Genomic DNA, 57671 nt, shown 5'->3' with positions numbered 1-57671 from the left:
CGCAAAGACATTTCTTCAAGAGCAGTACCAGAAGATGTAAGACGCACACGATCAAAAAATTGAATCGCTTCTTTAGAATTTAATTTCATCATAGCACGACCCATGAGAAGATAAAAATATGGTTCAATGCCTTTTATATGTATATGATCGTTATCCTTGATGGTATTCAATGCTTTAATAGATTCTTCAAACTCACCTGCAAAATATTTTCTTAAAGCATGCACGATAGAAAGATCAAAATAGCCTTTCTTATCATTTGCAATCAAATAATTCAAAATAGAAATATTTTCTGAAATAATCGTGTATATAAAAACTGCATCCACATTACGATGGTCTGCAAAAAAACTCATATTAGTTGTACGCAGTTGTAAACCTACCTCTTCTACTATATCAAGAATTTTTTTCTTAGAATATCCACCCTCTTGAAGAGAACTATCCAATACACGTTGCAAGAAACGAATACGAGCATATGGAGCATTAGAATTTTCCAAATCTTGATTCATCGCAAAACTTGGAAATACTTCCATGACCATAATCATAATCATAATAAGACATTTCTGATTCATAGAATGATTATCCTTCTCCATCTTGCACTAAAATCTCTATACGTCGATTTGCTGCATTCATGGGGTCTGATGAAATTTTAGGATTATGTTGCGCCAAGCCAGAAATTTTTGATATACGCTTTTCAGAGATTCCAGATTTCATTAGAATCTGATAAGTACTATATGCACGATCTAGTGATAACTTCCAATTATCTCCCGTAGAATGCCGAAATGGACTCGCATCAGTATGTCCCTCAATGGAAATATTTTCATTGCTCTGAGAAAGCGCTTCGCCAATTTTTTGAAGGATTAGAATCATTTCTGGCAGTGGTATAGAAGAACTTTTGTCAAACATAGGAGTATTATTATGATCAATAATTGAGATTAACATTCCATTTGGAGTGGTTTTAAACAATATCCCTTTCACAATATGATTGGCCACTAATCCCGATAATGTTGTGCTTATTTTTTGTTCTAAATCTTGCATGCGTTTTTTTCTTTTCATTGCAAGAATAGTTTCTTCATTGAACGATGGAAGTGAATAATTTTCTTTTATCTTTGTGTTTCTTGCTGGATCTATATACTTACAAAACTCATTTTTAATCTTTGAATTTGATATTGAAGGATTTTTATAACTCTCTACTATATTTTTATATTCTTTTTTTTTCTAGCGATAGAATCTTTCAGATTAAAATTATTATTTGTAGTTTTCTTATCTATTGGTTGATTAATTGAGTTTTTAGGAAAATTATTTGGGGAATTGTTTTTCTCAAAAATACCTTTAGAGGCCATCAGCAAATTTGGACCAAAAGGATTAAAGTAATTCTCTATTACTTTCTTTGTGTTATCATCGGTGGCATTGACAATCCACATTACTAAAAAAAAAGACATCAATGCTGTCATAAAATCAGCATAAACAATTTTCCAAGAACCAAGTTTCTTTTTTTCGAGATCTACAACTACTTTCTTCTTTATAAAAATAAATTGGTTTTTCTTTTGATCATTATCTTTTTGATAATTCATTTGAAAACCTTCTTGCCTCTATTTTTTTAACATCAGAAAACCAAGATTCAAGTCGCGTTGTAATAACACCACCACAAATTTTAGATGAAAATTCAACTTTTTCAGAATCTTCATAACAAACCATAGAAGAATATTCGCCTAAACACTCCTCAATAAGTGAATGAAAATTTTTGGGAGCCTGAATTTTAATATGACCACAGTCCCCTTTCTTAAGGAGATCAATAATGATTTCTGAAAATTCAATGGCAGCTTTACGCGAGATTCCTATTTCTAAAACAGATTCTAAAATCCTCATTACTTCATATTCCAAAGAATTTGAGAGGCATTTTACAGAATCCCTAATAGCCTTAGATATGGCTTCACTAGTGCATGATTCAAATAATTCACGCAAATCAGCAATCTCATTGTCATGAGATTGCTGCAGACATTCATTTTTAGATCTCCAATAAAGTTCTCGATCGCAGATAGCCGCTGCATACCCTTCTTGATATGCTTTATCTCGTTCCTTTTGAATGTCTTTAGCATAATTTGTTTCATCATCTAAAGCAGCTACATCAGACAATGAATTAACCCGACCAAAGTCTTCAAGACGAGATAAAATTGCATCCATTATGCTAATCCACCGTACAATAAAACTATAAAAACTACTTTTCTAAAAGAACATTTCGAATAAGAATTATCTATATTTTATATATCAAAATAAAAATATAATCGTGATCACACCATAATCAAAGATACTTGAGGAACCGTCTTTAATAAAAAAAAAACGGCTCCCCAAATAATATTAATTATGAATTAAATTCTAACCACGGAAAAGAGATAGAATTTTTGCTGTAGAATTATTGACAATAGATAAAGCTTGAATCGCCAATTGCTGTTGCGTTTGCAATGCAGAAAGCTTACTTGATTCATCTGCCATATCAGCATCAACCAAACGACCTATGCCTTTTTCAACAGCATCACGCATAAATTTCACAAAATCTTCTTGAAGATGAATACGCGAACTAATTGATCCAATCTTTCCAGCCGCAGAAGTTACTAATTTTAATTTCTGATCAATAAACGAAAGCATTTCTTTCATAGTAGTAGCTTCATTATACATACTATCATTAGAATGTTTGGTAATATCTAATGTCACAATAGAATAATCTAAATCCATTGTTTGCTCAACCTTTCGGTTATCCAGAGTAACTGCCGAAGCATCAATATAATATGATTTGTCATCATATTGGGTAACAGCAACTGCCTTCTTTGGTGATGAACTTTTTGAGTCAGAAGATAATGTAGAGGAATAATCTCCTGAATCAGTACCTTTAACCCATTGATCTTGATTTCCAACACGAATATATATAATTTTATCTTGAGAAGAAGGAGAAGAAGGAGAAGAAGAAGGAAAAGAAGGAGAAGAAGAAGGAGAAACAACAGGATTCTTAGGTAAAATTGCCACGCCCTTTTCTTGGTTAAATGTAGCTCCCGCAGCCTTCAACCAAGCCCCACTTGCAGTCGCAAGATCTTTTTTTATTGTTTGCAATTTAGCATTCGAATCAAGATAAGATATTTCTATCTCTGACATTTTTTGTGGTTGAACACTTATCTGATGCTTTTTATCAAGCAATCCATAACGACCCCCTTGTCCTGAAGTATCAAACAATAGAGTATTGGAATCAAGATTGTAATCTATAGTTGTTACCTGAACTTGACCACTTTCATCCCGAATAAAAGAACTGACAACACTTTTAGAAATAGAGCTAGAAGGAGTAACAAGTGATGCTCTTAACCAATTTTCACCGTTAAATGAAGATCCTTGCGCAATATCGCCTAATTGTTGTTGTAACTGAGATATTTCTGCCTGAACAGAATGTGCGTCTGTACCATGCTCAGTAGCTGCAACTAGTTTTTCTTTTATGCTGGATAGTACTTTAATAGATTCATCCATCCCGGCTTTCGCAATATCTACCTTTGAAGATCCAAGCCCTATCGCATCAGAAACTGCCGAAAGAGCTGCATTATCTGATTTCATCATTTTTGCAATCGACCAATAAGCCGCATTATCAGAAGAATCAGCAACACGCAAACCTGAAGAAACACGATCTTGTACAACTTCAAGATTATAATTGATAGCCCGCAACTTTTGTGAGGCAGACATTGCAGGAAGATTAGTTAGAATACTAGTCATGATTTATTTATCCTTAAAAATCGAAATGACACCAAAAAAATAAAACATACCGGGCTTCCGGCGGTAACGGTCTGGCATCATGCCAACACATATTTTATGTCCCGTTGCGCATATTTCATTTCAAGGTAGTAATGAAAGCTTGTCTCACCCTGAACACAACTGATTTTTATTTACTACTATGATATCAAATGTGAGAAGAACAACTTGCATCACCTAAAATGCAATAAGAATCATTAGTTGAAAAATGTTATGTTTTTTAAGTTGAAAAATGTTATGTTTTTTAAAACGGATCATATCAATTCAGAAATATCCCTGGAGATATATCCATAAAACTATCCGATAAATAGTTTCTTATAATAGACAACCTAGATCATGCACTTATCACTGATCTAAATACAAGGAATCTATAATATGGGTAGAATTAACGCGACTGTGCAATAATCCATATGTTGAATGCCCGTTACCAAAAAATCTACTTTCCAAAAACACATCAGCTATATTATCCGCCCCTTCGCGACAAAGTGCAGCTGCAGAGGCGGCTATTGCCATTCGTTCAATTAAAAGACGTGCCAACCCTCTATCTTCTTTACATAAGGAAACCGAATCTTGAAGAAGATCAATGACTTTTTTACCGGATGATCCAAGATCTTTTTCTAAATTAGAAAATACCTGTTCAAATAAATTAGATCCTTTTTCCAAAAGATTGAGCAAATCTAATACCATCGCATTACCAGAACCCAATAAAATAGAATTAGCAGGAGATTCTCTATAATGACGAGCAATGGAACGCTCTTCTACATAACCCGATCCACCAATACATTCCATCGCCTCAGCAATAACTGCTGGCGCAATTTTACAACACCAATATTTAGTAACAGGTGCCATGACACGCGCATAAGCAGCATCTTCAGAGCGCAATTTAGCTTCATCAAAAGCATTGGCTAACCGAAAAGAAAGAGCTGTAGCGGCAGCAACATCCAAAGCAACATCTGCTATGACACGATTCATTATTGACTGATCTATTAAAATATTTCCAGAAACATACCGTCTACGCGCATAATGAATAGCTTCAGCAAGAGAAGCTCGCATTCCCGATGTCGAAATGATAGCACAATCCAAATACATCAATATTTTCATATCTTCTACAGGACTTGTACCCGCATTAAGATCACCAAGTAAAAATCCAAAAGCATTAGAAAACTCTACTTCAACAGTAGCATTGGATCTATTTCCGATCTTATTCTTTAATCTTTGATAACAAAGACCATTAGAAGAGCCATCTTCTAATAATCTTGGCACTAGAAAACAACCAACGATTCCTTCTACCCGAGCAAGCATAATAAAAGCATCGCTCATTGGAGCAGATAAAAACCATTTGTGGCCTGATAAACAGTAGATACCATCACTAATTTTTTGACCTAAAGAGGTAATTGCACCGATATCAGTTCCCCCTTGTTTTTCGGTCAATCCAAGCCCAATGGTTACGGAAGTTTTCTGCATAGGGGCTTTACTAGTAGGATCGTATTCCTGTGATAATATTTTGTATGCCCAATCTTTATGTACTCTTGGGGTGGTCATTAATGCAACCATTGATGCGCTGGTCATACTAAGAGAAGTGAGGTGCCCAGCTTCTAATTGAGCCATCAAATACAAACGTGCTGCTCTAATTTTATGAATCTGCTTGCGAACTTCTGGCTCATAATTTCTGTTCCAAACAGCACAATGCAAACCATCTTTCATCGAACGACGTAACAAAGCATGCCAAGCCGGATGAAATTCAATTCTATCGCAACGTTCTCCACCAGCTCCATATGCATGAAGTTGAGGAATATTATGGTTAGCCATACGCGCCAATTCTTGTGCGCTATAGGAAAAAACATATTCTCCTAGTAATTCAAGTTCTTTACGAATAGAACGGGGGAAATTTGCAGTAAGATCAACAACAAAGGAATCGCTTTTATACGCATTCATTCCAATAAAAAGAGATGGTTGATTCAATTCTGAAAGGGAATCTAATTGTTGGTGTGTTTGATTCATGACTAATCTTTATAAAAATTCTCTAAATTACATGAGAAGATAATTCTAATGTCACTTCTCGGTTTTTTCCCTTGCCAACGTAAAATTCTTTACAAATATCAACTATTTTCCTAAAGATACTTTAACGGGATTTTTATCGTGATTCCTTCTCTCTGTTATTAACAATTATTCCTCTCTATGTTAAGACAGAATAACGGTTTTTTTGGAGAGCATGTTATGTTTTCTTTTCCTTTTGACAATTTTATTACTGTTAAAAACCTTTCAATACAAGATACAAACTATTTACTAGACCGTGCAAACGAATATTTCCAAAACAATTGTCAGCACAATAAATCAACTGAAAGGTTGTATGGATTGACACAAATCAATCTATTTTTAGAAACATCAACTCGTACACAAGCTTCTTTTGAAATCGCAGGGAAATTACTTGGTATAAATGTAATAAACATTAATATAAATAATTCTTCCATAAAAAAGGGAGAAAATTTAATAGACACCATCACAACATTAAATGCTACACAACCCAATATCATTGTTATTCGTCACCCTTTTTCTGGTGGAATAAATTCATTGATTCATAAAATTAAAGGTACCAGCATTATTAACGCTGGAGATGGTACACATGAACATCCATCACAAGCACTGCTTGATTCTTTTGCCATTCGCCATTTTAAAGGTAAAATTTCTAATTTGTGTATAGCCATTTGTGGCGATATTTTACATTCACGCGTTGCACGTTCTAATATTATTCTTCTCAATACCATGGGAGCGCGTATACGCGTCATCGCACCGACAACATTGCTTCCGACGAACATATCCAACATGGGAGTTGAAGTTTTCCACGATATGGAAAAAGGCTTAAAAGACGTTGATGTAATTATGATATTACGCATGCAATTAGAGAGAATGCCTAAATCTCTCGTCCCCTCAATGAGAGAATATACCCATATGTATTCTCTTGATGAAACAAAAATAAAATATGCTAAGAAAGATGCGATTGTAATGCATCCTGGCCCCATAAATCGTAATTGCGAAATTTCTTCTGAGGTAGCAGACGGACCGCAAAGCATCATTCAACACCAAGTCAAAATGGGCGTAGCTGTTCGTATGGCCATTATTAAAGAGCTTATTGTCCATCAAAATAAAATTGCACAGAAAGAATCATGACATCATTTGTTTTAAATAATATACGCATTATTGATCCTAGTCGAGACATTGATGAAATTGGAGCTATCATTGTCGAAAATGGTATTATTATAGCTTCTGGATCTGATGTTCTTAATCAAGAATTGCCGACATCTGCTCAAGTACGCAACTGCAAAGGACTTGTTGCTGTACCGGGATTGATTGATGCACGCGTCACTCTTGAAGGAAGCCCCGAGAAATATGCCAATAATATTGTAAAAACATCCAAAGAAGCGGCAGCAGGAGGCATTACATCTATCATTCTAACGCCTTTTTCAGTATCTACCGCCATGGATGAATATACTTTCATCAAATATGCTTTTAAAAAAATACAAGAAAACTCTCTGGTGAATGTATATCCAACAGCTTGCTTAACATGTAAAATGGAAGGCAAAAAAATAAACGAAATGCGCCTTCTACAAGAGCAAGGCGCAGTTAGTTTTGTGCATAACTCACGGAGTATATACGATACACAAGTTCTTCTTGATTCTATGAAATATGCTCATATGCTTAACGCCATAGTTTCTCTTGACACCCACGATTATTTTCTTGGATCAAAAGGAACAATGAATGAAAGTATGCTAGCCGATTGTTTAGGATTAGAAGGTATCCCTGCAATATCCGAAACCATTCCTCTAGCACGGGATTTGCTTGTGGCACAACACACTGGAGGACACTATCACGCTTCCGCTATTTCTACTCCTCAGTCAATTTCGATATTAAATTATGCCAAAGAAAACAAGATAAAAGCAACATGTGGCATTTCAATCAACAATCTTGCATTAAATGAAAACGATGTCGGAATGTATAATAGCTTCCGCAAAGTTTTACCTCCATTACGATCTGAGGAAGAACGTGTAGGTATGGTTGAATCTCTAGCAAGTGGTAATATAGATATTATTGTCTCAGACCATACCCCTCACCATATAGATACAAAACTTCTACCTTTTGCCGAAGCAACTTTCGGATCAATAGGATTAGAAACAATGTTGTCAGCAGCGTTGCGTCTGTTTCATGGACAACAAATATCACTTAAAAAACTCATCCAATCCATGTCAACACGCCCTGCTCAAATATTTAATATCCCAGGCGGAACATTGCGAGCTGGAGTAGCAGCCGATATTGCTTTAATAGATTTAAATCATCAATGGATTGTAAAGTCAGATGATATGTTGTCATCTTATAGAAATACTGTTTTTGATAAAGAATATTTTACAGGACGAGTTGTAGAGACTTATGTATCAGGAGAGTGCATCTATAAGCTAGAAAGTTGATTAATTTATGGATAATTTACCATTTTTCTCTTATGAATTTTTTGCAAAAATAACCGCAATTATTTTAGGGTATATGATTGGATCTATCCCTTTTGGATTATTGTTGACACGCGTATGCGGTTTTAATGATATACGATCCATAGGATCTGGTAATATTGGCGCTACCAACGTACTCAGAACCGGAAATAAAAAACTTGCTTTCATAACTCTCTTATTTGATTCAATTAAAGCAACTGCTACTATTATAGTAGTCTCGATGTTATTTAACGATAACGTTGGGGCATTGGCAGGGCTTGCGGCATTTTTAGGACATATATTCCCTGTTTATCTTAAATTCAAAGGTGGTAAAGGAGTGTCGACATACATTGGTGTCTTAATCGCGTTAAAGCCAGAGATGGTCATATTTTTTGCGATTATTTGGATACTTTTTGCTTTAATAACCCGTTATTCTTCTATTGCATCACTCTTTGCAACATTGATCATTACCCTCGTGCTCTGGATCATACATCCAGGAATCAATGTACCTATAATATTTACATTCATGACAACAATAGTTGTTTGGAAACATATAGAAAATATCAAACGTTTGATTTCTGGATCAGAAACAGAAATTATTTTTAAAAAATATTCAAAGAAAGTATTAAAAAAATAATAATGACAAAAATCAATCCTCAAAAAAGAGGAGTATACTTAACAGATGATCAAAAAATTTCTTGGTTACGTCTTATTCGAAGCGATAATATTGGCCCCGCAACTTTTCGTGATATGATTAATTATTTTGGTTCAGCAGAACAAGCCCTTGAGATGATTCCTGAGCTTTCTCAAAGAGGTGATATCAACAAGAAAATCCGTATTTATTCAAAAGAATCTGCAGAAAAAGAATTAGAAATAGCTGATGCCTTTGGAGCACAATTCGTTGCCCTTAGCGAACCAAATTATCCACCAGCACTTCGTTATATAGATTGTCCTCCCCCTCTATTGGCCATTAAAGGAAATATAAAAGCAGTAAGTGGCAAACCTTCTGTAGGCATTGTTGGAACTCGCCATCCTTCTATAAGTGGAATAAAATTCACAGAAAAAATTGCCCGAGAAATAGGAAGTGCAGGATATACAATTGTATCAGGATTAGCACTGGGTATAGATTCTGCCGCCCATCGCGCTACACTTAAAACAGGAACGATCACTGTAATGGCAGGAGGATTGGATTGTCTCTATCCACCAGAAAATCGTAGTCTATTAGAGGAAATTTGGCACGAAGGAATAGCAATTAGCGAAATGCCTTTTGGATGGGAACCCCGAGCTTATGATTTTCCACGTCGCAATCGCCTCATTGTAGGAATAGGATTAGGATTAATAGTGGTTGAAGCTGCTAAAAGATCTGGCTCTCTGATCACATCTAGAATCGCAGGAGAATGCGGGAGATTGGTTTTTTCTGTTCCTGGTTCACCCTTAGACCCTCGTTGCGAAGGAACAAACCAGCGGGAGATTGGTTTTTTCTGTTCCTGGTTCACCCTTAGACCCTCGTTGCGAAGGAACAAACCAGCTGATTAAAGAAGGAGCGACTCTGGTTACTTCCTCTCAAGACGTTCTCCAAATGTTGCATTCACAGATAGAAAAAAACTTTTTTTTCATCACCACCTGACACCAATCATATAAGAGATCTCAATGTCACCTGTTATCCTGAATATAATCAAAACGAAAGAATTAAAATAGCACAATCTTTAAATAATGTACCAACCCATATAGACGATATCATCCAGCATACAGGAATAGAAGCACCCGTGGTTTACCTTGTACTCTTGGAATTAGATTTAGCTGGACGACTCTGCCACCATCCTGGAGGAATGGTATCATTAACAATGAAAATTCCTTCTCCATAATAACCCTCTAAAAAAGAGTATAATAAAATCCTCAAGCGCAATTATATAAAGGTTTAAAGCTTGATTTGCGAAAATAAATGGGTATCCATTCTTTAGAAATTAAAGTTTGCAGTGTTATTTTATACTACTTACTATAAAAAAGAATGGCTATTTAAAGTATAGAAAAAATCTTACTGCAATACATATCTGTATAGAGATTAAAAAAAATGAATGTCATAATTGTCGAATCACCTGCTAAAGCAAAAACGATTAGCAAATATTTAGGCCCAGATTACAAAGTATTATCATCTTTTGGACATGTACGTGATTTGCCTGCTAAAAAAGGATCGGTCCTCCCCGAAAAAAATTTTGAGATGCTTTGGGAAACAGATAAATCATCTCAAAAACACCTAGAAAATATTATTAGTGCTGTTAAATCTTCTACACTCTTAATTCTCGCCACCGATCCCGACAGAGAGGGAGAAGCTATATCTTGGCATGTCTTAGACATTCTTCGGCAAAGGAATCTCATAGGGGAGAGAAAGATTAAGCGTGTCTCTTTCAATGCGATAACAAAGAAAGTTGTTCTCAATGCAATGGAAAATACACGTGATCTCAATTTAGATCTTGTCAATGCCTACTTAGCTCGACGCGCACTAGATTACCTCGTAGGTTTCAACCTTTCACCAATTTTATGGCGTAAACTTCCAGGAGCACGCTCGGCTGGAAGAGTTCAATCTGTAGCGTTGCGCCTCATCTGTCATCGCGAAAATCAAATAGAATGTTTCGTTTCAGAAGAATATTGGTTGTTATCAGTTCTATTAGAAACGCCTCGTGGAGATAAATTTATCGCACGTCTCGTAGATTTTAATGGTCAACGCATCGAAAAAACATCTATTGGCAATAAAAAAGAAGCCGACAAGCTCATATCTTTTTTAGAAAAAGCTACTTACATTGTTAAAAACACAGAAACCAAACCCATTAAACGCAATCCTTGGCCAGCTTTTACTACTTCCACCCTTCAACAAGCCGCTTCATCTAGGCTAGGCTTTTCTCCCTCATACACTATGCGAATAGCACAAAAATTATACGAAGGAATCGATGTTAACGGTGAAGTTGTCGGTTTAATCACTTATATGAGAACTGATAGTGTCCATCTATCTCTTGATGCCCTTGAAGAAGTGCGTCGTTCTATATCTTCAAATTTCGGAAACAGTTATCTTCCTGATAAACCAAGGATATATTCTGTAAAAGCAAAAAATGCCCAAGAAGCACATGAAGCTATACGTCCCAATGACTTTAATTTTTTGCCCTCGGAAATGAAAAAATTTTTGGATTCCGATCAATTCCAGTTGTATAATCTTATATGGAAACGCAGTGTCGCAAGTCAAATGGCTTCTGCTGAATTTGAGAGAACAACTATTAGCATTGATGCCACTTATGAAGATCAGATAGCACATCTACGAACCGTTGGATCTTGTTTGCGTTTTGATGGATTTCTCAAAGTATGGGAAAATCAAAATGATCAAGAAAATAATTCCGACGAAGATAAACTCCTTCCTTGTATCAATAAGAACGAAAAACTTCTTGCTAAAGAGACCAATGCATCACAGCATTTTACTGAAGCTCCCCTACGATACTCAGAATCTTCTTTGATCAAAAAAATGGAAGAACTGGGGATTGGACGACCTTCTACTTATGCAGCAATCTTAGAAACACTGAGCAAAAGAAGATACATTGTCATCGAAAAACGTAAACTTTTCCCTCAAAATACAGGCCGAATAGTTACAGCGTTTTTAGAAAATTTCTTTAGCAGATATGTAGAATATGATTTTACAGCAGATCTTGAAGAAAAACTTGATAAAATATCCAGCGGTAAATTGGATTGGAAAGAAGTTTTACACGAATTTTGGAAAGAATTTATTGAAAAAATTGATAGCACTAAAGAACTGCGCACATCAAATGTACTTGACATTTTGAACGACACATTATCATCTGTCATATTTCCAGCCAAGGATAACAATGAAGATAGCCGTACATGTCCTAGTTGTCAAAAAAATCCCCTCTCCATAAAACTAAGTAGCAAATATGGAGCTTTTGTTGGATGCACTAATTATCCTGAATGTAAGTATACACGTCAATTGACGACATCAAACCAACAATATATAGAGGAAAACTTGGAGCCTTTATTACTTGGAGATGATCCAGAAACCAAAGAACCTATTACTCTTCGCTCTGGACGTTTCGGTTTCTATGTACAACGGGGAGATGGCAAAGATGCCAAACGTTGTGGTCTACCTAAAAACTGGGACAGGGAAAGTATAGATTATGACAAAGCACTGTCTTTAATTTCTTTGCCTAGAGAAATAGGAATCCATCCAGAAACCCAAAAAAGTATAATCGCTAGCATGGGGAAATATGGATGTTATCTCAAGCATGATGGACATCACACTAAATTAGAATCAATAGAACAAGTCTTAACTATAAATCTTGATCAAGCAATTTCTTGTATGATTCAAAAAAATAAGAAAGAAAAATCCTCTCGCACCAGCACTAAAAATCAAGGTCATGTAATAGGCATACATCCTGAAGGCGGTTCCATCACTATTCATCGTGGACGTTATGGTCCCTACCTTAATTGGGGAAAAATTAATGCAAGTATCCCTAACAATGAAAATCCCGATACAATTGACCTTGAAAATGCTCTGAAAATTTTCGAAACGAAAATTAAAGGTAAAAAGAAATCTTAACGCCGTATAATTATTACTATCCATATGATTGTTATGGGATATTAATGGGAATAAAAATAATTTTTTAAAAAAACATTATCCGCATAAAAGCTCTTCTTGACTATTGTTTGAAAAATATTATTTTAAAATTTATATATAATTGTTTTGTCCTAACTATAATAAGGTATCTGAACAATGATTTAGTCATATCGAATATTGGTTTTTAGCAAGAAGATAGCATGATGACCTTCAAAATAGCAGTTGTTGGGGCAACAGGGAATGTTGGAAGAGAAATGCTCAATATTATATATGAGCGTGGATTTCCCATCAGTAAAATTGTGGCCTTAGCTTCTAAACGTTCCGTTGGAATAAAGCTCCCGTTCGGGAATAAAACCATTGAAGTGGAAGATGTGAATTCTTATGATTTTTCTAAAACTGATATTTGTCTCATGTCAGCTGGTCATGCGTTCTCTACAAAAATGTCACCTAAAATAGCTGAAAAAGGTTGTGTCGTTATAGATAATTCTTCAGCATGGCGATATGATTCAGACGTTCCACTCATTGTTCCAGAGGTAAATCCTGAAACTATCTCTCTAGCTTCTCGCAAGAATATTATAGCAAATCCTAATTGTTCAACAATTCAGCTTGTTGTAGTACTCAAGCCTTTACATGATATCGCAATGATAAAGCGTGTTGTAGTATCAACATATCAATCTGTCTCTGGAGCGGGGAAAAAGGGGATAGATGAGCTTCTTATTCAGACAAAATCTTTTTCAGAAAATAAAAAAATAGAAAATCATGTTTTTACCAAAGATATCGCATTTAATATTATTCCCCATATAGATATTTTTATGGATGATGGCTCCACAAAAGAGGAATGGAAAGTTGTGGCAGAAACACAGAAAATTCTAGATCCAAATATAAAGATTAGTTGTACAGCTGCGCGTGTCCCTGTTTTCATAGGTCATTCGGAATCTGTAAATATAGAGTTCGAAAATAATATTACGGTAGAGAAAGCACGTACCGTCTTAAGCAAATCTTCAGGTTGCGTGGTAATCGACAAACCAGAAAAAAATGAATATGCAACTCCTATTGAATGCGTAAATCAAAACCCTGTATTTGTTTCACGCATTAGAAAAGATATGACTGTAAAAAGTGGACTTAATTTATGGATTGTGGCTAATAATTTGCGAAAAGGAGCGGCATTAAATGCTGTGCAAATTGCTGAGCTCATGATCAAAAATACTAATAAAAACACAACCCTCCCCTAAATCCACCTTCCATGCAACAGAAAGGTTTCTTGATGTCTTTTAACAAAACAAGATCTTTATTTATATTACTGTTGATACTAATTCACCCTACACTTTCTTTAGCCATTTGTTCAGAAACCCCCGATAAATTTAATGAGTGGATGTCAGATGCACGCGAACAAGCTCTTAAAAAGGGCATCAATGCAGATGTTGTGAACAAAGTATTTTCTAATATTAAATATAGAGATGCCACCGTCTCATTAGACCGGAAAATGTTCACTGCTCCCCCACTATCTTTTCAAGAATATATCTCTGGAATAGCTACTTCTAATATTATTGAACGAGGGGAAAAAATAAAAAAGAATATCAGGCATTGTTTCAGAAAATACAAAAAGATTATGGTGTTCCTGCAGGTATCTTGATAACTCTATGGGGATTAGAAAGTCGCTTTGGTGATCGAATGGGAGAAGTTCCTACATTTTCAACCCTTGCGACCCTTGCCTATGATTGTCGTCGTTCTGCGTTGTTTACCGAACAGTTTTTTGTGGCTCTTGAACTTGTCAATCAAGGCATCATATCCGCTGAATCCCGCGGCGCTCTTCATGGTGAAATCGGACCATTTCAATTTCTCCCAAGCAACGTCAAGAAATTTTCTGTAGATGGAGATGGAGATGGTAAAGCTAGTATAATAACATCCAATATAGATGCCATCGAATCCGCAGCGAACTTTTTGAAAAAAAATGGATGGACAAAAAACAAGGGCTATCAGCCTAAAGAGAAAAATTTTTTAATTCTGAAACGTTGGAATGCTTCTACAAATTATATCAAAGCAGTTGCATATATAGCTGCTCATATTGATGGAATAAGATTAAAAGATGGATATCAATAGTTATAATATCTATAAATAATTTTTCATATCTCTGGGGATCAATTCTTCAGGGATCTTGAAAAAGTCAAAATACTTATACTTTTAGCCCCAGCTTTTTTGAGAGCAATAGCAGCGTATTGTGCAGTTGCACCTGTCGTATAGACGTCATCTATCAGAAGAATTTTAAATCCAGCAATATATTTCTGGGCATATTGAGGGACATGAAAAGCATTATGCAAATTCCTTTTTCTAGCAGATAAAGATAACTCTACTTGTTGTCGAGTAAAACGGGAACGAACCAAAATGCCAGGAACAAATGGCTTCTTTCCATATTGAGAAATAAGCCGTGCGAGTTCAGATGATTGATTATATCGACGGTAAATAAGACGAAAACGATGTAGTGGAATAGCAACAATCAAGTCAGAATCCATAACCAATTCTTTTCCAACACGAAACATCCATTGAGCCATCATAATAGCTAAATCAGTTCTATCATGATATTTCAAAAGTCGTACTAAAACACACGATATATCACAATATACAACTACAGAACGTATCGGGATTAAGCGCAAATCCTGCCTTAATAATTCCAAAGGCTTTTCATTAATAATATTATCGATATTTTCTAAATTCTGTGTAGCAGAAGATATAAAATTAATTTTTGACCAACAAAATGCACATAAACAAAAACGACGATCTATCATTCTACTACAAATTGGACAAATACTTGGATATACATAGTAAAATAATTTACTAATAATAGATTTTATTATTAGTAATCCCGAAGATATACTTATCTTTGTCCTGAATATCATTGTTAGAGAATGTTCCTATATCATTCTATAGGTCAAACGAAATTATTTTATATTTCTTTTATACATTATAAAAATTATTCAGGTTTATAACCCAAATTCTATCGAAATTAATTGGCAGCATATAGAAAAAGCAAGATGCTTACTATTATGATAGTTTGTATACTAACTAAAAAATTATGTATGCTAAAACTTATTTCTTTCCAAAAATTAGCAAAATAAAAAAAGACATTTAGGCAATGGTAATCAATGGTAATGAATCTAATAATATTTAAAATACTAAAAAACACTCTCTTCATTATGTGCATTGTTACTTTTTTTATTAAACTAAGAATTTTTTAGAATATTATATCAAAAATAATTGACAATAGAGAAATAAAATTCAAAATACAAAAAAGCCCAGGTGGCGGAATTGGTATACGCGCAGGTTTCAGGTATCTGTGCCGCAAGGCTTGGAGGTTCAAGTCCTCTTCTGGGCACCATGAAAATATCAAATATCGTTTGCTATTTTGACATCCATACTTATTTTTTAAAATACGATATTTTCATTTTATATCTTACTGTATGCGAGAATATTTTATGATATACTGTCTTAGATATAGACGATGTTATTTCTATCTATTGCTCTCATTTCCTTTAGAACAATAAATAAAAATTTAAAATTTATTCTCATTAATTTTGATACACACATAGTGAAAGATGTTGCTAAGCTAAAGATACTATCGCATCATCATCGTCTACTTACCAAACCGATAGTACTCCAGATTATCCGATCATTTTATGAAAAATCAATAACTACTTACTTGCTCGAATAAATTTCAGAACATTTTCTGGAGAAGAAATTTCATAAGGATCTGTAGGGCAATTATCAGAGAATCCTTTTTCTATAAACCAATGTTGAATGATCATGTCATCAATCAAAGCGCCATAACGCCAAGAACGTACACCAAACCCCAAGTTATCTTTATAGACAAGCATTCCCATTTTACGCGTAAACTCACCTGAACCATCAGGTAATAATTTAACATTCTTAATGCCTAAACTTTTTCCCCAAGCATTCATGACAAAAGAATCATTGACCGAAAGACAATAGACATCTTCGATTCCTTCGGAAATCAAATCGTCATAGATTTTTTCAAAACCAGGAAGCTGACTATTTGAACAAGTGGGGGTAAAAGCACCTGGAAGAGCACAAAGAAATACCTTTTTCTTAGAAAACAACTCTTCCGTACTCACATCTTTCCATTCAAAAGAGCTAGAACCATCCAACGCTGTTTTTTTGACACGTGTACGAAAAATTACATGAGGTATCTTAAAATCGATCATTTCTTATCAAAATCCATAAACTAATAGATTAATAAAGCACTATATGATAGTAAATCAAAAAGATAAAGTATGCAATAGGAAGAATAATTTAACCACATATTTTCATAAATTATTAATGATAATCTCCTCGAGGAGGAGAAATTTTTTCTATTACATCATCCTTTTTATTAAGGAAAATTTATAGATTATTGAATCCAAAAAAACTATAATAGAAAACCAAATGATAGTACTTGCAGAATGAATAGACTACTCATCTCATGTATAGAATTATACAATTGGCACTATGGACATCAACAATTTATATATAAGAATATAAATTATATAATTTTGATAATCATAATTCTTGTACACATCATACAAGCATGAGTGATTTGATTGACAAAAGGATCTATAAAGATCATTACTAAATAGAGTTGATAAAAGATAAGAAATAAAAAATAAGAATTATATAGATGCATATTTTCTTTTTCCACTATAGGAAAATACATTATTAAGGAGATATATCTGTTGAAGAAAAACAATCTATTTCTCAATTATTTTCCCCTAAACATATAGCAAAATCACCCCTTTACCATAAAAAAGTAAAACTGTTAAAGGTACGAAGTGAATTATGCGTAACATCTAGTAATAAAATATCCATGTATATATTACCTATCGTATGCAAAGAGGATAATATCAAAATTGATATTTTTTCCGTATACATTGATATTCTCATCTAGGAAAATTATAATGTCCATAATAACTACTAAGCTCAAACTAGTGTCTAAAAATAGTGGCTCCACGCAATGAATCAAAAAATTTTGCTTGCCGAAGATGATAATGATATGCGTCGTTTTTTAATAAAAGCTTTAGGAAATGCTGGATACGAAGTCATATCCTGCAATAATGGAGCTAGTGCATACGATAAAATTCGTGAAGAACCTTTTTCGCTACTCCTAACAGATATCGTTATGCCAGAAATGGATGGCATTGAACTAGCACGCAAAGCAACAGAATTAGATCCAGATTTAAAAGTAATGTTTATTACGGGTTTTGCTGCTGTTTCCTTAAATCCTGATTCGAATGCCCCTAAAAATGCAAAAGTTCTTTCCAAACCCTTTCATCTACGAGATCTTGTGAATGAAGTAAATAGATTGCTTGCCGTATAAAATTAAATATAAAAATCATAAATAAGTTGACGAAATTAAATCATATGCTTTACAAATAAGTGTTACGTTGTAATAAATGGGCATGTAGTTCATTGGTAGAACACTACGTTGACATCGTAGGGGTAGCAAGTTCGATTCTTGCCATGCCCACCATTAAAATGACTATATTTACATAGAAAATCATACTATCTTGTGTAAATATTTTATTTTTTCTTTTTGAGTATGATTTTTAGAAAAATTAGAGGGCATTATTCTTAAAAATATTCTCACCCCTCTTTGCTTACATAAAAAATAAGATTCAACGCCTAAGATAGCTTTATCTAAGAACACAAAATATTTCTCCAAATATCAAATGATCTTAGAAACTAATCAGCGCTTTCCCAATTATAATGCTTATACACCGCTACATTTCCACTCGTAAGACTAGACCGCACCATATTCATGGTCTGTATAGTAAACATAAAACGATAAATAAAAATCTTACATATTTAATGGCGTTCTTACTTTTTAAATCCCTTAGCAAGCAAAAACATTTCCACTGATTCTGCTCTTGATGCCATTGGTTTAATATGAATTACTTTTTGGAAATTCTTTTTGAGAAGACAAAGTATATCTTGCGTTGTTCCCCCCTGAAATGTTTTAACAAGGAAGTCACCACCTTCATTTAACATCTCCAAAGCAAAAAATGTAGCAGCTTCACACAAACTCATAGTACGCAAATGATCAGTTTTACGATGACCAATAGTCGGATACGCCATATCTGAAAGAACAAGATCAGGATTTCCACCTATTGCCTGATGTATAAATTCCCAAGATTCTAAATCTAAAAAATCAAATTTGAAGAATTTAACCCCTAGAATCGGTTCCATATCTAATATATCTATAGCGACAATACGAATATCATTAGACTTCGCGGCAGTCATACGTGCAGCCACTTGTGACCAACTTCCTGGAGCAGATCCAAGGTCAACAATACGCCTGCTAGGATGAAGTATCCGGTGTTTTTCATTGATCTGAATCAACTTATATGCAGAACGTGCACGCCAACCTTCTAATTGAGCCTGTTGTACATAAGGATCATTAATATGCCGACTTAACCAACGATGGGAAGATTCCTGACAAGAATTATTTTTTACTTTCTGAATTAGACCACGTCGGGAAGAGCCACCTAATAATTTCACCATAGTTTTCTTTCTTTTCCCTATCTCAATACTCCACTCATACAACAATGACTTTACTCTTTATGAAAGAATTTTATAACAATAAGAGTATTACAAACCTTTATTTTTACAATTCAAATATGGATAAAATGAAAAGTCATTCGATGAAAGAAAGCATTAAATCTAATGTATATTGACAAAAACAACAGATAAGACTTATCTGTTGTGGAATTTACTTCACCATACAAATTATATATTCCTAAAGGATCTTACTCCTTTACAGGTTAAGTTGCATCAAGTAAACAGTACGACATTGGGGAATAGTTCAATGGCAGAACGACGGACTCTGACTCCGTTAATCTTGGTTCGAATCCGAGTTCCCCAACCAAATATAAAATTAAGATAATCCTATACTGAGCACGAATCTCCTGATCACCCTAAAGAAAGTGAGGAGAAGAGCGTAAAACATCAGCAATATCATATGCTTATAAGGTTATATAAAATATTCTTCAATTATCGCATACTAGAGATTCTAATACAAAACAAAGACATTACTGTTTACTTGCAACAATATATAAATACTACTACGAATCAAATCACTTTTCATTCTCCCTATTTGAAAAATAATCAAATATATTGAGTACAATCAATAGAACATATGACATATGAAAATAGCGACCACATAGTAGCCGCTATAAACATAAAATTAAATTATGAAGATAATTTAGAAACCGTGTTTCCATGCTAAAGCTACATTTACACCTTTATTCGGACGGGAATCATATAGAGTAGAAAGTTTTACTGTTGTGTCTTTAGAAAATTCATACGCCACTCCAACACCGGCTGTCCAGCTATTTTGTTTTGTATTTGTCGTAAATTTATCTTTATTCCAAAAATACTGCGCTCCTGGGGAAATGCTGATATTATCTCTAACATTCACTTTATATCCAGCAAAAATAGAGGATTGAGACTGATCATAGTAAGAATTCTTACCATTAGCCCATAGAGCACCAAAATCAAAGGAACTGCAATTACTTAAACGAGCACTAACATTCGCTCGTACAGCTAGGTGCTTATTATAAGTATCATAACCACCTGTAACTGTAGATTTTAACTTTCCAAAAACATAAGAAACCATATAGCCAATGCCTAATCCCCTCTTTTTAGCTGCCTGCTGTAAAAGATCTGCGGAAAGACCTGCTTTTACAAGACCAAAAGAACGTTGATAAGAAAGAGATGTTATATTTGCTTCATCATTATTCAGAGCAGCCATATCGTAAACAGAACTAACCTCATTACTCCAAGGTTTATAATAACCTGCTTGAACCCCTCTTAGATTAAGATACAACTCATCTAAGGTAATATTAACATTCTCAAAAGTTCCAGAAGGAGTGAACATATTACTGTCATTTTTTACACGCCGTAACGTCGAAAGATCAGGAGTGTATACTTTTAATTTTAGCGAACCTTGAAGTTTTCCTAATCTAGTCTGAGTTTTATAATCTACAGCAACGCCAGTCTTCAAAGGATAACTATATTGAGGAGAGGCACCCTTTACATATAAACTCGATACACTCGGCTCATAATATTTAGAAATTTTCAGGCAATGATCCGAAAGATATTTTTGATAGCCTTTCTCGCAATAATGTGCATTCTTGTGATTTTTTACTGTACTTTTATGAACTACCGCAAAAGATTCGGTATAGGAAAGAACCGCTATGATCGCAGCGGATCCCAAATAAATATTCTTAAACTTCATGACTTATCCTTCTTTTACTTACAAAAAGACCACACAGAACAGTTTTCCTGACAAAACGAATCAAAAATAAATTCGACTGCTTAGTGCATTAAAAAGATCCTTAACTGAAAGTAAATAGATATACAATATCTTATCTAATTAATTCATATTTTTATTCTCTATGCGACATTAAATGTTTTTAAAAAACAATATAACAAAACAAATATTTCCATTTTATTACATGTTTATATCGTATATTGCAGTAAATATACGCAAAAATAATACAATATATTATCTCATCAAAATCAATTTTATTACATGTTTATATCGTATATTGTAGTAAATATACGCAAAAATAATACAATATATTATCTCATCAAAATCAATGAACCAGTCTCTACTTAGCAAGTCAAACAATCCTTCAATCAAAATTGTTTTCTTACTCAGCAAATAATATTAATCTAAAATAGAAAATATCAAAATATTTTGATTATATTTTTGATCTATAAAAAATTATGCTCGCTATCCACAACTAAATCCATAGATATAAATTCATGAAGAACGCAAAACTGCATTTGATTTCTTAGTAACATTTTCTATAATACGTTCTGTCAGCGCCCGAACATCCTCATCACAAAAAGCCTCTTTTAAGGGCTGAATTAAAACTTCCAGAGCAATAGACTTTTTATCTTCTCCTAGTGATTTTCCTTCAAAAACATCAAAAACCCTCACATCTACTATTAATTGACGATCAATCCTTCTGACTATATTAATGAGAGTAGCCGTAGGAACAGTTTTATCTATAATGAAAGCAAAATCACGTCTAATCGGATGAAAGGAAGGAAGATTAATGATTTTTTTGGATGCGATAGGTTTGTTTTTAGGGATAGGAATATAATCTAGGTAAACTTCAAAACAACAAATAGGATTAGATAATCCAAAAAAATCTAAAATTTCAGGATGAAATTCTCCAAAATATCCCAAAACTACATTGTTATTCACCTTAATGGTTCCAGAACGCTTTGGATGATACCAAGAAGGCGCACCAGATTCAATTTGAAGAGAATCAATAGATACAAAAGCCTCAATGACGGCTAATGCATCTGCTTTAGCATCAAACACATCTACAAACCTACACTTTTTCACAGATTGTTCTGACCAAAATCTTCCAGATCCTTCCATACAGGAAGATCCTTTTCTAATCCCCGACGCCATACATTTTTGCCCCTCAGGTCTATCATTTTCATAAACATGAGATACTTCAAATATTGCGAGGTCCATGATTGCACGATCAATACTACGACTAACGGCTTTTAATAATCCAGGCAAAAGAGAAGTCCGCATATTAGACATTTCTACAGAAATAGGATTGAGGAGTTCCAATTCCGGCTGCCCTCCCCCAAAAAGAACTGATTGTTTTTTAGGAATAAAAGACCAAGTTATTAATTCCATCATAGAGCGAGAAGCAAGCACTCGTTTGGAATAACGTATCCTACTCTGTTGCAATGATAAATTTCTTTTTTTCCCGAGATGAGTCAAAGAAAGTGGCTCACCTTTAATCTTATCGACCCCATAAATTCGTAAAATTTCCTCTACTAAATCAGCTTTCTCCTCAACATCTTGACGCCAAGAAGGGACAGAAACCGTCCATACCCCTTTTTTCTCAATAACATCGAATCCCAGATTTCTTAAAATACACAAACTCTCTTTAAGAGGGACCTCAATACCCGCTAGTCGTTTAACTTCCGAATTTATAAATTCAATGGTACGCGGTTTATATATCTCATGCTTTCCAACAAAAATATCCGAAGCCATACCCCCGCATAGAGATAAAATCAATGATACTTCGTATTTAAGGATAGGAAGCATCCCTTGCAAATCAACTCCACGTTCAAAACGATAACGAGAATCAGTACTAATACCCAAAACATGACCAGAATGGGCTATATTAAGAGAATCCCATAAAGCAACTTCAACCAAGACATCTGTTGTATCATCATCACAACAAGCATTCTTCCCGCCAATAATACCTGCAATAGACTCAATACAATTATCCGATGCAACCACTACATTATCTGGAGATAACTCATATTCTTTATCATTTAGAGCTATAAATTTTTCACCGCTACGTGCACGACGAATCGTAATATCGCCTGATATTTTAGAAGAATCAAATACATGTGATGGATATCCTCGATCTATAGCAATGTAGTTCGTAATATCCACAAGAGCGCTAATAGGACGTAATCCAACAGCCTCTAACCGTTGACGCATCCACTTAGGAGAAGAAGTATTGCGTACACCCCTTACACAACACATAGCAAATCCCTTGCATAAGCGCGCGTCATCTAAATCAAATTGAATCTCTACTGGAATTGATCCAGATGAAGAAAAAACAGGAGCATCAATTTCTTTTAACTTTCCTAAACCAGCCGCAACTAAATCCAAGGCAATGCCACGCACACCTGAACAGTCTGATCGATTAGGAGTCAGAGCAATATCAATAATTGGATCAGATAATCCAAAATAATCGCTAAATCTCCCTCCTACAGGAGCGTCAATAGGCAATTCTATTATACCTACACAACTATCCGAGAGCATTAATTCTTTTTCAGAGCACATCATGCCCATACTTTCAATGCCGCGAATCTTTCTCACATTTATTGTCATATGATTCTCTGGAATACAACTTCCAGGAGGAGCCCAAATACCCAATAAGCCAACACGAACATTAGGAGCACCACAAACGACTTGAACAGTCTTTTGCTCTCCAACATCAATCTGAAGAACTGAAAGATTTTGTGAATTAGAATGTCGTTGTACAGACAATATTTCTACTATTCTGAAAGGAGCTAAAGAATCACGGGTATCCACCCCTTCAACTTCAAGCCCAATAGAAGTTAAATTATCGCATATTTCTCCAAGACTAGCATCTGTATCAAGATGGTCTTTTAGCCAAGATAATGTAAATTTCAAAGAAATTCATCCTTATTTTAAGTAAGAAAACAAAGGGGGAATTTCGAGTGGAGAAAAACCATAGTGTTCAATCCACCGCACATCAGATCCAAAAAAATCACGCACATCAGGCATTCCGTACTTTAACATCGCTATACGATCAAGCCCTATCCCCCAAGCAAAACCTTGATATATATCCGGATCAATACCAACGCCACGCAATACTCTAGGATCGACCATGCCACATCCTAAAATCTCCATCCATTCCGCCCCTTCATCAAACTTTATTATACCCTCAGAGCGACTGCACCGAATATCAACTTCAAAGGAAGGTTCTGTAAAAGGGAAAAAAGATGGACGAAAGCGCATTTCAAGGGATTCTACTTCAAAAAATGATTTACAAAAAGACTCCAAAACCCAACGAAGATTTGCAATCGTTGCAGATTGACTAACGACTAATCCTTCTATCTGATGAAACATTGGCGAATGCGTAGAATCGGAATCCCGACGATAGGTTTTGCCAGGAACAATTACTTTGATCGGAAGATCTTGATATTCCATTATTTTGATTTGAACTGGAGAAGTATGTGTCCGCAATAGTTTATGCTTTCCTCCAACAATTCCAGGCATGAAAAAAGTGTCATGCATTTGGCGAGCAGGATGTTCATCTGGAAAATTTAATGCGGTGAAATTATAATAATCCGTTTCAATATCAGGACCTTCTTCCAATACAAACCCCATATCCATAAAAATACATGTCACCTCATCAACAACCTGTGTAATTGGATGAATCCTTCCCCTATGACATGGAGAAGAACGAACTGGCAAACTAACATCAATAGATGGAGAAGATATCTGGGCAACAATAGATTGATTACGAATAAAATATTTGCGAGAAGAGATCTTCTCAGACAACTCATCTCTCAATTTATTAAGAACAAGCCCCCTAGAACGAACCTGATCAGGATTTAAATTCTTTAAATCTTTTAAAAGAGAAGATACAGACCCTTTTTTGCCAAGAGCAGAAGCACGAATAGCATTAAGACAATCTATACTAGAAGCAGAATCAATAGAATCCAAAATAGAGGACCTCAATTGTTCTACATCATCATCAAAACAATCAAATTTAACCATCCTATAAAAATCCAAACCAACACTAATTCAATACTTTAAAGTAAAAAATATCAAAAACCAATAAAAAGTAACAATGATACTTATGAAAAATCAGCAGATTTGTATGGAATACCCTAAAAATCAATAGTAAAAGGAAATATCATTTTTTAATGAATACGGCATCCTTTACTTATATCAAGTTGGCCTTCGAAACATCGACAATTTTTTCAAAAGAACCTGGCTTTTCAATAGCAAGCTCGGAAAGAGTCCTACGATCAAGAGTAATGCCTGCCTTTTGCAAACCATTAATAAACTGAGAATAATTTAAATCATATAAGCGAACAGCAGCATTAATACGCTGAATCCACAAAGATCTAAAATCACGCTTTTTAACCCTACGATCACGATACGCATACTGCCGAGATCGATCGACAGCAGCCTTAGCAGTTCTTATAGTATTCTTACGACGACCATAAAACCCTTTGGCTAACTTTAAAACTTTTTTATGCTTAGCGTTAGAAACGACGCCTCTCTTAACACGAGTCACTATCGCACTCCTTCAAACAAAAGACAGAAAAATATTTTGCCTATTAAATATCAATATCTAAAGACCATTAGGAAGGTAGTTCCTTATAATCTTCTTTGCATCAGCAGCACCCAAAACCATGGCACCCCGCGCATTACGAATAAACTTATTCGATCTTTTTATCATTCCATGACGCTTACCCGCAGCCTGCGCTTTAACTTTCCCGCTAGCAGTAATACTGAAACGCTTCTTAGAAGAAGAATTCGTTTTCATCTTAGGCATTTCATCACCTCAACTCCAAAACATACAAAAAAAATTCCAAACCAACAGAAAACATCAACTAAAAGAGTTAATAAAAAACATCCACTACAATAGATAAAAAGCTTCGCATTCACTGCTTTTCAAGCCTATGCAGATTCAAAAAAATAGTCAAGTAACTAGATACAGAAATTCAAATCACTTTGGAGATAAAATCATAATCATCTGCCGACCTTCAAATTTAGGCTCGTAATCAACTCTAGAAATCTCACTAACGTGATTCTTGATCTTTGTTAACAGATTATATCCTTGATCCGGATACATCATTTCACGCCCTCGAAATCTGACATATACTTTTACCTTACAACCACCCCTTAGGAAGCCATCTATAGATCTTAATTTTACCTCATAATCATTTGACTTAATACCAGGGCTGAGTTTTACCTCTTTTGTATCAACGCTTTTCTGCTTCTTACGAGCTTCTGCCGCATTTTTTTGCATAGTATACTTTAACTTACGCAAATCAAGCATCTTGCAAATAGGAGGATTGGCTGAGGAATCAATTTCCACAAGGTCTAAGTTCGCTTCTTGTGCCTTTTTCAAGGCTTCTGAAGTGCTGATCTCATTTACGCCCTGACCATCAGCCATTATCAACTTAACAACTACGGGGTTATGTAGTAACACCTCATCATTAACCCTATAATTATCTTTTGAACTTACATCTAATTTAGATGATCTATATACCTTGCGAATCTCTATATTCCCCCTATACTAATAAAAACAACGCTCTCAAGATGCAGTAACTATATCCTTTAGTCAAGTATATTTTAAGATAGAAAAACTACTCTAAAAAGCCATATATAATTAAAGATTAAAAGATGCTTTTTAATTTTAAAAATAACAATGATCTTTTGATTACTATTATAGCCCCCCCTTTCCCCACATTATGAAATTATCAAAAGCCGCAAAAAAACAGAAAAATTACAAAAAATCATTCCAAAATTTAATTCGGATGTAATAAATGAAAAAAATAAGCTTTTTCTTTTGCGACAATTCTGATCTCTTGCTATAATTCCGAAATGCAAAACAAACCCACCCCCCTATCAAGAATACGCAATTTTTCCATCGTAGCTCATATCGACCATGGAAAATCAACCCTTGCAGATCGATTTATTCAATATTGCAGAGGTCTCACCGAACGTGAAATGTCTTCGCAAGTCCTGGATAACATGGATATAGAACGTGAACGAGGAATCACAATCAAAGCACAGACAGTCCGCCTCAATTATACAAGTGAAAATGGTCAAGATTATCTGTTAAATCTCATTGATACCCCTGGACACGTAGATTTTACATATGAGGTTTCCCGCTCTCTTTCAGCCTGTGAAGGATCTCTTCTTGTAGTAGACGCAAGCCAAGGCGTGGAAGCGCAAACCATTGCAAATGTTTACCAAGCAATTGATAACAATCATGAACTTATTACTGTCCTCAATAAAGCAGATCTGCCTTCTGCAGACCCAGAGCGTGTAAAAAAACAAATTGAAGAGACCATTGGCATCAACACAGATGATTCTTTGCTTATCTCAGCAAAAACAGGGGAAGGAATACAACAGCTTCTGGAAAAAATTATACAACAATTACCACATCCTACAAGCCCAGAGGGAGAGAACGCTCCACTCAAAGCCCTACTCATCGATAGCTGGTACAATAGCTACCTTGGCGTCATGGTGTTAGTTCGAATTATAAATGGAAAACTAACAAAGGGACAGACCATAAGATTAATGGGAACCAACGCAAAATACAAAGTAGAACGCATTGGAGTTTTAACACCTAAAATGGTAGATATAGAAACATTATATCCTGGAGAGATCGGCGTCATGATGGCCTCTATTAAAGAGGTCTCCCATACTCGCGTTGGCGATACCATAACCGACGATGATTTTCCAACCACCTCAGCCTTACCCGGATTCAAAGAAATACAGCCTGTTGTTTTTTGTGGCTTATTCCCCGTAGATGCTTCCCAATTTGAAAACCTACGAACAGCGATAAAAAAATTACGGCTTAATGATGCGTCTTTTTCTTTTGAGTTAGAGAATTCCACTGCCCTTGGATTCGGTTTTAGATGTGGTTTTCTTGGACTCCTTCATCTGGAAATCATTCAAGAACGCCTTGAACGAGAATTTGATTTAGACCTTATAGGAACCTCTCCATCTGTCATATACAACCTATCCATGCGTGATGGCAGTATAATAGAGCTCAGCAATCCATCAGATATGCCAGATATCACAAAAATTTCTGAATTGAAAGAACCTTGGATTAGCGTAACTATTATAACACCAACCGAATATCTAGGATCTATTCTTAAATTATGCCAAGAAAGACGCGGCATACAAATTGACATGAACCACATTGAAAATCGGACAATACTAGCTTATGAACTTCCCCTTAATGAAGTCATTTTTGATTTTTACGATCGTCTCAAATCAGTTTCCAGAGGATATGCATCTTTCGATTATACTGTCATCGATTATAGAAACGGCGATCTGGTAAAACTTACTATCTTGGTCAACGATGAAACAGTAGATGCTCTTTCCATATTGGTTCATCGTTCTGTTGCGGAAAAACGCGGTCGAGGAATATGTGAAAAATTAAAAAATCTCATTCCACAACAAATGTTTCAAATAGCAATCCAAGCAGCAATTGGAGGCCGTATTATTGCCCGAGAAACAGTAAAAGCACGTCGCAAAGATGTAACAGCAAAGTGCTATGGCGGAGATATAACACGTAAACGCAAACTATTAGAAAAACAAAAAGATGGAAAGAAACGTATGCGTCGTTTTGGAAAAGTAGATATACCTCAAAACGCCTTCATTTCTATTTTAAAAAGCAATAACGAATAAATCTTGTCATTTTGAATTATAATAAGATTATATTCCATCGAACTATTTTCGCATGGTATTGGTCATTGTAGTATAAATTATGATCAAAAATGTATTTGTTTTTATAGAAAAAATCGCAAAATATTAGAAATTCTATTCTTTCAAGGATATATACAATTCTCGCATCATCTTCCCTATTAATAAGCGTAGATGATTTCACCTTAAACCTACATGTGATAATTGAATAACAAGTAAAAGCAATACCATGAAAGATCTACAATGAATCTTCTTTTTGATATGCAATTAATTAATAAAAATCGCCTCCGATCTCTTCGACAAAAAGATTTTTCGTCTCATTTCCTCTTAGATATAGTCGCTAAGGAAATATCTTTTCGACTGAATATGATCAATAAAACCTTTGACAATGCTATGGAACTACATGGAGCAACTGGAATAGTTGGACGCACCTGTATGAAAACCCAAAAAATTAGTCGCATGATTCGCACTGAAATTTCTACAGAATTTTCTACTTCAGACAATACAGTTCTCGCCTGCCCTCTTGAAGATATTCCTTCTATTCCTCAACCTATTGACTTAATTTTATCCCCTCTAACCCTCCATATAATCAATGATACTCTGGGTATGTTTCTAAAAATAAAAAATACATTAAAGCGAGGAGGAGTGTTTTTAGCAGCAATTCCTGGGGTAGGAACCCTCCGTGAACTTCGCAAATCGCTATTACAAGCTGAGACAGAAATAACTGGCGGCGCCAGCCCTCGTATCATTCCATTTATGGATATTAAGAGCGCAGGAGCTCTAATGCAAAAAGCGGGCTTTATCTCTCCTATTATAGATCAAGATAATTATACCGTATATTATAAATCAATGTTTCATCTTATGCATGATTTACGTAAAATGGGAATGTCCAACCCCCTTATTCACCGCAGCACAACCCCCCCTAAAAAATCACTTTTCACACGCGCTGCCGAAATATACGCAGAAGAAAATTCTGAATCGACAGGAAATGTAACCGCTAATTTCTCTATTATTTATGTGATCGGATGGAAATCTTCTGCTTCTAAAGAAGAAAAAATAGTAAAATAAAGCCATTATCTTAAGTAGAATAATTAAAAATACGAAAAACTATTATTAAATACGAATTCCAATGCAAATATCTAAATGCAGATAGCATCTATAATGAGATTAAAATACCCTATTCCAAAGATAAACCTTTATAGAAATACGATTAACTGCTTTTAAAAAACACTATAATACTAGTATTATAGTGATCTATCATTCATTAAATTAATCTATGACTAAATACTAACCTAATAATTTATTTATCAATAACTAAATGGGAAAACCCCTACTCTTAATTGATAAGAGTAGAGGTTCGTTACGAAATCTATTCTTTATCAAGTAACTGAGTATATTCTTTGTTCAATTGAGTTACTACATACATCCAAATGAACATCAAAAATAGAAAAATACCAGTTAAAAAAGGAATAATAGTTGAAAACGTTGCCATAGGAACAAACATAAATATAAAAGACTGAATTACAGCTCCACCAGACTTAGCAAGTCTTCCCCCTATAACATCTACGACCGCCTTACCCTTTATTTTAAATTCATCATCTAAAGGAATAAAAGCCATCTCTTTGGTTGAATCAAACATTGTATACTTGGTTGCCTTGCTCAAAATATTTTGCAAAGCACCTAAAAAAACCGCCAATACCAAAGGAGTAAGTTTCATTATATCCTCTGTCAAAGGTAAAAGCGCATTTTCAAAGATAACAAATACGAAGAAACCTCCTCCTGTAATTAATATCATCAGAGGAGTAATAATAGCAGAAGTAAACCAGCTAACACTTTTGAGAATATTACTACCAAGTATCATAAATACGATAGTCACGATACCAGTCCATTGTATAAACTGACCCATAAACTGCGCATAATCATTCTGAGATGGATATAGTTCCCGAACCTTTGCTTTCCAAGGGCCTTCAACTAAATTAATAGCAGTTCCATAACAAATCACCAGCAAAACGATATAGCCTAAATACTTAGAATTAAGCGCCATTTTAAGACTATCAGAAACCGATAATTTTAACTTCTTTTTCAAGGCACCTTTCCGAGGCGAATACTGTTTTGGATCAGTTAAAACATAAACATTCATCCATCTGTATATTGCCATCAGCAAAAAACTAGAAAGGATTAAAGTAAGCATTGAATAATATATCATAAGCGCATCTGTAAGCTTGGAAAGCTTTATGATAATACCACCAGCAAATATCAAACCCACATTTCCTACTAACCCAAAAGTCGCATAAAAGCGTGTTGCTTCTTCTGTTTTGGTAATCCTATTTGCAAATTGCCAAAACATCAGGTTGATCATGACGGCTCCCCAAAGCTCTGCGAAAACGTAGAACAATGCAAAAGACCATTTGCCTGCTAAAAAAAGAAACCATTTAAAGAAAGGAAAGGAAGATACCCAAATTTTAATTGTTTGCGGAGATGGATGGATAAAATCACGATAAGGATAAAGAACAAACGCAAAAATCACAAAGAACGAAACAAAAAAACTAACTACTATATAAAAAAGTTTTTCACTATCTAAAATATTAGATAATTTCATATATATAATTGTAAAGAGAATCGCAGAAGGGAAAACACACCATAATTTTACGAAACTAATAACCTCTGCCCCCATATTTGGAACAACCAAACTATCCTTTAAAGGCCTCAAAGTACTAAAATTAAACAACACAAGAAACATCATAAGTGTCATAGGGATAAATTTCTTTGCTTCCGACATTTTGACAGCACAAAACACCTGCCACATCTTTAGCAAAAAATTGAGTATTTTCTGATTACACACCACAATAAAACCTTATTTAAAGAAGTTAAAACCTATTTATTACTATTGTTTTCTGATTAAAAAACAATTTGTCATATAAATAACTTCAGGACAAGTATTACTTGCTACTTTTTAACGTTATTTTCATATGTTTTGTATAAATAATGCTTAAATTCCCATTTAAAGACAATTTTTATTCACAAACATTGTGAAAAATCCAAAAAATTGTGAAAAATCCAAAAAATATTGATTTTATTATACAATAAACTATCTCTGTCATATGCACTTTAACGCACCCTATACTTTAAAAACAGAAGCTCGTTAAAGGATGGATGAAACACACCTGTGCGGGAATATTCGGGAATATTGGAGAGTGGTCAAATGACACAATAACCCTCGTAAATGCTTTTCATCCTTAGATATTTTTATGAGCATTATAAGAACTATATTGGGCCGCAAGAAACTTAATCTAATTTATCCGGTTATACCTTTTATAGTCATAATAGAAATGATTTTCATCCACGTAATCAACAACACGGCTTGAAAAAGAAATTGAGAAATAAACTACAACTATTCCAAATAAAAGCCAGATATTACCATCTCTCCATTTCACACCGTCTGAAGAAGATTTTTCCTTAAAATCTATGGAATTAACACTATCTCCGATCACTATCTTTCCTCCTATTTTGGATTTTAGATTATTAGCTTGGAAACAATTTGTACTTTATTAAGGTTAAATACTCCCTAACAAAAGGCATAAAATTCTTCATCGATCTGAATTTTTCCTATATATGGTGAGAATAGCGTTGCAAAAAAGAAATGAGAGGCTGATCTGCTGGTAATATAGAATGATTTTTCACATCATCAAGTGACACCCACTTTATTTCCTGCCCCTCACAAGATCGTGGACTACCCTCAAAATGATGACAGGAAAAAAAGGGCATCAAAAGATGGAACTTATCGTAAGAATGACTCACAAAAGTGAGAGGAATCAAATCAACTGGCTTAACAATAATAGATAACTCTTCAGATAATTCGCGTACCAAAGCTTCCTCTGGAGTTTCCCCATCTTCAATTTTCCCCCCTGGAAATTCCCAAAATCCCGCATATGATTTGTTTTTAGGGCGACAAGAAAGCAAAACCTTTTCATAAGACCCAAAAACTGCACACGCAACCACTAATAGGATTTTTTTCGGCATTATATTCATAAAAATTTCCATTTTTCTAATAATGATACAATAAATCTTTAGTCAAAAAATCACTATTTACTCTTGTGAAAAACAATACTGGATATGTTCTTCACAATAAAAACCAAACAAATGGCTTTTAAATATAAACATCAACATTTCAATAAAAGTTAGGAATAGAATAAAATTAACTTTGGCAGTTACTATTAAACTGAACATATTCTCCACTAAAATCACAGGTCCAAACCGTGTGAACGCCATCCCCAATGCCAAGATCAACCACTATAGGTATACATTCTTCTTTCATTATAGAATGCACGTCTTCTTGAGAAAAATTAATTTCTGGCTCACCATTGGTAGCAATTCTGATATTTCTAAACCAAACGGATATGCTATCACGATCTACAAACGCCCCAGACTTTCCAATAGCCATTACTATGCGTCCCCACCATCCGATGCTTCCACTAGCAAATGCAGTTTTAACCAAAGGAGAATTGGCGATAGAAAAAGCTACTTGTTTCGCAGATGTAGCATTTTCGGCTCCTTTAACAGTAACTTCAAGAATCTTTGAAGCTCCTTCTCCATCACACACCACTTGAAGAGCTAAATCCTTTAAAATATCAAAAAGAACTGGACGAAAAGTAGATAAACGCTGATCATCTATACTGGTAATGGGAGGAACATTTTCGGAAACAGTACCTGTCGAAAATAACATAAGGGTATCAGAGGTTGAAGTATCGCTATCCACTGTAATAGAATTAAAACTATGCTCAACTCCTTCAGATAAAAGAATCTGCAACACAGGAGAAGAAATATCAATATCTGTCACAACAAATGCAAGGGTAGTCGCCATATCAGGGGCAATCATCCCTGCCCCTTTAGCCATACCATTGATTGTTACTTTAACCCCATCGATATTGACCGTGCGCACTGCAGTCTTAGCATAACTATCTGTAGTCATCATCGCTTTAGCAGAATCAAGCCAAGCATCATCAGTGGCATTATGAAGAAGTTTATCAAAAACACCATCAAACTTGCCAATATCCAAAAATTCACCAATGATACCTGTAGAAGCAACATAAACCTCATCTTCTTGACAAGATATCAGATCAGATAGAGATTGAGCAATAAAATGCACAGCATCCCGCCCTCTTTTCCCTGTGAATGCATTAGCATTACCAGAATTAACTACCAATGCCCTTGCAATACCATGCGGCAAATTTGTCCGACAAAAATCTACAGGCGCTGATGGACAACGTGAACGAGTAAAAACCCCTGCAACAGATGCTGGTTTATCAAATAACATTAAAAATACATCATCACGTCCAACATATTTAATGCCTAAAGAAGCGGTAGATAGCCTCACTCCTTTTATCGGCAGGGGAACAGGAGTAACGCGAGATCGCGACATAAGAGAGAAAGAAGAAATAGGCACAACATTAATCCAATCTAATTCATCAACAAATATATTCGTATTGAATAGAAAAACTGTCTAATTATTAACATAATCCTGTCAATTTAAGAACCTAATAAAATATCTTTAACAACAATTCATACCCATATTTATAGTAAAAACATAGTTCTGCAAAATTTTTTATGCCATATACATCCCGTTGACATCAAATAACAGATGATTATATCTAGATACTCTATTAAGACAGATCTATAGTTTTTTCACGCATAATGCGTTTAAGGATATTAGACACAACAATCTCCGTAACACGGGATATTCTTCGAAGAGGAAAAACATTTCTATGTTCAGTCTAATAAAGCTGGCAAGTAAGTTGTTCGCTCCTTCCAAAGAAAGACGTTTGCGACCTTATTATAAACAGATTTCTGCAATTAACGGTCTGGAAGAGGAAATGTCTAGACTATCTAATGATGAACTATCCAACAAAACATTAGAATTCAAAAGACATATAAGCGATGGGAAATCACTTGATGATCTATTAGTGCCCGCATTTGCTGTAGTACGCGAGACTGCTCATCGTATCCTAAAAATGCGTCCCTTTGATGTGCAGCTTGTAGGGGGAATGATACTCCATAAGGGCTGTATAGCAGAAATGAAAACGGGCGAAGGAAAAACTTTGGCCGCTGTTCTTCCTGTCTATTTGAATGCATTATCTGGGAAAGGCGTGCATGTTGTCACTGTTAATGACTATCTTGCTCGCAGAGATTCTAGTTCAATGTCCCCAATATATGAGTTTCTTGGTCTTTCAACCGGCGTTGTAACGCATAATCTATCGGATGACGAACGCCGTGCTGCTTATGCCTGCGACATAACCTATATCACCAATAATGAGCTCGGCTTTGATTACTTGCGTGATAATATGCAATATAAACGTGCAGACATGGTGCAACGTGGACACAATTTTGCGATAATTGACGAAGTAGATTCAATACTCATTGATGAGGCACGTACTCCCTTAATTATATCAGGGCCTGTGGAAGATCAGTCTGATTTATATAAAACCATTGATTCAATCATTACTCGTTTACAACCTTCTGATTACGAAATTGATGAAAAACAACGAACTGTCCACTTTTCTGAAAAAGGAACTGAGAGAGTAGAAGAGCTATTATTTAGCGAAAATCTTATAAAATCAGGGGGGATGTATGATTTTGAGAATGTGGCAATTGTCCATCTTGTCAACAATGCACTTAAATCTCATACACTTTTTTTCCGCGATAGAGATTATATTGTAAACCACAATGAAGTTGTTATCATTGATGAGTTCACTGGACGCATGATGCCAGGAAGAAGATATGCTGACGGACAACATCAAGCCTTAGAGGCGAAAGAAAGAGTTAAAATACAACCTGAAAATCAAACTCTCTCTTCCATTACATTCCAAAACTATTTCTTAAAATATAAAAAATTATCAGGAATGACTGGAACAGCTTCTACAGAAGCCGAAGAGCTATCTAATATTTATAATCTAGATGTTTTTGAAATCCCCACCAATCTCCCAGTTATTCGTATTGATGAACATGATGAAGTCTATCAGACTTCTGAAGAAAAATATGCCGCAATTATTGCAGAAATTATAGATTCTCACAAAAAAGGACAACCGGTTCTCGTTGGGACATCTTCGATAGAAAAATCAGAATACTTAGCCAATCAACTCCGTAAGCATAAGTTTACGAATTTTAAAATTCTCAATGCGCTCTATCACGAACAAGAAGCTTATATCATTTCTCAAGCTGGCATTCCCGGAGCCATCACTATCGCAACTAATATGGCGGGAAGAGGAACAGATATTCAGCTTGGAGGAAATGTTAAAATGCGCATTGAACATGAATTACTTAACATTTCTAACGAAGAAAAAAGAAATCAACGCATACAGCAAATTAATGAAGAAATTCAGTCTTTAAAAAGCAAAGCTATTGCCGCGGGTGGACTCTATGTAATCGCTACAGAACGCCACGAAAGCAGACGGATAGACAACCAGTTACGTGGACGATCGGGTCGTCAAGGAGATCCAGGACGATCAAAATTTTATCTATCACTTCAAGACGATCTGATGCGTATATTTGGCTCTCCTCGCATGGAAAGTTTTCTACAAAAAATAGGATTAGAAAAAGGCGAAGCCATTATTCATCCATGGATTAATAAAGCGATTGAACGCGCCCAACAAAAAGTTGAAGCACGTAATTTTGAAACAAGAAAAAACTTATTAAAATATGATGACGTTCTCAACGCACAACGTAAGATAATTTTTGAACAGCGCCTAGAAATAATAGACACGGAGAATATCTTAGAAATCATTGGTGATATGCGTTATGAAACGGCGCATAGTATCATTAAGAAATACATTCCAACCAATTCCTATCCAGAAAAGTGGGATGTTGAACAATTAGAATCGGAACTTAATGAAGTTTTTGGAGCTCATTTTCCTATCATAGAATGGCGCAATGAAGATGGCATAGATCATAATGAAATATCAAAAAGAATTATGGATAAAATCGATAAAATAGCGGCAGATCAACAAAAATCCTTCGGGGTAGAAAAAATACAAGAAATAGGGCGTTATATAATCCTTCACACTCTAGATTACTTCTGGCGTGAACATATAACCATGCTGGAACACTCGCGATCCGTCATAGGATTTCGCGGATATGCACAACGGGATCCATTGCAAGAATATAAATCCGAAGCCTTTGGATTTTTCAATACGTTACTTACTTCCTTGCGAAGAGACGTCGTCTCTCAACTTACACACATTGACTCGAGTTACATCAATAATGTGCCAGAAGATTCCCCTGCTGTATCTATTACGCACTGTGTTAAAAAAGATAATGGTCATCTTGTTGTTGCACACACAAAAGAGGCAATAAATATCCCCGATATATCAGAAAAAAAACATATAAAACGCAATGACCCTTGTCCTTGTGGCAATGGTAAAAAATACAAACATTGCCATGGATCATATACTTAATAAAAATTTTATGATATACTCGGTTCACAAACCCATGATTTTTATGTAAAAAAAATCCTTCCGAAATCCCAGTGTAAGTTTTTACTCGCCTCTTCAATCCCCCAAAAGGGTCATGATTCAATGGATTTTTCTTGCCATGGACAATAAAACTGTTTTCGTTGTCGGAGGAGCCGGATACATCGGCGCCCATACCTGTCGCCTCCTGTCTGAAAGAGGATTTTTACCCATTGTATTGGATAATTTATCAAGCGGACATGCTGAATTCGTTTTATGGGGACCACTAGAACAGGTAGATATCCGTGATCATACGAATCTTCGGATGGTCTTCGCAAAATACAATCCAATATCTGTAATGCATTTTTCAGCCTTAACGAATGTAAGAGAATCAGTGGAAAACCCCTCTTTGTTCTATGAAATAAATGTAACAGGTAGTTTCAATCTCATTGCATCTGCTATCGAGGCAAATGTGAAAAGATTTATCTTTTCTTCTACTTGCGCAACGTATGGTATTCCAAAAAATGCAATACTTACAGAAAACGATCCTCAGAAAGCAATAACCCCATATGGTTATACTAAATACGTAGTAGAAAGAGAGCTATTGAATCATAATAAAGTCAATGGATTACGATCTGTTGCGCTGAGGTATTTCAACGCGGCAGGCGCAACATTTGATAACGTTATTGGCGAATGGCATGATCCTGAAACTCATATTATTCCATTAGCAATTAAAACAGCCCTGGGCTACCAAGATCGTTTCGAAGTTTTTGGACAAGATTATGCTACAATAGATGGGACTTGTCTGCGTGACTACGTTCATGTCCTAGATTTAGCCAATGCACACGTAATGGCATTAGAATACTTATTAAATGGAGGGGATAATATAGCCATTAATCTTGGAACTGGAAATGGAAGTACAGTCAAAGAAATTTTATCTACCATTAGGCGTATATATGGATGCACATTTCCTATCTCCTACGCGCCTAGGCGCGTAGGAGACCCTCCTGCTCTCGTAGCCGACAATAAAAAAGCTAAGAATGTTTTAGGATGGAGCCCAAAATACACGCTAAACGATATTATAAAATCCGCCTGGAATTGGCATCTCAAAAATCCTAAATCCTTAATAACTAAACATAATGAAAAAATACTTGATCTTGATTTAACATTCTAACTCTCAAATTACCTGGCAACATTATCAAGAGTACCTCAATATATCCTTATCCAACTTTTCTATAATATCGAGATAAATTAAAATCTCTTCTATTTGAAGAACAGGAAACTACCTCAATACCTAAAAAATATTTTAATTTGCAGACAAGGCATACTGGAAGAAGACGATACCTAAAAAATCTCATGTTCTTCTATATGGAAAAATAATATGATAACCTCCCATTACATTCTTTTGAATATAAAAACAAAATAACTAAGATTAAGGGATAAAAGAGATATTATCATCAAGACAATGTCAACATTTTGCACGCTTGATCGATAGTCTATATTGAACATCATAAAGTAATCTGATAGGGGATTGATTTTTATAAAAAATGCATGTATCGTCTTGTTCTTCAAGGTATTTTTCTATTGTATTGGCTACTATTCTCGCTAAAATACAGAAGAATTATTAGAGAAATTCAAATTATTTCGTTGATGTATCTGATTTGTATGATAAAAAAGAAATATTTGAATAAAAACGCTAAAAAAGGCAATTAGGTATGAATCTCTATGAGCATGTTTTTCTCTTGCGACAAGATATCCCTAGTCAAAAGATTAAGGATACGATTGAACAATATCAGTCCTTGATTAAGGAAAATGGTGGCGAAGTCCGCCTTGTGAATGAATGGGGTATGCGAACCATAGCGTATCGCATTAATAAACATCGCAAAGCCTATTATGTTTTGATGAATATCGCCTCCCCTCCTGCTTCTATTCATGAACTGGAGAGACGGATGCGTATTGATGAAAATGTTTTGCGCTATCTTACTATTTCAGTTGATTCTCACGAAGATTCACCTTCTTTAACGATGCAGAGATATGATCGCGATGATAAAAACGATCGATTCCCAAAAGATCGAAATGCTGATCGTAAGAGCCATGTTGACGAAGAAAAAGTCTTATCATAGGAGTTATTACAAGTGTCTGAATCTTCATCTCCCGCCCCTTTGTTGCGTAGAAATATGAGTCATCGTCGCAAATCTTGCCCCTTTTCTGGTAAGGGAGCCCCTCGAATTGACTATAAAGATATTCGTCTTTTGAACCGTTTTTTATCTCAACGTGGTAAGATAGTTCCTTCTCGAATTTCATCTGTTTCACAGAAAAAACAACGCGAGCTTGCTAAAGCGATCAAGCGCGCACGTTATCTTGGACTGATCGCCTATGTAAATATTTAGAAACAAGCTACTTCTAGAGAAAAGCAATGGAAGCAAATGTAGTTATCTCTCTTCTTTTTAAATGTGGCTTATAGTATTCCTTGATATGTTGTTTTTGAAATGTAACTTAGGAGTAAAAATAATGTATGCCTCGTGTATAGCTAGATTTATTATGGGGATTAATATTTAGGTAGATATTGCGTTTTATTTCTTGCTATACAGAATTATACAACGGTCTTGAATTTTTTCATACGCAAAAATATATTGGGATAAGGGACAATTATTATAGACATAATAAATCTAGATTATAGTCATTAAATGGCTTATTCTTCTTTTTTGATTATCTTTTTACTTCTCTCTATAATGTTTTTCGTCTCTTATGTTCATGTATCTTTCAAGCGTATTTTAAGGAGAATAACTCTTTATCGTTTTGATTATATTCCAATATTTTGAGCACATCTCTCCGTATTGAAGTATATTACTTATAAACTTGTCAATATGTCGTGGTTAGTTATTATGCCATGCGGCTTGCATATTAAACAACATAGCGAATATAAAACGCTTGAGAAAGGAATAAACTAATGGAAGTCATTCTTCTTCAAAATATGTCAAATCTTGGCCCCATGGGGAAAGTAGTTAAGGTTAAAAATGGTTATGCACGCAATTATCTTTTACCATCGAAAAAAGCCCTAAGATTCAATGCAAAAAATGAAGCTTTTTTTGAATCTCAACGTTCGGTTTTACAAGAAAAAGATCTTGAACAAAAGAAAAAATTTGAAGAAATGGCTAAAGTTTTAGCAGAAGATGTTTTTTCCATAATTCGATCCGCAGGAGATACGGGACATCTCTATGGATCAGTTTCAAGTCGTGATATAGCAGATTTATTACTTGAAAAAGGATTTAATATTAATCGTGGAAAAATTAATTTGAAGGTACCGATAAAATTAATTGGAGTACACAATATAGAGATATTACTCCATGCTGATGTTACTGCCACAATTACTTTAAACATAGCCCGTTCTACCGAGGAAATGGTAAAACAGGAAAAAACATTAAAACCAGAAGAAGAAATAACAGAAATAACCTCTTGATTTATATCGTATATTATCAATAGAACGCAAATAATGCTGCACAAGATGTAAATCCAAAAAACAAATTTATTTATATTTTGGCCAAAATATATCGCCTAGATACAGAAAAATATTTTTATTTTATAAGGTTGCCATTGAGATTTTTTTTGTTGATGTTTTTCTAGATTGTAAACATTAGACCTGTATTGGAAACAGAAAATGATTAATACATCTCAAGATGTCATTTCTATTCCTAAAGAAGATTCCGCTCATTATCGCGAATCTCCTAATAATATTGAGGCAGAACAAGCGCTTTTAGGAGCTATCCTAGTGAATAATGATGCTTTTTATCGAGTATCAGATTTTTTAAAACCATCACATTTTTTTGAAGGAATTCATCAGAAGATTTTTGAAATTGCTGGCAAATTAATCTATATGAACAAGACAGCTAATCCCGTTACGATTAAAACTTTTTTGTCTACCCAAGATATGTTGGGAGGATTAACGATACCACAGTATTTGGCGCGTCTAGCATCTGAGGCTGTTTCCATAATAAATGCCGAAGATTATGGAAAAACGATTTATGGATTATCACTACGTCGTGCCCTTATTAGTATTGGCGAAGAAACGGTGAACACCGCTTATGAAGCATCTCTTGAACCCTCCCCGTCAGCTCAAATTGAAGAAGCAGAACGAAAACTGTTTAATCTAGCAGAAAATGGCCGGTATGATGGAGGATTTCACTCATTTTCTGATGCAATGACAACTGCTATTGATATGGCTGGACAAGCTTTTAATCGAGATGGAAGACTTGCTGGAATCTCTACAGGAATTCAAACTCTCGACAAGCAAATGGGAGGATTACAACGTTCCGATCTTATCATTATTGCAGGGCGTCCAGGTATGGGAAAAACATCACTAGCAACAAACATCGCATATAATGTTGCGGATGCATACAAATCGGAACTACAAGTAGATGGATCTTATAAAACTATAAATGGTGGTATTGTTGGGTTTTACTCTTTAGAAATGTCTTCTGAACAGCTTGCTACCCGTATTATCTCTGAACAGACGGAAGTCCCTTCTTCAAAGATACGTAGAGGAGAATTAACACAACCTGACTATGAAAAAATTGTAGGCTGTTCTCAGGTAATGCAAAAATTACCCCTGTATATTGATCAAACTGGAGGTATTTCCATTGGTCAATTAGCAGCACGTGCACGTCGATTAAAACGTCAAAGAGGTCTTGATCTTCTTATTGTAGATTATATACAACTCATGACTTCCTCCAAGAAATTTGAAGAAAATCGTGTTCTTGAAATTACAAGTATTACCATGGCTCTGAAAGCTTTGGCAAAAGAACTCAATATACCAATTATTGCCCTTTCACAACTTTCTCGACAAGTAGAAAATCGTGAAAATAAACGTCCCCAACTATCAGATTTACGCGAATCTGGCTCTATTGAACAAGATGCAGATGTAGTGCTTTTCGTCATCCGTGATGAATATTACGTCAAAAACAAAGAACCTACGAATAAAGACGATGTCCTCGCATATACAAAATGGCAAGAAGATCTCAAAAGAGTAAAAGGAATTGCTGACATTATTATAGCTAAACAACGTCACGGACCAACAGGAACAGTTACCCTTGCCTTTCAAGCAGAATTTACACGCTTTTCTGCACTGGCCGATTCATCTTATCAACAGAATGAACAATTTAATCAATAATAGATTGTTGTCCTATCCATTGCACAATACACAATATTTTTTACATGCATGCAAATGAACCTCTGAGACTTAAAATTGATCTCTCTGCTCTTAAAAATAATTGGAATAGCATGAATGTGCTTTCTGGTTGTGCACGAACAGCAGCAGTAGTAAAAGATAATGCCTATGGACTGGGTTTTGAAAAAATAGCACAAACCCTCTACAATTCTGGAGTACAAGATTTTTTTGTTGCCCATGTAGGGGAAGGAGTAAAACTTCGTGCATACGTCCCAAAAGCAAAAATTTTTGTCTTATATGGTATACATCCAGGAGAGGAAAAGATTCTATTCGATGCAAATTTAATCCCTGTTATCTCTTCATCCCAACAACTTACTTTCTATTTAAAATTAATGAGCAATGGATTCTCTCATCCTTATGCTTTACAAGTTGATACAGGATTCAATAGATTGGGATTAAGTTTACAAGAAGCATTGAATTTTGCAAAAAATTTTTCTAATAAAAAATCAGATAAGTTGTCTCTAATAATGAGTCATCTTGCTTGTTCTGAAGATCCAGTATCTCTTATGAACTCTTCACAATTAGAGCAATTTCTTACTCTTATGAAAAGTTATAAGGGGATAGAAGCAAGTTTAGCTTCTTCGGCAGGAATCCTGCTTGGTGAAAACTATCACTTCCAATTAACTCGTCCCGGAATATCACTATATGGAGGGACACCTGCAATCAATAAATTAAATCCTATGCAAACTGTTGTAACTGCAGAAGCCCGTATTATTCTCATCCGAGAAGCAGCCGCAGGAGAAGTAATTAGTTATGGAGGACAAAAAAAATTAAAACGCAATAGTCTAATAGCCGTTGCAGCTATTGGTTATGCAGATGGTTATCCTCTTACCCTTTCAGGAATAGATTTAGAACATAACCAAGCTCAGTTTCCAGGAGGAAAGGGATTTATCAAAGGTTATATGGTCCCTATCCTAGGAAAAATAACAATGGATATAACAATGTTTGACATTACCGATTCTATCGGCATAGAAGCAGGAGATTATATCGAAGTTTTTGGGCCTAATATAAAACTAGATGATGTTGCTCTTGCATCTAGAACCACCAATTATGATCTTCTTGTAAGAATTGGAACACGCTATGCAAGGTTTTATACGTAAAGAATATCATAAATATAATGGACCACTCAAAAGAGTTATGGACATAAAAAATTCAAGGTAGTTCGACAAATGGCAAAAACACGATCCCAATACCTTTGTCAAGCTTGCGGTGAAATTCACTCACGATGGGTTGGAAAATGTGATTCATGTAATGAATGGAATACCATTGTTGAGGATGACTCAAAACAAGAAGATGACCAGAGATTTAATAAAAAAATAAAAAAAGGTCGTCCTATCCCCCTTGTTATGCTGTCAGAAGAATTAATAGAAGAAGAATCACGCATTCAAACTCATATTAGTGAACTTGATCGCGTTACAGGAGGAGGATTCGTACGTGGTTCGGTCATCTTGGTAGGAGGAGATCCTGGAATTGGAAAATCCACATTACTAATGCAAGCAGCAGCATCTTTGGCATATAAAAAACACAACATCACCTACGTCTCTGGAGAAGAATCAATCGGACAAATTAGATTGCGTTCTCAACGATTAAATACTCTCAATAGTTCTGTGCAGGTGGGTATTGAAACTAATGTAGAAGACATAATAGAAACTCTTTTAACCAATGAAAAACCTGATCTTGTCATCATAGATTCTATTCAAACTTTGTGGAGCCAAATAGCGGAATCTTCGCCTGGCACAGTTATACAGGTACGCACAAGCGTCCAATTAATAATTCAATACGCAAAAACAAATAATGTTTCTATGGTATTAGTTGGACATGTTACTAAAGAAGGACAGATTGCCGGACCAAGAGTTATTGAACACATGGTAGATGCAGTTCTTTATTTTGAAGGTGGCACACGTAATGCCCAATATGATTATCGTATATTACGCAGTGTCAAAAATCGTTTTGGACCAACAGACGAAATAGGTGTTTTTGAAATGTCTGACAAAGGGCTTCAAGAAGTTTCTGATCCTTCTAAAATGTTTCTCTCAAATCGAGATTCTACATCTCCAGGAGCAGCTGTCTTTGCGGGTATAGAAGGAACACGTGCTCTTTTGGTAGAAATACAATCTTTGGTTGTTCCCACGTCCCTTGGAATGCCTCGTCGCACAGTTGTTGGATGGGATTCCTCTCGGTTAGCAATGATTTTAGCTGTATTAGAAGCACGTTGTAAGATCAAATTTGGGAATCATGATGTTCATCTTAATGTAGCAGGCGGATATCGTATATCAGAACCAGCAGCTGATCTAGCCGTTGCAGCAGCATTAATTTCATCTATATTTTGCATACCTTTGCCAAGTAGTTGTATCTATTTTGGAGAAATTAGTTTATCGGGAGATGTTAGGCCTGTTGGGCATATTCAACAACGACTAAAAGAAGCAGAAAAAATAGGTTTCTTATCAGGTATATTTCCAGAACCTTCTAAAGGAGAATGTAAAATTGGAATTATTGATAGTCAACACATCATAAATCTTAGTGATCTCGTCCAAAAAATAAAATCTCTTCAAAAAAAAGAGGATTAAAAATGTACATACTAATCAGGAGTTTAAATTCAACATGGAAATAACGTATTTTGATATTATTTGCTTCGGATTCATATTGATTTCAGCTATATTAGCAATGGTACGAGGCATATTGAGTGAAATGATCTCTTTAACCAACTGGATTTTTTCCGCCATAATAACCCGTTATTTATACCTAATGATCTTTGCAAAAGGATCTGAATATTTTCAAAATAAGCAAATTGCATTAATAGCGACAATAGTACCATTATTCTTGATCATATTCACCGCTGTATCTATTCTATTGAGGATAATTAGTAAGCCGATTTATATTCGTTCTGTATTCTTGGATAAAATATTAGGATGCTTGTTTGGGGGAGTACGTGGATTGTTTTTACTAGTAATAGCTACTGCTTGTTGGAATTTAATTGTCAACGAAAGTAAAGAACCTGAATGGATCCAGAAATCTATATCAAAAAAAATATTTGATGATATGTCAACGAAATTAAAAAAAATTATTCCACGTACTTAATACGTCAAATGTGTGGGACTATTCGTTTCTTGAGAAGATCAAAAAAATTTATTATACCATTTGGCGACTAATTTATATTATATACACAAAGAGCTATATGGCTTAATCTTTCTTTGCATTTATAACAATCTTAACAAGATAAAACATCTGATTGGTATTATACACAAAACAATTCATTCTCATATATATATATATAGAAAGCAACAATGAACATACCTTTGAAATCCTTGGATTCTAATCGAAAAAATTGTAATCAGATAAATGAGAAATGTGGAGTATTTGGAATTCTAGGGAATCCAGATGCAGCAACCCTAACGGCTATTGGATTACATGCTCTTCAACATCGTGGACAAGAATCTGCCGGAATAATATCTTTTAATGGAAATAAATTTCACTCCGAAAAATATTTGGGATTAGTTGGAGATCACTTTACAAATCCAGAAACTTTATCTTTTTTGCCGGGGAATATGGCTATCGGGCATGTACGATATTCTACAACTGGAGATAAAATTATAAGAAATGTACAGCCATTGTTCGCAGATCTCCAAGCAGGAGGAATCGCCATAGCACATAATGGAAATTTTACAAATGGTTTGTCCCTACGGAAAAAACTAATCTCTAGTGGAGCTATTTTTCAATCTACTTCTGACACAGAAGTTGTGCTGCATTTAATTGCACGTTCTCAAAAAAATGGTTCTGGTGATCGTTTTATTGATTCCTTACAATATGTACAAGGTGCGTATGCGATGCTTGCTCTCACGCGTACAAAATTAATTGCGACACGAGATCCAACGGGAATTCGTCCATTGATCATGGGAGAACTACATGGAAAACCTGTTTTTTGTTCTGAAACATGCGCTCTTGATATCACTGGTGCTCAATACGTCCGCGATGTAGAAAATGGCGAAACCATTGTATGTGAACTGCAGGAAAATGGCTCGATATCAATTAACTCTTATAAAAATTCTTCTGTATTGCCTGAACGTATGTGTATGTTTGAATATGTTTATTTTGCCAGACCTGATTCGATAGTCAGTGGACGAAGTATCTATGTATCTCGCCAAAATATGGGTAAAAACCTCGCAAAAGAATCTCCTGTTGCCGCTGATATTGTTGTTCCCATTCCAGATGGAGGAGTCCCAGCAGCTATAGGCTATGCAAAAGAAAGTGGCATTCCTTTCGAACAAGGTATTATTAGAAATCATTATGTAGGACGTACTTTTATTGAACCATCTCATCAAATTCGATCTTTTGGTGTCAAATTAAAACATTCTGCGAATCGTACAATCCTTGCAGGCAAACGCATAGTGCTCATTGATGATTCAATCGTTCGTGGAACTACATCAGTTAAAATCGTACAAATGATACGAAACGCAGGTGCTAAAGAAGTGCATCTTCGAGTAGCGAGTCCAATGGTATTGTATCCTGATTTTTATGGCATAGATATTCCAGATCCTAATACCCTGTTAGCTAATCAATATTCTTCTCTACAAGAAATGTGTGATTTTATAGGAGTCGATTCTTTAGGATTTTTGTCTGTTGATGGTTTGTACGAGGCTATTTGTGGCTCACCACGTGATCCAAAAAATCCTGCATTTGCTGATCATTGCTTTACAGGAGACTATCCAACCCCACTTCTAGATAAAAAATTGCAACATGATGCCGAAGAGTTATCTATGATAGTAAGCTCATGATTATGATTAATTGCCAATCAAAAAAAAATATGATAGTATTAATCTAAAAAATAGAGTAGCACTTGTGACGGGATCATCTCGTGGCATTGGTTATTATACAGCCTTAGAATTAGCAAAAGCTGGAGCGCATGTCATTGCTTGTGCTCGTAATGTTAGTCAATTAGAAGAACTAAAAAATACTCTACAAAAAACAAAAAAGAGCATAGACATCATGTCTTTTGATTTAAGAGACAACAAAGCTCTTGAATTAACCAAAACATATATTGCAAAACGTTGGGGAAAACTAGATATTTTAATAGCTAATGCTGGCATCCTTGGTCCCATTACTCCGATTTGGCAAATACGAGAAAAAAATTTTGAAGATGTTATGTCGCTAAATGTCAGTGCCAATTTAAATCTTATGCGTACTTTTGACCCTTGGCTTAAAAAATCTCATTATGGGCGAGCTATTATTTTATCATCTGGAGCAGCGCATAAATGTCGTCCATTTTGGGGAGCTTATTCTACTTCTAAAGCAGCAGTAGAAGCATTAGCACGTACCTGGGCAAAAGAAACATCCAATACTAATCTACGTATTATTAACATAGATCCTGGCCCAACGCGCACCTCTATGCGAGCACAAGCTATGCCGAGAGAAGATCCTAACACTATTCCACATCCACAAAAAATTGCAAAGATAATCTCATTATTATGTTCTTCTCAGACCATTGAAACAGGAAAACTATTTTCCGTCTCAAAAGAACGTTTTGTAGAATATTCTCTACCCGAATAAAACGTCAATTACTCTAAATGAACCTATCAAGACAAATAGACCTAGAATCATTACAAAACATATTTTTTCTTATACTTATTTTGGGGATAAATGCCAATTTTCATTGATAGAAATCAATATATTTAAGGATGGATTCTAAAAACTTCCATTGTTTGTAAATTTTCTACAACAAGCAAGACCCTTAATAATCTCCATAGCGGTAATAACACCAATAATTTTACCATCTGCGACAACCCCAATTTTTCCTGAGTTATCAGCGACCATATCAATAATATCTACCAAAGACATTTGCTTAGGAACTTTATTCACTATATCTGATTCATCTCCTTCCGAAAAAGAACGCATAATGTCACTCGCAACAAGTGTAGTAATAGGATTTAATTTTTGTACAAATTCAGAGACATAACCATTGGCTGGATGCAAAATTATTTCTTGTGGTGTACCGCATTGGATAATACGCCCCCCTTCCATAATCGCAATACGATTTCCTAATCGAAAAGCCTCATTAATATCATGACTCACAAAAACAATGGTTTTTTTTAACTGTTTTTGTAATGCTAATAATTCATCTTGTAGGCGCATCCTAATCAATGGATCCAATGATGAAAACGGTTCATCCATAAGCAAAATAGGAGCACCAGTAGCAAATGCTCGAGCAAAACCCACTCGTTGTTTCATCCCGCCCGATAACATGTTAATTTTGCAATCAGCCCATTTGGTCAAATTTACAATTTCAAGCTGTTCGGCGACCCTAGATTTTCTCTCTATGTCAGAGATATCAAGAAATTCTAATCCTAATTCAACATTACGCGCTACAGTTCTCCACGGCAAAAGTGCAAATTGTTGAAATACCATAGAAACAGTATGCATACGTAATTTACGCAGAACACTTGCATCTGTAGAATATGGATTAACAAATCCCTTATCCGTATCAACCAACACCTCCCCTCGTACCACAGGAGCTAATCCATTAATAGAGCGCAATAGAGTAGATTTACCTGCTCCTGAAAGCCCCATTAATACAAGAATCTCTCCTTTTTTTACTTCAAGATTAGCCTTAGTAACAGCTGAAACAATACGATAGGTAGAATCCTCATCTTCTTTCTTAATGCTACATTTAAACCTCTTTCGGATTTTCTTTGAAGATTCTCCAAAGACAATATCAACATCACGAAACTTTACTGCACAATCATTCATGTCATATCTCTTGGATCTGGAATACTAAACAAACGATCTAGTATAATTGCTATAATAACAATACAAAAACCTGATTCAAATCCTTTTCCTATATCGACTGTATTAAGAGCACGCAATACTGGCACCCCTAAACCATCGGAGCCAACCAGCGCAGTTACTACAACCATTGACAAAGACAGCATGATTGTTTGCGTCAAACTTGCTACAATCTGTGGTATTGCGAATGGGAGCTCTACTTTACGAAAAACCTGAAACGGCGTTGCTCCAAATGCACGTGCTGCTTCTTTAAGAACTGGAGGCGTTGAAATAATTCCCAGTCGAGTTAAACGAACAGAAGTCGGAATAGAAAACACAATTGTTGCAACCATTCCTGGAACCATTCCAAGACCAAAAAGAACTAATGCCGGAATAAGATACACGAATGTCGGAATAGTCTGCATAGAATCAAGCAATAAGCGTATGATGGAATAGAATCTTGGATACCAAGCGGCAAAAACTCCAAGAGGGACGCCTATTAACATAGAAATAGAGGTAGAAACTAATACTAAAGACAAAGTTTCCGTTGTTTCTTGCCAATATCCCTGATTAACAATCAATAACAGACCCATAGCCGTACCAACTGTAATAGCTATAGAGCGCTTAATAACTAATACTAACAAGGACAAAATACAAATAGATACTAATGGAGAAAAAAATTGGAGAAGGAATAAAATAAAGTTTACAATCTTAAGCAAGATAAATGATAAAAAACTGAAAAACCACTCTCCGTTGTTAGTAAGATATGAAAAAAAAGCTTGTAAATAATCGCCTAAGGGAATATGCGTCTGAATAATCCAATTCAATTTCTCATCCTATTTTTCATACAACAAAATTTCCATCCATATAACAACATAACCGCCAATTAAATATTTAGTTTTTTATAAATTTTTCCACTTCACTAAGGGGATCTTCTCCATTAAATCTTGTAACTCCCACAAGCCAACCCTTTAAAAGATCAGGATTAGAACGCAAAATATCCCTTCCAACAGATTTAGGATCTTTTTTATCATGCAAAACTAATTTCATCATCTCATTTTCTAATGCAACGGAAAATTTAATATTTTTGAGTAATCTACCTACATTAGGACATTTGTCTATATAATCCGAACGAACTACGGTATAAACGGATGCTTTTCCAAATCCAGAGATATCTTCACCACCGAGTAAATAATGTATATTAAGGTCAAGATTAATAGGATGAGGTTCCCAACTTAAAAAGACTGCGGGAATATTATTTTTTTGGTTGCGCCGAACTTGAGCAAAAGAAGCCTGTTCGGAAGCTTCTATTAAGCGAAAATTCTTAAGAGAAAACTTATCAGATTGAATCATATCCAAAATACGCTGATTACCGTTGTTTCCAGGATCAATGCCATAAATCTTATAGCCAAGCTGCTGACTATATTTTGCTATATCTTGATAGCTCTTTATGCCAAGTGCGAATCCTGCATCATTGACTGCAAGCATATATTTTGCTCCTTGAAGATTTTCCGCCACAACTTTAATCGATCCTTCTTTTACATATGGAGCAATGGATTTTTCATGTGATGGATACCAATATCCCATAAAGACATCTATATCTTTGTTTTTCAGTGCTCGAAGAGTAACGGGCATTGAAAGCAATTTAATATTGGTCTTATAACCCAATATTTCTTCCAAAATAACCGAAGTCATAGATGTCGTAGTCGTAATGTCAGTCCATCCAGTATCCGAGAAATGCACGGGCGCACAAAAATCAGAATCTTTGGCATAACCCATAGAAAATGCTGTAGAAAAAAAGACAATAAACCCTAATACTTTATACATCACTAAGTACCTTTTTTTGAATTTAATCACTGCAATCCTTACAACAGAGAATATTAAATTCTTTAATATCATAAAAAAATACGCATAATAAATAGTGATAAAAAACCAACAAACGCAATGTCAATTATTATCCGCAATAGAATGTGAAGATCTGACAAATCATCATTTAAAAGATACACATCACTCCTTTGTATACAACATTTTTCAAAGATAGAATGACTTTTTCTCTTCAAAAAATATGAATGATATTCACAGCATATATCCTCAAAAAATAAAATTTAACCTCTCCAAATCTTTCTGCTATTTCCTCAAATATCAGCCACTAAAAACGGAAAAAGAATGAGAGTTTGGGATTAAAGAACTAATCACATAGCAAACACTCATTTCTTAGAACTATAGCATTACCAAAATGATTTTTCTCTTCTTTTAAAAACTACTGTTATATGCTAAATGAACGCAATTAGAAAAATGAATATTTCAAACCATTTTCATGGTCTTAAACGTATATCATACCATGGACCTTGATTCCTCGCTACTACAGTATATAAACAATTTAAATATTATCTATAGAAAGGAACAAGTAATAAACAAGTTATTATCTCATCCTATTTTTTAAAAATATCATTAAAATAGCGTTTATTTTATATTTTTTATATCTATAAAGAAGAGGTAATGATTATCCCAAGTAAGAGTAAAATTGAAACTAATATTATAAATATTCATTAATGACATTGACCAAAGATTCTGATATAAATGACAAATCCTACAGATGAGGTATGATAAAATATATTAAGGAAAACAAACCTCTTCATGAAAATAAATTGTCCGAACATGTTACAAATGGCGTTATGGGGAATCTTAATATCCATAGCAATAACTTCTTTAAAGATTTTTGCATGGTATATTACTGGTTTTGTCTCATTGCTATCAGATGGTCTCGAATCCATCGTTAATATTATCACAGCAATTATATCTTTTTTTACAATAAAATATGCATCTCGCCCTGCTGATAAAACCCATCCTTTTGGACATCAAAAAGCAGAATATATTGCAGCCGTCGTAGAAGGGTTGCTGATGGTAAATATCGCATTGATAGCACTCTACGAATCTTGGAACAATTCTTATAGTCCCCTCTCTAACGATATTTCAATAGTAGGCTTGCTCATCAGCCTTACCGCTAGCACAATTAGTCTATTTTGGGGCAAATGGCTAATTTACTATGGAGAAAAAAAACATTCCGCTTCACTCAAAGCGAACGGAAAACATTTTATCTCAGATGTAATAATGTCCATAGGTGTTTTTTGTGGACTTTGCTTAACACTCATAACACAATATACTTCGCTAGATTCCATCATGGCAATTTTGATAGCTCTGAATATGTTGTATCAAGGATGGAAAGTAATATCATTTTCTATAAAAAATCTCATGGATGGCGCCGTCCAGCCAGAGTATTTAGAGAAAATAAAAAACATTATTGCACTCAACGCTTCTGGATCACTTGGAATCCATGATTTAAAAGTAAGACAGGCTGGCGCAACTTTTTTCATAAATTTTCACTTAGTAGTAGATTCAAATATGACGGTTTTAAACGCACATAAAATTTGCAATCACTTGGAAAAATCCATAGAAGAAGATATTAATCAAGCTATCATCACTATTCATATTGAACCTGAAAATGAACGGGTCCATGGAATTCACGTCCAATTATAGGGGGAGCAATGTCTGAAATCATATTAGATGGACTGTCGATTCTTGGAAGGAAAGCAAAAATTCACGATAATCCCAAAGAAGCTCCCCTAGAAAAGATTCCATCCAACCACAAAGATTGCAATTATGTTGTGAGGTTTACAATACCGGAGTTTACCTCACTATGTCCCGTTACTTCTCAGCCAGATTTCGCACATATAATCATAGACTATATACCCCAAAATTGGCTAATAGAATCAAAATCTCTTAAACTATTTACAACTTCTTTTCGTAATTATCCTTCTTTCCACGAAGATTGTTCTATTTATATTGCGAAGAGGTTAGTACAAGTCCTTGAACCAAAATGGTTGCGTATTGGTGCGTATTGGTATCCTAGAGGAGGCATGCCTATTGATATATTTTGGCAAACATCTTCTCCTCCAAAAGGCATATTCCTTCCCAATCAAGATGTTCCCCAATACCGTGGTCGAGGCTAGTTAAAAATAACTATTTCAGTCTCCTTCTTTTGCGACTCCACATTAAAAAATAGAGCTACTAATTTATTGAATTATAGCAGAATCACTTCTTTTACTCTGCACTTCTGGTGTACGAGATACTTTGTCCAAAACAGCATTAACGAATTTTGGCTCATCTCCGTAAAGAAAATCATGCGCTATGCAAACATATTCAGAGATAATGACCCTTACTGGAACAGAATGACATTCAATTAATTCAAATACACCCGCTCTCAAGATAGCACATAAAATCAAATCCAATCTAGAAAAGCTCCATTTCTCTGTCAGACAAGAGGAAATCAATGAATCAACAAGCTCTTTATTTTTGACAACACCATGCATGATGGTGTGAAACCACTCTAAATCAACTTGCGAATAAATATTGTCCTCATCTATATCCTTATCGGCACAAAATCGATGCATCTCATATTCAGAAATCACATCTACTAGACTACAACCAACTATATCAATTTGGTATAGTGCTTGTACCGCAGAAATCCTTGCTATCCCTCTTCGGAGAGCTAGCTTAACAGTTGTTTTATTATCTTGTATTGTCATGAAATCTATTGTTAAAAAAACCTTTTAATTCAATCATTGTGAGAACAGAACGAGCTGCACATCCCCCTCTATTTAAACAAGCAGAACTAACACGATCTAGGGCTTGTTTTTCGTTATCTACTACAACAATTCCATTCCCAATAGGCAAAGAATCCTTAATCGAAATATCTATAAGCCCACGTGTTACCGCCTGTGCTATAATATCACAGTGAGAAGTCTCTCCCCTCATTACAATGCCAAGAACGATAATTCCATTATACACTTGATAGGCAGTAGCATTCATTGCCATGCTAATAGCAGCTGGAATCTCTAAAACGCCTGGCGTTACCACCGAATCCCATTTCACATCCTTGTTGTTCAAAAAATTTACACAACCCTCAAGAAGCATTTTAGAAAGATTTTCATAGAAGCGTGCTTCTATAATCAAAACACGAGGAACCAAAACCGCCACTCACCAATACTCCACTACAATAAAAAAATCAGACAACCCCTCAACAAACCATCAAAATTTTACTATATTTTATTTAAAAGCAGTAAATGCACATAACCGAGAGATATACCGCATCATAGAATCAACTTCTATATTAATTAAATCACCTGTTTTATGCATACTCCAAGTTGTTTGTTCAATAGTATGGCGAATTAATAAAACATCAAAAAAATTATCCCCCACTAAATTCACTGTTAGAGATACTCCATTAAGGCATACAGATCCTTTAACCGCTATAAATTTCTCTAAGTTATGGGGAAGGCTGAGACGACAATATACAGAATCACCAAAAAAATCCATAAAAAGAATTTCTACCGTCCCATCAACATGACCAGAAACAAGATGTCCATCCAATTCATCACCTAATTTCATAGAACGTTCTAAATTAACAAAAGTACCTATCTCCCATGCAACCACATTGGTCAAACGATTAGTTTCTTCCCAAATCTCTACTTCATACCAATTGTTTACAGAGCTCTCGTCTGATAATTGCACAACTGTCAAACAAATACCCGCATGTGCTATAGAGCATCCAACTCTCATAGTGGAAGTATCATAGGATGTCATCAAACGCAACCGTAAGCCTTTGGCTATTGGCATGATAGCTATAATTTGTCCTATATCAGTAACGATTCCTGTAAACAAAAGTTTTTCCTTACATACTCAAAACAAACATCAGAACCAAAACCATCACGTCGAACACACATAAAATTATTTTCAATAAATTCCTCTTCCAAAGGAGAAGCAATACCACTTGTACCTATAATTTTCTGTGACTTATAAAGAATAATAGAATCAACGAATCCAGACATCATAAAAGAACGAGCTACCCTCGCCCCTCCTTCTACCAATAAAGAAGTAATACCACGATCTGCCAATATAGCTAATAACTTTTTCAAATCACGACAATTACAATGAACGATATCTACATTCTTTTTTTTTATAGAAAGAGCAAGATTACAATCATTTTTTTCAGTTACAATAATAACTGGCGCTAACGATGCTGTTTGCATAATCCTAGAAGAAAGAGATATTTTTAAATGTGGATCCAAAATGATACGAATAGGAGAACGATCTTTTAACCCATCTAATCTACAAGTTAATTCTGGATTATCAGATATTACCGTGCCTATACCAACAAGAATAGCATCTGACTGCGCTCTTAGTAAATGTACTTGCTTTCTTGAAATCAATCCCGTGATAGAAACATTACCACATCCAACTATCCCAATCATATTATCTTGTGATAATGCAAGCTTCAGAATTACATGAGAACGATTTTTTACTTGACGCGTTAAATAAGCTCCAAGAACTCTCTCTCCTTCTCTTTCTAATACCTTATCAACAACAATTCCTTTTTGTGACAACCACTGTAATCCACGCCCAGAAACTCGCACATCAGGATCAATAACACAGACAACAACACGACTTATTCCGGCTTCAACAATAAATTTTGCACAAGGAGGTGCTTGACCATAATGTGAACACGGCTCTAACGTGACATAAGCCGTTGCACCACGTGCTCTTTCTCCGGCTTCTTCAAGAGCTTGAGTTTCAGCATGAGGACGTCCTCCATAAGCAGTGACACCCCTTCCAACAATAATACCATCCTTTACGATCAAACAAGCAACAGATGGATTAGTCCCTGTCAATCCTGTCCCCCAACAAGAAAATCGTAACGCAACAGACATAAACCTTTCATCAAGAGAAGATAGGGACACTATATAAGTTCCTATAGTATAAAAAACAACTACTTGACTTCCGAACAAGCAAAATCATAGGTAGGGAAAAGAGAAATAAACTCTTTAACCTTATGAAGAACAGATAATTCTACTGAATGATTCAGTTCGCCGGACGAAAATCCATCAAGAGCTTCTGCAATCAACTCACCTATATATTCAAAATCTTTTTCTTTGAATCCTCTCGTTGTACCAGATGGCGTACCCAAACGAATACCAGAAGTGACAAATGGACTTTCTGGATCAAATGGAACACTGTTTTTATTACAAGTAATAGAAACCCGTCCAAGAATACTTTCAGCATTTTTACCTGTCATCTTCTTCGTACGCAAATCTACTAACATAAGGTGGTTATCCGTACCACCAGAAACAATATCAAATCCTAAAACTTGCATTTTCTTTGCAAGAGCTTGAGAGTTCAGCGTAATCTGCTTAGCATAATCTTTAAATCCAGGGCTTAAAGCTTCACCAAACGCAACTGCTTTAGCCGCAATAGAATGCATGAACGGACCTCCCTGTAATCCTGGGAAAACCGCACTATTAATCTTTTTAGCTAATTCTGCGTGATTAGTCATCACCAATCCACCACGTGGGCCTCTTAAAGACTTGTGTGTTGTCGTCGTAACTATATGACAATGTGGAACAGGAGATGGATGTTGCCCTCCTACAACAAGTCCGGAAACATGCGATATATCAGCCATAAGATATGCACCGACAGAATCGGCAATCGAACGAAAATGTTCCCAGTCCCAAAAGCGAGAATAGGCTGTTCCACCTACTATAATCAGCTTAGGCTTATGCGAAAAAGCCAAGCTTTTAACTTCATCCATGTCAAGCAAACCATCTGCTTCTCTAACATTATAAGGAATGGATTTAAACCACTTTCCAGACATGTTCACCGGCGATCCATGGGTTAGATGTCCCCCTGAATTCAAACTCAAACCCATGAAACTATCACCAGGTTGCATTAATGCCAAAAAAACTGCCTGATTCATCTGAGATCCAGAATGAGGTTGAACGTTAACAAAATTAACATCGAATAACTTTTTCGCCCGCTCAATCGCAATATCTTCAATATAATCGACATACTGACAGCCACCGTAATAACGATTGCCAGGATATCCTTCAGCATATTTATTGGTAAGAATAGATCCTTGTGCTTCTAAAACAGCGCGCGAAACCATATTTTCAGAAGCAATAAGCTGTATCTCATGATTCTGTCTACTCGCTTCTTTCCCAATAAGAGAAAAAATATCCGGATCAGATTCTGCCAAAGATTGATTAAAAAAATTATTTTTACACATTACAACCATGATACAATTCCTAATATCCCAATTTATAGAGCTTAGTACTCAAATTATCAGTTAAACGCACACACACATCCTCCGACAATAAATCTTCAAGTGGAATTTACAGGATACTTTCCTGGAAGAGGAATAGAATCGATGTAGACATTATCTAATCCATAAACATCATCCCGAAATTGAACAACTAAATCCTTTGTCGACCAAGCTGATATATAAACAAAATGTATCAGG

The 57671-nt window shown here is 35.1% G+C and carries 48 protein-coding genes, 3 tRNA genes and 2 pseudogenes (2 of these 53 only partly in view); 26 read left to right on the top strand and 27 right to left on the bottom strand.

Annotated elements, in window-relative coordinates; all coding sequences use genetic code 11:
* The 6 genes from CKC_RS02605 to CKC_RS02585 form a co-directional block, all read right to left on the bottom strand.
* Window positions 1–566, bottom strand: the beginning of a protein-coding gene (locus tag CKC_RS02605; RefSeq protein ID WP_013461938.1) for a chemotaxis protein. The gene continues 628 nt to the left of window position 1, outside the view; only the first 566 of its 1194 coding nucleotides appear in the window; the start codon lies at window positions 564–566; its stop codon lies beyond the left edge, outside the window.
* Window positions 567–573: 7 nt separating this feature from the next.
* Window positions 574–1050 (bottom strand): OmpA family protein, encoded by a 477-nt coding sequence (locus CKC_RS06190; protein ID WP_013461937.1) that lies wholly within the window; start codon window positions 1048–1050, stop codon window positions 574–576.
* Window positions 1051–1187: 137 nt separating this feature from the next.
* Window positions 1188–1568, bottom strand: coding sequence for a flagellar motor protein MotB (locus CKC_RS06185; protein WP_013461936.1), 381 nt, complete (start codon window positions 1566–1568; stop codon window positions 1188–1190).
* Window positions 1549–2178 (bottom strand): hypothetical protein, encoded by a 630-nt coding sequence (locus CKC_RS02595; RefSeq protein ID WP_013461935.1) that lies wholly within the window; start codon window positions 2176–2178, stop codon window positions 1549–1551. The genes CKC_RS06185 and CKC_RS02595 overlap by 20 nt, the downstream gene beginning before the upstream one ends.
* Before the next feature lie 192 nt (window positions 2179–2370).
* Entirely contained in the window at window positions 2371–3744 is a 1374-nt protein-coding gene (locus tag CKC_RS02590; protein ID WP_013461934.1) for a flagellin N-terminal helical domain-containing protein, read from the bottom strand.
* A 381-nt stretch (window positions 3745–4125) separates the two neighbouring features.
* Window positions 4126–5781: an acyl-CoA dehydrogenase family protein gene (locus CKC_RS02585; RefSeq protein ID WP_013461933.1), complete on the bottom strand. Its 1656-nt coding sequence runs from the start codon at window positions 5779–5781 to the stop codon at window positions 4126–4128.
* 216 nt (window positions 5782–5997) lie between these two features.
* Here CKC_RS02585 and CKC_RS02580 point away from each other — a divergent pair, with 216 nt between their 5' ends.
* The 7 genes and pseudogenes from CKC_RS02580 to CKC_RS06450 all read left to right on the top strand — a co-directional run bounded on the left by CKC_RS02580 (window position 5998) and on the right by CKC_RS06450 (window position 14967).
* The gene (locus tag CKC_RS02580) at window positions 5998–6948 is read left to right on the top strand and encodes an aspartate carbamoyltransferase catalytic subunit (RefSeq protein WP_013461932.1); all 951 of its coding nucleotides are present in this window, start codon (window positions 5998–6000) and stop codon (window positions 6946–6948) included.
* Window positions 6945–8240 (top strand): amidohydrolase family protein, encoded by a 1296-nt coding sequence (locus CKC_RS02575; RefSeq protein WP_013461931.1) that lies wholly within the window; start codon window positions 6945–6947, stop codon window positions 8238–8240. Before CKC_RS02580 ends, CKC_RS02575 begins: the two co-directional genes overlap by 4 nt.
* Before the next feature lie 7 nt (window positions 8241–8247).
* Complete coding sequence (gene plsY / locus CKC_RS02570) at window positions 8248–8892, top strand: glycerol-3-phosphate 1-O-acyltransferase PlsY (RefSeq protein ID WP_013461930.1); 645 nt, start codon at window positions 8248–8250, stop codon at window positions 8890–8892.
* A gap of 2 nt (window positions 8893–8894) precedes the next feature.
* Window positions 8895–10120: pseudogene (locus CKC_RS02565) on the top strand (DNA-processing protein DprA).
* Between the two features lie 206 nt (window positions 10121–10326).
* On the top strand, window positions 10327–12849 hold the full coding sequence (gene topA, locus CKC_RS02560; RefSeq protein ID WP_013461927.1) for a type I DNA topoisomerase: 2523 nt from the start codon (window positions 10327–10329) through the stop codon (window positions 12847–12849).
* Between the two features lie 221 nt (window positions 12850–13070).
* Entirely contained in the window at window positions 13071–14099 is a 1029-nt protein-coding gene (locus CKC_RS02555) for an aspartate-semialdehyde dehydrogenase (protein WP_013461926.1), read from the top strand.
* An 11-nt stretch (window positions 14100–14110) separates the two neighbouring features.
* Window positions 14111–14967: pseudogene (locus CKC_RS06450) on the top strand (lytic murein transglycosylase).
* Window positions 14968–15005: 38 nt separating this feature from the next.
* Here the strand turns inward: CKC_RS06450 and CKC_RS02545 are convergent.
* Window positions 15006–15650, bottom strand: a complete 645-nt coding sequence (locus CKC_RS02545; RefSeq protein ID WP_013461923.1) for a ComF family protein — start codon at window positions 15648–15650, stop codon at window positions 15006–15008.
* Window positions 15651–16155: 505 nt separating this feature from the next.
* Between CKC_RS02545 and CKC_RS02540 the strand changes: the two genes are divergently transcribed.
* A tRNA-Leu gene (locus CKC_RS02540) sits at window positions 16156–16240 on the top strand.
* 313 nt (window positions 16241–16553) lie between these two features.
* Here CKC_RS02540 and CKC_RS02535 read toward each other — a convergent pair.
* Window positions 16554–17084: a peroxiredoxin gene (locus tag CKC_RS02535; RefSeq protein ID WP_013461922.1), complete on the bottom strand. Its 531-nt coding sequence runs from the start codon at window positions 17082–17084 to the stop codon at window positions 16554–16556.
* Between the two features lie 785 nt (window positions 17085–17869).
* Here CKC_RS02535 and cpdR point away from each other — a divergent pair.
* Entirely contained in the window at window positions 17870–18232 is a 363-nt protein-coding gene (gene cpdR / locus CKC_RS02530; RefSeq protein WP_013461921.1) for a cell cycle two-component system response regulator CpdR, read from the top strand.
* A 78-nt stretch (window positions 18233–18310) separates the two neighbouring features.
* Window positions 18311–18385: transfer RNA gene (locus CKC_RS02525), tRNA-Val, on the top strand.
* 347 nt (window positions 18386–18732) lie between these two features.
* On the opposite strand, the gene CKC_RS02520 is transcribed toward CKC_RS02525, so the two are convergent.
* On the bottom strand, window positions 18733–19416 hold the full coding sequence (locus CKC_RS02520; protein ID WP_044054285.1) for an RlmE family RNA methyltransferase: 684 nt from the start codon (window positions 19414–19416) through the stop codon (window positions 18733–18735).
* A gap of 290 nt (window positions 19417–19706) precedes the next feature.
* On the opposite strand from CKC_RS02520, the gene CKC_RS02515 reads away from it, so the two are divergent.
* Window positions 19707–19780 (top strand) — tRNA-Gln (locus CKC_RS02515).
* A 336-nt stretch (window positions 19781–20116) separates the two neighbouring features.
* Here the strand turns inward: CKC_RS02515 and CKC_RS02510 are convergent.
* The 6 genes from CKC_RS02510 to infC form a co-directional block, all read right to left on the bottom strand.
* Window positions 20117–21151, bottom strand: coding sequence for a porin (locus CKC_RS02510; RefSeq protein ID WP_013461918.1), 1035 nt, complete (start codon window positions 21149–21151; stop codon window positions 20117–20119).
* A gap of 531 nt (window positions 21152–21682) precedes the next feature.
* Window positions 21683–24106, bottom strand: a complete 2424-nt coding sequence (gene pheT / locus CKC_RS02505; RefSeq protein WP_013461917.1) for a phenylalanine--tRNA ligase subunit beta — start codon at window positions 24104–24106, stop codon at window positions 21683–21685.
* Between the two features lie 12 nt (window positions 24107–24118).
* Window positions 24119–25219, bottom strand: coding sequence for a phenylalanine--tRNA ligase subunit alpha (pheS, locus tag CKC_RS02500; protein ID WP_013461916.1), 1101 nt, complete (start codon window positions 25217–25219; stop codon window positions 24119–24121).
* A 169-nt stretch (window positions 25220–25388) separates the two neighbouring features.
* Window positions 25389–25745, bottom strand: a complete 357-nt coding sequence (gene rplT / locus CKC_RS02495; protein ID WP_013461915.1) for a 50S ribosomal protein L20 — start codon at window positions 25743–25745, stop codon at window positions 25389–25391.
* A gap of 57 nt (window positions 25746–25802) precedes the next feature.
* Window positions 25803–26006 (bottom strand): 50S ribosomal protein L35, encoded by a 204-nt coding sequence (rpmI, locus tag CKC_RS02490; protein ID WP_013461914.1) that lies wholly within the window; start codon window positions 26004–26006, stop codon window positions 25803–25805.
* Between the two features lie 174 nt (window positions 26007–26180).
* Window positions 26181–26666, bottom strand: coding sequence for a translation initiation factor IF-3 (gene infC / locus CKC_RS02485; protein WP_013461913.1), 486 nt, complete (start codon window positions 26664–26666; stop codon window positions 26181–26183).
* Window positions 26667–27061: 395 nt separating this feature from the next.
* Here infC and lepA point away from each other — a divergent pair, with 395 nt between their 5' ends.
* Complete coding sequence (gene lepA / locus CKC_RS02480; protein WP_013461911.1) at window positions 27062–28882, top strand: translation elongation factor 4; 1821 nt, start codon at window positions 27062–27064, stop codon at window positions 28880–28882.
* Between the two features lie 258 nt (window positions 28883–29140).
* Window positions 29141–29965, top strand: coding sequence for a methyltransferase domain-containing protein (locus tag CKC_RS02475; protein WP_013461910.1), 825 nt, complete (start codon window positions 29141–29143; stop codon window positions 29963–29965).
* 301 nt (window positions 29966–30266) lie between these two features.
* Here CKC_RS02475 and CKC_RS02470 read toward each other — a convergent pair whose 3' ends face one another.
* The 3 genes from CKC_RS02470 to argJ form a co-directional block, all read right to left on the bottom strand.
* Window positions 30267–31742: an Npt1/Npt2 family nucleotide transporter gene (locus CKC_RS02470; RefSeq protein ID WP_143827764.1), complete on the bottom strand. Its 1476-nt coding sequence runs from the start codon at window positions 31740–31742 to the stop codon at window positions 30267–30269.
* A gap of 761 nt (window positions 31743–32503) precedes the next feature.
* The gene (locus CKC_RS02460; protein ID WP_013461907.1) at window positions 32504–32926 is read right to left on the bottom strand and encodes a (deoxy)nucleoside triphosphate pyrophosphohydrolase; all 423 of its coding nucleotides are present in this window, start codon (window positions 32924–32926) and stop codon (window positions 32504–32506) included.
* Between the two features lie 166 nt (window positions 32927–33092).
* The gene (argJ, locus tag CKC_RS02455) at window positions 33093–34316 is read right to left on the bottom strand and encodes a bifunctional glutamate N-acetyltransferase/amino-acid acetyltransferase ArgJ (protein WP_044054282.1); all 1224 of its coding nucleotides are present in this window, start codon (window positions 34314–34316) and stop codon (window positions 33093–33095) included.
* A gap of 343 nt (window positions 34317–34659) precedes the next feature.
* On the opposite strand from argJ, the gene secA reads away from it, so the two are divergent.
* The 11 genes from secA to CKC_RS02400 all read left to right on the top strand — a co-directional run bounded on the left by secA (window position 34660) and on the right by CKC_RS02400 (window position 48106).
* Window positions 34660–37344 (top strand): preprotein translocase subunit SecA, encoded by a 2685-nt coding sequence (secA, locus tag CKC_RS02450; RefSeq protein ID WP_013461905.1) that lies wholly within the window; start codon window positions 34660–34662, stop codon window positions 37342–37344.
* 136 nt (window positions 37345–37480) lie between these two features.
* On the top strand, window positions 37481–38512 hold the full coding sequence (gene galE / locus CKC_RS02445; RefSeq protein WP_050780917.1) for a UDP-glucose 4-epimerase GalE: 1032 nt from the start codon (window positions 37481–37483) through the stop codon (window positions 38510–38512).
* A gap of 541 nt (window positions 38513–39053) precedes the next feature.
* Window positions 39054–39461, top strand: coding sequence for a 30S ribosomal protein S6 (gene rpsF / locus CKC_RS02440; RefSeq protein WP_013461903.1), 408 nt, complete (start codon window positions 39054–39056; stop codon window positions 39459–39461).
* Between the two features lie 12 nt (window positions 39462–39473).
* Window positions 39474–39728 carry a 30S ribosomal protein S18 gene (gene rpsR / locus CKC_RS02435; protein WP_013461902.1) on the top strand — a complete coding sequence of 85 codons (255 nt, stop codon included), beginning with the start codon at window positions 39474–39476 and terminating at the stop codon, window positions 39726–39728.
* 560 nt (window positions 39729–40288) lie between these two features.
* Window positions 40289–40798, top strand: a complete 510-nt coding sequence (gene rplI, locus CKC_RS02430) for a 50S ribosomal protein L9 (RefSeq protein WP_013461901.1) — start codon at window positions 40289–40291, stop codon at window positions 40796–40798.
* Window positions 40799–40996: 198 nt separating this feature from the next.
* Entirely contained in the window at window positions 40997–42505 is a 1509-nt protein-coding gene (locus CKC_RS02425) for a replicative DNA helicase (protein ID WP_013461900.1), read from the top strand.
* A gap of 44 nt (window positions 42506–42549) precedes the next feature.
* Window positions 42550–43662, top strand: a complete 1113-nt coding sequence (gene alr, locus CKC_RS02420) for an alanine racemase (protein WP_050780882.1) — start codon at window positions 42550–42552, stop codon at window positions 43660–43662.
* A 69-nt stretch (window positions 43663–43731) separates the two neighbouring features.
* Entirely contained in the window at window positions 43732–45129 is a 1398-nt protein-coding gene (radA, locus tag CKC_RS02415) for a DNA repair protein RadA (protein WP_013461898.1), read from the top strand.
* A gap of 34 nt (window positions 45130–45163) precedes the next feature.
* Window positions 45164–45640: a CvpA family protein gene (locus tag CKC_RS02410; RefSeq protein ID WP_013461896.1), complete on the top strand. Its 477-nt coding sequence runs from the start codon at window positions 45164–45166 to the stop codon at window positions 45638–45640.
* A 206-nt stretch (window positions 45641–45846) separates the two neighbouring features.
* Window positions 45847–47334 carry an amidophosphoribosyltransferase gene (gene purF / locus CKC_RS02405; RefSeq protein ID WP_013461895.1) on the top strand — a complete coding sequence of 496 codons (1488 nt, stop codon included), beginning with the start codon at window positions 45847–45849 and terminating at the stop codon, window positions 47332–47334.
* A 10-nt stretch (window positions 47335–47344) separates the two neighbouring features.
* Entirely contained in the window at window positions 47345–48106 is a 762-nt protein-coding gene (locus CKC_RS02400) for an SDR family NAD(P)-dependent oxidoreductase (RefSeq protein WP_244391987.1), read from the top strand.
* Between the two features lie 135 nt (window positions 48107–48241).
* Here the strand turns inward: CKC_RS02400 and CKC_RS02395 are convergent, their stop codons facing one another.
* The 3 genes from CKC_RS02395 to CKC_RS02385 all read right to left on the bottom strand — a co-directional run bounded on the left by CKC_RS02395 (window position 48242) and on the right by CKC_RS02385 (window position 51145).
* On the bottom strand, window positions 48242–49303 hold the full coding sequence (locus CKC_RS02395; RefSeq protein WP_013461893.1) for an ATP-binding cassette domain-containing protein: 1062 nt from the start codon (window positions 49301–49303) through the stop codon (window positions 48242–48244).
* A complete protein-coding gene (choW, locus tag CKC_RS02390) occupies window positions 49300–50145 on the bottom strand; it encodes a choline ABC transporter permease subunit (protein ID WP_013461892.1) in 846 nt (281 codons plus the stop codon). The genes CKC_RS02395 and choW overlap by 4 nt, the downstream gene beginning before the upstream one ends.
* Before the next feature lie 67 nt (window positions 50146–50212).
* Entirely contained in the window at window positions 50213–51145 is a 933-nt protein-coding gene (locus tag CKC_RS02385; protein WP_013461891.1) for a glycine betaine ABC transporter substrate-binding protein, read from the bottom strand.
* 810 nt (window positions 51146–51955) lie between these two features.
* On the opposite strand from CKC_RS02385, the gene CKC_RS02380 reads away from it, so the two are divergent.
* Together CKC_RS02380 and queF are read left to right on the top strand one after the other, a co-directional pair.
* Window positions 51956–52855, top strand: coding sequence for a cation diffusion facilitator family transporter (locus CKC_RS02380; protein ID WP_013461890.1), 900 nt, complete (start codon window positions 51956–51958; stop codon window positions 52853–52855).
* 8 nt (window positions 52856–52863) lie between these two features.
* Window positions 52864–53328, top strand: a complete 465-nt coding sequence (gene queF / locus CKC_RS02375) for a preQ(1) synthase (protein WP_013461889.1) — start codon at window positions 52864–52866, stop codon at window positions 53326–53328.
* A gap of 63 nt (window positions 53329–53391) precedes the next feature.
* On the opposite strand, the gene nusB is transcribed toward queF, so the two are convergent.
* From nusB to CKC_RS02345, 6 genes are all read right to left on the bottom strand, one after another.
* Window positions 53392–53904, bottom strand: a complete 513-nt coding sequence (gene nusB / locus CKC_RS02370) for a transcription antitermination factor NusB (protein WP_013461888.1) — start codon at window positions 53902–53904, stop codon at window positions 53392–53394.
* Window positions 53888–54355 (bottom strand): 6,7-dimethyl-8-ribityllumazine synthase, encoded by a 468-nt coding sequence (gene ribH, locus CKC_RS02365; RefSeq protein WP_013461887.1) that lies wholly within the window; start codon window positions 54353–54355, stop codon window positions 53888–53890. Before ribH ends, nusB begins: the two co-directional genes overlap by 17 nt.
* A 69-nt stretch (window positions 54356–54424) precedes the next feature.
* A complete protein-coding gene (locus CKC_RS02360) occupies window positions 54425–55039 on the bottom strand; it encodes a riboflavin synthase (RefSeq protein WP_013461886.1) in 615 nt (204 codons plus the stop codon).
* Window positions 55012–56115 (bottom strand): bifunctional diaminohydroxyphosphoribosylaminopyrimidine deaminase/5-amino-6-(5-phosphoribosylamino)uracil reductase RibD, encoded by a 1104-nt coding sequence (gene ribD, locus CKC_RS02355; protein ID WP_013461885.1) that lies wholly within the window; start codon window positions 56113–56115, stop codon window positions 55012–55014. Before ribD ends, CKC_RS02360 begins: the two co-directional genes overlap by 28 nt.
* 29 nt (window positions 56116–56144) lie before the next feature.
* Window positions 56145–57446, bottom strand: a complete 1302-nt coding sequence (gene glyA / locus CKC_RS02350) for a serine hydroxymethyltransferase (protein ID WP_013461884.1) — start codon at window positions 57444–57446, stop codon at window positions 56145–56147.
* Between the two features lie 86 nt (window positions 57447–57532).
* A protein-coding gene (locus CKC_RS02345; protein WP_013461883.1) for a L,D-transpeptidase family protein crosses the window boundary here: on the bottom strand, window positions 57533–57671 show its 3' portion. 1157 nt of this gene lie beyond the right edge of the window; 139 of the gene's 1296 nt are visible here — the last part of the coding sequence; its start codon lies beyond the right edge, outside the window; its stop codon occupies window positions 57533–57535.

Origin of the sequence: Candidatus Liberibacter solanacearum CLso-ZC1, assembly GCF_000183665.1 — a bacterium.
In the GTDB taxonomy this organism is placed as follows: Bacteria; Pseudomonadota; Alphaproteobacteria; order Rhizobiales; family Rhizobiaceae; genus Liberibacter; species Liberibacter solanacearum.
This window is presented reverse-complemented; position numbering and strand designations above follow the sequence as displayed.

What these genes read in the sequence shown, in the direction of transcription:
- CKC_RS02590 (WP_013461934.1), bottom strand. Translation starts at nt 3,744, where the DNA reads ATGACTAGTATTCTAACTAATCTTCCTGCAATGTCTGCCTCACAAAAG.
- CKC_RS02585 (WP_013461933.1), bottom strand. Translation starts at nt 5,781, where the DNA reads ATGAATCAAACACACCAACAATTAGATTCCCTTTCAGAATTGAATCAA.
- CKC_RS02555 (WP_013461926.1), top strand. Translation starts at nt 13,071, where the DNA reads ATGACCTTCAAAATAGCAGTTGTTGGGGCAACAGGGAATGTTGGAAGA.
- CKC_RS02580 (WP_013461932.1), top strand. Translation starts at nt 5,998, where the DNA reads ATGTTTTCTTTTCCTTTTGACAATTTTATTACTGTTAAAAACCTTTCA.
- alr (WP_050780882.1), top strand. Translation starts at nt 42,550, where the DNA reads ATGCATGCAAATGAACCTCTGAGACTTAAAATTGATCTCTCTGCTCTT.
- argJ (WP_044054282.1), bottom strand. Translation starts at nt 34,316, where the DNA reads ATGTCGCGATCTCGCGTTACTCCTGTTCCCCTGCCGATAAAAGGAGTG.
- CKC_RS02395 (WP_013461893.1), bottom strand. Translation starts at nt 49,303, where the DNA reads ATGAATGATTGTGCAGTAAAGTTTCGTGATGTTGATATTGTCTTTGGA.
- CKC_RS06190 (WP_013461937.1), bottom strand. Translation starts at nt 1,050, where the DNA reads ATGAAAAGAAAAAAACGCATGCAAGATTTAGAACAAAAAATAAGCACA.
- lepA (WP_013461911.1), top strand. Translation starts at nt 27,062, where the DNA reads ATGCAAAACAAACCCACCCCCCTATCAAGAATACGCAATTTTTCCATC.
- plsY (WP_013461930.1), top strand. Translation starts at nt 8,248, where the DNA reads ATGGATAATTTACCATTTTTCTCTTATGAATTTTTTGCAAAAATAACC.
- queF (WP_013461889.1), top strand. Translation starts at nt 52,864, where the DNA reads ATGTCTGAAATCATATTAGATGGACTGTCGATTCTTGGAAGGAAAGCA.
- topA (WP_013461927.1), top strand. Translation starts at nt 10,327, where the DNA reads ATGAATGTCATAATTGTCGAATCACCTGCTAAAGCAAAAACGATTAGC.
- CKC_RS02595 (WP_013461935.1), bottom strand. Translation starts at nt 2,178, where the DNA reads ATGGATGCAATTTTATCTCGTCTTGAAGACTTTGGTCGGGTTAATTCA.
- rpmI (WP_013461914.1), bottom strand. Translation starts at nt 26,006, where the DNA reads ATGCCTAAGATGAAAACGAATTCTTCTTCTAAGAAGCGTTTCAGTATT.
- CKC_RS02535 (WP_013461922.1), bottom strand. Translation starts at nt 17,084, where the DNA reads ATGATCGATTTTAAGATACCTCATGTAATTTTTCGTACACGTGTCAAA.
- glyA (WP_013461884.1), bottom strand. Translation starts at nt 57,446, where the DNA reads ATGGTTGTAATGTGTAAAAATAATTTTTTTAATCAATCTTTGGCAGAA.
- purF (WP_013461895.1), top strand. Translation starts at nt 45,847, where the DNA reads ATGAACATACCTTTGAAATCCTTGGATTCTAATCGAAAAAATTGTAAT.
- radA (WP_013461898.1), top strand. Translation starts at nt 43,732, where the DNA reads ATGGCAAAAACACGATCCCAATACCTTTGTCAAGCTTGCGGTGAAATT.
- CKC_RS02545 (WP_013461923.1), bottom strand. Translation starts at nt 15,650, where the DNA reads ATGATAGATCGTCGTTTTTGTTTATGTGCATTTTGTTGGTCAAAAATT.
- CKC_RS02475 (WP_013461910.1), top strand. Translation starts at nt 29,141, where the DNA reads ATGAATCTTCTTTTTGATATGCAATTAATTAATAAAAATCGCCTCCGA.
- CKC_RS02520 (WP_044054285.1), bottom strand. Translation starts at nt 19,416, where the DNA reads ATGGTGAAATTATTAGGTGGCTCTTCCCGACGTGGTCTAATTCAGAAA.
- cpdR (WP_013461921.1), top strand. Translation starts at nt 17,870, where the DNA reads ATGAATCAAAAAATTTTGCTTGCCGAAGATGATAATGATATGCGTCGT.
- secA (WP_013461905.1), top strand. Translation starts at nt 34,660, where the DNA reads ATGTTCAGTCTAATAAAGCTGGCAAGTAAGTTGTTCGCTCCTTCCAAA.
- rpsF (WP_013461903.1), top strand. Translation starts at nt 39,054, where the DNA reads ATGAATCTCTATGAGCATGTTTTTCTCTTGCGACAAGATATCCCTAGT.
- nusB (WP_013461888.1), bottom strand. Translation starts at nt 53,904, where the DNA reads ATGACAATACAAGATAATAAAACAACTGTTAAGCTAGCTCTCCGAAGA.
- CKC_RS02510 (WP_013461918.1), bottom strand. Translation starts at nt 21,151, where the DNA reads ATGAAGTTTAAGAATATTTATTTGGGATCCGCTGCGATCATAGCGGTT.
- CKC_RS02425 (WP_013461900.1), top strand. Translation starts at nt 40,997, where the DNA reads ATGATTAATACATCTCAAGATGTCATTTCTATTCCTAAAGAAGATTCC.
- galE (WP_050780917.1), top strand. Translation starts at nt 37,481, where the DNA reads ATGGACAATAAAACTGTTTTCGTTGTCGGAGGAGCCGGATACATCGGC.
- CKC_RS02460 (WP_013461907.1), bottom strand. Translation starts at nt 32,926, where the DNA reads ATGAATATAATGCCGAAAAAAATCCTATTAGTGGTTGCGTGTGCAGTT.
- CKC_RS02410 (WP_013461896.1), top strand. Translation starts at nt 45,164, where the DNA reads ATGGAAATAACGTATTTTGATATTATTTGCTTCGGATTCATATTGATT.
- CKC_RS02385 (WP_013461891.1), bottom strand. Translation starts at nt 51,145, where the DNA reads ATGTATAAAGTATTAGGGTTTATTGTCTTTTTTTCTACAGCATTTTCT.
- rplI (WP_013461901.1), top strand. Translation starts at nt 40,289, where the DNA reads ATGGAAGTCATTCTTCTTCAAAATATGTCAAATCTTGGCCCCATGGGG.
- pheS (WP_013461916.1), bottom strand. Translation starts at nt 25,219, where the DNA reads ATGGTTAAATTTGATTGTTTTGATGATGATGTAGAACAATTGAGGTCC.
- CKC_RS06185 (WP_013461936.1), bottom strand. Translation starts at nt 1,568, where the DNA reads ATGAATTATCAAAAAGATAATGATCAAAAGAAAAACCAATTTATTTTT.
- CKC_RS02380 (WP_013461890.1), top strand. Translation starts at nt 51,956, where the DNA reads ATGAAAATAAATTGTCCGAACATGTTACAAATGGCGTTATGGGGAATC.
- CKC_RS02575 (WP_013461931.1), top strand. Translation starts at nt 6,945, where the DNA reads ATGACATCATTTGTTTTAAATAATATACGCATTATTGATCCTAGTCGA.